At 62.2% G+C, this 56,480-nt stretch carries 55 protein-coding genes and 1 tRNA gene (2 of these 56 cut by a window edge); 15 read left to right on the top strand and 41 right to left on the bottom strand.

From position 1 onward, the window contains the following. Nucleotides 1–584: the 5' end (the start) of a TonB-dependent receptor plug domain-containing protein gene (locus tag ACYQ0L_RS09015; RefSeq protein WP_459788757.1), read on the bottom strand. 2,422 nt of this gene lie to the left of the window's left edge; 584 of the gene's 3,006 nt are visible here — the first part of the coding sequence; its start codon is at nt 582–584; its stop codon lies beyond the left edge, outside the window. Nucleotides 585–761: 177 nt separating this feature from the next. Here ACYQ0L_RS09015 and ACYQ0L_RS09010 point away from each other — a divergent pair, with 177 nt between their 5' ends. Further along, the gene (locus tag ACYQ0L_RS09010) at nt 762–1,652 is read left to right on the top strand and encodes a LysR family transcriptional regulator (RefSeq protein WP_459788756.1); all 891 of its coding nucleotides are present in this window, start codon (nt 762–764) and stop codon (nt 1,650–1,652) included. A 13-nt stretch (nt 1,653–1,665) separates the two neighbouring features. On the opposite strand, the gene ACYQ0L_RS09005 is transcribed toward ACYQ0L_RS09010, so the two are convergent. Beyond that, nucleotides 1,666–1,944 (bottom strand): hypothetical protein, encoded by a 279-nt coding sequence (locus ACYQ0L_RS09005; RefSeq protein WP_459788755.1) that lies wholly within the window; start codon nt 1,942–1,944, stop codon nt 1,666–1,668. Between ACYQ0L_RS09005 and ACYQ0L_RS09000 the strand changes: the two genes are divergently transcribed. From ACYQ0L_RS09000 to ACYQ0L_RS08985, 4 genes are all read left to right on the top strand, one after another. After that, nucleotides 1,934–2,839 carry a FecR domain-containing protein gene (locus ACYQ0L_RS09000; RefSeq protein ID WP_459788754.1) on the top strand — a complete coding sequence of 302 codons (906 nt, stop codon included), beginning with the start codon at nt 1,934–1,936 and terminating at the stop codon, nt 2,837–2,839. The two genes, ACYQ0L_RS09005 and ACYQ0L_RS09000, sit on opposite strands and share 11 nt — an antisense overlap. A gap of 913 nt (nt 2,840–3,752) precedes the next feature. Then, nucleotides 3,753–4,478, top strand: coding sequence for a hypothetical protein (locus ACYQ0L_RS08995; protein WP_459788753.1), 726 nt, complete (start codon nt 3,753–3,755; stop codon nt 4,476–4,478). 63 nt (nt 4,479–4,541) lie between these two features. Then, a complete protein-coding gene (locus ACYQ0L_RS08990; protein ID WP_459788752.1) occupies nt 4,542–5,528 on the top strand; it encodes an ImmA/IrrE family metallo-endopeptidase in 987 nt (328 codons plus the stop codon). Next, the gene (locus tag ACYQ0L_RS08985; RefSeq protein WP_459788751.1) at nt 5,525–6,178 is read left to right on the top strand and encodes a hypothetical protein; all 654 of its coding nucleotides are present in this window, start codon (nt 5,525–5,527) and stop codon (nt 6,176–6,178) included. The genes ACYQ0L_RS08990 and ACYQ0L_RS08985 overlap by 4 nt, the downstream gene beginning before the upstream one ends. Before the next feature lie 56 nt (nt 6,179–6,234). Here the strand turns inward: ACYQ0L_RS08985 and ACYQ0L_RS08980 are convergent, their stop codons facing one another. Further along, on the bottom strand, nt 6,235–6,822 hold the full coding sequence (locus ACYQ0L_RS08980; RefSeq protein ID WP_459788750.1) for a hypothetical protein: 588 nt from the start codon (nt 6,820–6,822) through the stop codon (nt 6,235–6,237). Further along, nucleotides 6,819–7,676 carry a bis-aminopropyl spermidine synthase family protein gene (locus tag ACYQ0L_RS08975; protein WP_459788749.1) on the bottom strand — a complete coding sequence of 286 codons (858 nt, stop codon included), beginning with the start codon at nt 7,674–7,676 and terminating at the stop codon, nt 6,819–6,821. Before ACYQ0L_RS08975 ends, ACYQ0L_RS08980 begins: the two co-directional genes overlap by 4 nt. Before the next feature lie 404 nt (nt 7,677–8,080). Here ACYQ0L_RS08975 and ACYQ0L_RS08970 point away from each other — a divergent pair, with 404 nt between their 5' ends. Both ACYQ0L_RS08970 and ACYQ0L_RS08965 read left to right on the top strand, forming a co-directional pair. Further along, nucleotides 8,081–9,547, top strand: coding sequence for a hypothetical protein (locus ACYQ0L_RS08970; protein WP_459788747.1), 1,467 nt, complete (start codon nt 8,081–8,083; stop codon nt 9,545–9,547). A gap of 159 nt (nt 9,548–9,706) precedes the next feature. Beyond that, entirely contained in the window at nt 9,707–10,657 is a 951-nt protein-coding gene (locus tag ACYQ0L_RS08965; RefSeq protein ID WP_459788746.1) for a hypothetical protein, read from the top strand. A 163-nt stretch (nt 10,658–10,820) separates the two neighbouring features. On the opposite strand, the gene ACYQ0L_RS08960 is transcribed toward ACYQ0L_RS08965, so the two are convergent. The 8 genes from ACYQ0L_RS08960 to ACYQ0L_RS08925 form a co-directional block, all read right to left on the bottom strand. Further along, nucleotides 10,821–12,263, bottom strand: a complete 1,443-nt coding sequence (locus ACYQ0L_RS08960) for a type I restriction-modification system subunit M (RefSeq protein ID WP_459788745.1) — start codon at nt 12,261–12,263, stop codon at nt 10,821–10,823. Further along, on the bottom strand, nt 12,260–12,655 hold the full coding sequence (locus ACYQ0L_RS08955) for a hypothetical protein (RefSeq protein ID WP_459788744.1): 396 nt from the start codon (nt 12,653–12,655) through the stop codon (nt 12,260–12,262). Before ACYQ0L_RS08955 ends, ACYQ0L_RS08960 begins: the two co-directional genes overlap by 4 nt. Before the next feature lie 24 nt (nt 12,656–12,679). Further along, on the bottom strand, nt 12,680–13,597 hold the full coding sequence (locus tag ACYQ0L_RS08950) for a DUF5655 domain-containing protein (RefSeq protein WP_459788742.1): 918 nt from the start codon (nt 13,595–13,597) through the stop codon (nt 12,680–12,682). Then, on the bottom strand, nt 13,590–14,195 hold the full coding sequence (locus ACYQ0L_RS08945; protein WP_459788741.1) for a hypothetical protein: 606 nt from the start codon (nt 14,193–14,195) through the stop codon (nt 13,590–13,592). Before ACYQ0L_RS08945 ends, ACYQ0L_RS08950 begins: the two co-directional genes overlap by 8 nt. Next, complete coding sequence (locus tag ACYQ0L_RS08940) at nt 14,192–15,538, bottom strand: restriction endonuclease subunit S (RefSeq protein WP_459788740.1); 1,347 nt, start codon at nt 15,536–15,538, stop codon at nt 14,192–14,194. Before ACYQ0L_RS08940 ends, ACYQ0L_RS08945 begins: the two co-directional genes overlap by 4 nt. After that, nucleotides 15,538–18,297 (bottom strand): type I restriction endonuclease subunit R, encoded by a 2,760-nt coding sequence (locus ACYQ0L_RS08935; protein ID WP_459788739.1) that lies wholly within the window; start codon nt 18,295–18,297, stop codon nt 15,538–15,540. The genes ACYQ0L_RS08940 and ACYQ0L_RS08935 overlap by 1 nt, the downstream gene beginning before the upstream one ends. 109 nt (nt 18,298–18,406) lie before the next feature. Next, nucleotides 18,407–18,931 (bottom strand): hypothetical protein, encoded by a 525-nt coding sequence (locus tag ACYQ0L_RS08930; protein ID WP_459788738.1) that lies wholly within the window; start codon nt 18,929–18,931, stop codon nt 18,407–18,409. 1,650 nt (nt 18,932–20,581) lie between these two features. Continuing rightward, nucleotides 20,582–21,148 carry a hypothetical protein gene (locus ACYQ0L_RS08925; protein WP_459788737.1) on the bottom strand — a complete coding sequence of 189 codons (567 nt, stop codon included), beginning with the start codon at nt 21,146–21,148 and terminating at the stop codon, nt 20,582–20,584. 118 nt (nt 21,149–21,266) lie between these two features. Between ACYQ0L_RS08925 and ACYQ0L_RS08920 the strand changes: the two genes are divergently transcribed. Beyond that, nucleotides 21,267–21,443: a helix-turn-helix domain-containing protein gene (locus ACYQ0L_RS08920; RefSeq protein WP_459788735.1), complete on the top strand. Its 177-nt coding sequence runs from the start codon at nt 21,267–21,269 to the stop codon at nt 21,441–21,443. Nucleotides 21,444–21,446: 3 nt separating this feature from the next. After that, nucleotides 21,447–22,646 carry a tyrosine-type recombinase/integrase gene (locus tag ACYQ0L_RS08915; RefSeq protein WP_459788734.1) on the top strand — a complete coding sequence of 400 codons (1,200 nt, stop codon included), beginning with the start codon at nt 21,447–21,449 and terminating at the stop codon, nt 22,644–22,646. 341 nt (nt 22,647–22,987) lie between these two features. Here ACYQ0L_RS08915 and ACYQ0L_RS08910 read toward each other — a convergent pair whose 3' ends face one another. From ACYQ0L_RS08910 to ACYQ0L_RS08890, 5 genes are all read right to left on the bottom strand, one after another. Next, entirely contained in the window at nt 22,988–24,025 is a 1,038-nt protein-coding gene (locus ACYQ0L_RS08910; protein WP_459788732.1) for a toll/interleukin-1 receptor domain-containing protein, read from the bottom strand. Nucleotides 24,026–24,394: 369 nt separating this feature from the next. Then, nucleotides 24,395–25,138, bottom strand: coding sequence for a hypothetical protein (locus ACYQ0L_RS08905; protein WP_459788731.1), 744 nt, complete (start codon nt 25,136–25,138; stop codon nt 24,395–24,397). A gap of 517 nt (nt 25,139–25,655) precedes the next feature. Further along, nucleotides 25,656–26,144 (bottom strand): RES family NAD+ phosphorylase, encoded by a 489-nt coding sequence (locus ACYQ0L_RS08900; protein WP_459788730.1) that lies wholly within the window; start codon nt 26,142–26,144, stop codon nt 25,656–25,658. After that, entirely contained in the window at nt 26,141–26,719 is a 579-nt protein-coding gene (locus ACYQ0L_RS08895; protein WP_459788729.1) for an antitoxin Xre/MbcA/ParS toxin-binding domain-containing protein, read from the bottom strand. Before ACYQ0L_RS08895 ends, ACYQ0L_RS08900 begins: the two co-directional genes overlap by 4 nt. Before the next feature lie 163 nt (nt 26,720–26,882). Continuing rightward, a tRNA-Leu gene (locus ACYQ0L_RS08890) sits at nt 26,883–26,969 on the bottom strand. 182 nt (nt 26,970–27,151) lie between these two features. Between ACYQ0L_RS08890 and ACYQ0L_RS08885 the strand changes: the two genes are divergently transcribed. After that, nucleotides 27,152–28,102, top strand: a complete 951-nt coding sequence (locus ACYQ0L_RS08885; protein WP_459788728.1) for a complex I NDUFA9 subunit family protein — start codon at nt 27,152–27,154, stop codon at nt 28,100–28,102. Nucleotides 28,103–28,129: 27 nt separating this feature from the next. On the opposite strand, the gene ACYQ0L_RS08880 is transcribed toward ACYQ0L_RS08885, so the two are convergent. The 6 genes from ACYQ0L_RS08880 to ACYQ0L_RS08855 all read right to left on the bottom strand — a co-directional run bounded on the left by ACYQ0L_RS08880 (nt 28,130) and on the right by ACYQ0L_RS08855 (nt 33,439). Then, nucleotides 28,130–28,618, bottom strand: coding sequence for an NfeD family protein (locus ACYQ0L_RS08880; RefSeq protein WP_459788727.1), 489 nt, complete (start codon nt 28,616–28,618; stop codon nt 28,130–28,132). After that, nucleotides 28,618–29,637: an SPFH domain-containing protein gene (locus ACYQ0L_RS08875; protein WP_459788726.1), complete on the bottom strand. Its 1,020-nt coding sequence runs from the start codon at nt 29,635–29,637 to the stop codon at nt 28,618–28,620. Before ACYQ0L_RS08875 ends, ACYQ0L_RS08880 begins: the two co-directional genes overlap by 1 nt. 154 nt (nt 29,638–29,791) lie before the next feature. Then, the gene (locus ACYQ0L_RS08870) at nt 29,792–30,670 is read right to left on the bottom strand and encodes a dienelactone hydrolase family protein (RefSeq protein WP_459788725.1); all 879 of its coding nucleotides are present in this window, start codon (nt 30,668–30,670) and stop codon (nt 29,792–29,794) included. 68 nt (nt 30,671–30,738) lie between these two features. Further along, entirely contained in the window at nt 30,739–31,389 is a 651-nt protein-coding gene (locus ACYQ0L_RS08865; protein WP_459788724.1) for a YceI family protein, read from the bottom strand. A gap of 164 nt (nt 31,390–31,553) precedes the next feature. Then, on the bottom strand, nt 31,554–32,570 hold the full coding sequence (locus ACYQ0L_RS08860) for an NAD(P)H-dependent flavin oxidoreductase (RefSeq protein ID WP_459788723.1): 1,017 nt from the start codon (nt 32,568–32,570) through the stop codon (nt 31,554–31,556). Between the two features lie 53 nt (nt 32,571–32,623). After that, nucleotides 32,624–33,439 carry a LytTR family DNA-binding domain-containing protein gene (locus ACYQ0L_RS08855; RefSeq protein ID WP_459788722.1) on the bottom strand — a complete coding sequence of 272 codons (816 nt, stop codon included), beginning with the start codon at nt 33,437–33,439 and terminating at the stop codon, nt 32,624–32,626. A 152-nt stretch (nt 33,440–33,591) separates the two neighbouring features. On the opposite strand from ACYQ0L_RS08855, the gene ACYQ0L_RS08850 reads away from it, so the two are divergent. Then, on the top strand, nt 33,592–34,137 hold the full coding sequence (locus ACYQ0L_RS08850) for a DUF2306 domain-containing protein (protein ID WP_459788721.1): 546 nt from the start codon (nt 33,592–33,594) through the stop codon (nt 34,135–34,137). 4 nt (nt 34,138–34,141) lie between these two features. Here ACYQ0L_RS08850 and purT read toward each other — a convergent pair whose 3' ends face one another. Further along, a complete protein-coding gene (purT, locus tag ACYQ0L_RS08845) occupies nt 34,142–35,299 on the bottom strand; it encodes a formate-dependent phosphoribosylglycinamide formyltransferase (protein ID WP_459788719.1) in 1,158 nt (385 codons plus the stop codon). Between the two features lie 10 nt (nt 35,300–35,309). Continuing rightward, nucleotides 35,310–36,599 (bottom strand): aspartate kinase, encoded by a 1,290-nt coding sequence (locus ACYQ0L_RS08840; RefSeq protein WP_459788717.1) that lies wholly within the window; start codon nt 36,597–36,599, stop codon nt 35,310–35,312. 53 nt (nt 36,600–36,652) lie between these two features. Between ACYQ0L_RS08840 and ubiG the strand changes: the two genes are divergently transcribed. Beyond that, complete coding sequence (gene ubiG, locus ACYQ0L_RS08835) at nt 36,653–37,393, top strand: bifunctional 2-polyprenyl-6-hydroxyphenol methylase/3-demethylubiquinol 3-O-methyltransferase UbiG (RefSeq protein WP_459788716.1); 741 nt, start codon at nt 36,653–36,655, stop codon at nt 37,391–37,393. Nucleotides 37,394–37,431: 38 nt separating this feature from the next. Here ubiG and ACYQ0L_RS08830 read toward each other — a convergent pair whose 3' ends face one another. The 12 genes from ACYQ0L_RS08830 to ACYQ0L_RS08775 all read right to left on the bottom strand — a co-directional run bounded on the left by ACYQ0L_RS08830 (nt 37,432) and on the right by ACYQ0L_RS08775 (nt 44,526). After that, a complete protein-coding gene (locus tag ACYQ0L_RS08830; protein ID WP_459788715.1) occupies nt 37,432–38,415 on the bottom strand; it encodes a glycerophosphodiester phosphodiesterase in 984 nt (327 codons plus the stop codon). Between the two features lie 56 nt (nt 38,416–38,471). Further along, nucleotides 38,472–38,819: an arsenate reductase gene (locus ACYQ0L_RS08825; RefSeq protein WP_459788713.1), complete on the bottom strand. Its 348-nt coding sequence runs from the start codon at nt 38,817–38,819 to the stop codon at nt 38,472–38,474. Further along, nucleotides 38,816–39,178, bottom strand: coding sequence for an antibiotic biosynthesis monooxygenase family protein (locus ACYQ0L_RS08820; protein ID WP_459788712.1), 363 nt, complete (start codon nt 39,176–39,178; stop codon nt 38,816–38,818). The genes ACYQ0L_RS08825 and ACYQ0L_RS08820 overlap by 4 nt, the downstream gene beginning before the upstream one ends. Nucleotides 39,179–39,385: 207 nt before the next feature. After that, nucleotides 39,386–39,766 carry a hypothetical protein gene (locus ACYQ0L_RS08815; RefSeq protein WP_459788711.1) on the bottom strand — a complete coding sequence of 127 codons (381 nt, stop codon included), beginning with the start codon at nt 39,764–39,766 and terminating at the stop codon, nt 39,386–39,388. A gap of 94 nt (nt 39,767–39,860) precedes the next feature. After that, entirely contained in the window at nt 39,861–40,349 is a 489-nt protein-coding gene (gene ruvC, locus ACYQ0L_RS08810; RefSeq protein ID WP_459788709.1) for a crossover junction endodeoxyribonuclease RuvC, read from the bottom strand. A 40-nt stretch (nt 40,350–40,389) separates the two neighbouring features. Continuing rightward, nucleotides 40,390–41,136, bottom strand: a complete 747-nt coding sequence (locus ACYQ0L_RS08805; protein WP_459788708.1) for a YebC/PmpR family DNA-binding transcriptional regulator — start codon at nt 41,134–41,136, stop codon at nt 40,390–40,392. Nucleotides 41,137–41,253: 117 nt separating this feature from the next. Next, the gene (locus ACYQ0L_RS08800) at nt 41,254–41,517 is read right to left on the bottom strand and encodes a hypothetical protein (protein WP_459788707.1); all 264 of its coding nucleotides are present in this window, start codon (nt 41,515–41,517) and stop codon (nt 41,254–41,256) included. 8 nt (nt 41,518–41,525) lie between these two features. Next, nucleotides 41,526–41,876, bottom strand: a complete 351-nt coding sequence (locus ACYQ0L_RS08795) for a YbjQ family protein (RefSeq protein ID WP_459788705.1) — start codon at nt 41,874–41,876, stop codon at nt 41,526–41,528. Continuing rightward, a complete protein-coding gene (locus ACYQ0L_RS08790; protein WP_459788704.1) occupies nt 41,869–42,744 on the bottom strand; it encodes an SDR family oxidoreductase in 876 nt (291 codons plus the stop codon). Before ACYQ0L_RS08790 ends, ACYQ0L_RS08795 begins: the two co-directional genes overlap by 8 nt. A gap of 112 nt (nt 42,745–42,856) precedes the next feature. Beyond that, nucleotides 42,857–43,801, bottom strand: a complete 945-nt coding sequence (locus ACYQ0L_RS08785; RefSeq protein WP_459788703.1) for a hypothetical protein — start codon at nt 43,799–43,801, stop codon at nt 42,857–42,859. A 99-nt stretch (nt 43,802–43,900) separates the two neighbouring features. Continuing rightward, nucleotides 43,901–44,137: a DUF2312 domain-containing protein gene (locus ACYQ0L_RS08780; protein WP_010233163.1), complete on the bottom strand. Its 237-nt coding sequence runs from the start codon at nt 44,135–44,137 to the stop codon at nt 43,901–43,903. Between the two features lie 77 nt (nt 44,138–44,214). Continuing rightward, nucleotides 44,215–44,526: a DUF1244 domain-containing protein gene (locus ACYQ0L_RS08775; protein WP_459788701.1), complete on the bottom strand. Its 312-nt coding sequence runs from the start codon at nt 44,524–44,526 to the stop codon at nt 44,215–44,217. A gap of 55 nt (nt 44,527–44,581) precedes the next feature. On the opposite strand from ACYQ0L_RS08775, the gene pyk reads away from it, so the two are divergent. The 3 genes from pyk to ACYQ0L_RS08760 all read left to right on the top strand — a co-directional run bounded on the left by pyk (nt 44,582) and on the right by ACYQ0L_RS08760 (nt 48,237). Further along, a complete protein-coding gene (gene pyk / locus ACYQ0L_RS08770; protein ID WP_459788700.1) occupies nt 44,582–46,042 on the top strand; it encodes a pyruvate kinase in 1,461 nt (486 codons plus the stop codon). A gap of 121 nt (nt 46,043–46,163) precedes the next feature. Next, nucleotides 46,164–47,303, top strand: a complete 1,140-nt coding sequence (locus tag ACYQ0L_RS08765) for a GGDEF domain-containing protein (protein WP_459788699.1) — start codon at nt 46,164–46,166, stop codon at nt 47,301–47,303. Between the two features lie 220 nt (nt 47,304–47,523). Then, complete coding sequence (locus tag ACYQ0L_RS08760; RefSeq protein WP_459788698.1) at nt 47,524–48,237, top strand: DNA helicase; 714 nt, start codon at nt 47,524–47,526, stop codon at nt 48,235–48,237. 20 nt (nt 48,238–48,257) lie between these two features. Here ACYQ0L_RS08760 and gltX read toward each other — a convergent pair whose 3' ends face one another. The 4 genes from gltX to rpoC all read right to left on the bottom strand — a co-directional run. After that, complete coding sequence (gltX, locus tag ACYQ0L_RS08755; RefSeq protein ID WP_459788697.1) at nt 48,258–49,631, bottom strand: glutamate--tRNA ligase; 1,374 nt, start codon at nt 49,629–49,631, stop codon at nt 48,258–48,260. Between the two features lie 39 nt (nt 49,632–49,670). Next, nucleotides 49,671–51,968: a putative bifunctional diguanylate cyclase/phosphodiesterase gene (locus tag ACYQ0L_RS08750; protein WP_459788695.1), complete on the bottom strand. Its 2,298-nt coding sequence runs from the start codon at nt 51,966–51,968 to the stop codon at nt 49,671–49,673. Nucleotides 51,969–52,136: 168 nt separating this feature from the next. After that, nucleotides 52,137–52,928, bottom strand: a complete 792-nt coding sequence (locus ACYQ0L_RS08745; protein WP_459788694.1) for a hypothetical protein — start codon at nt 52,926–52,928, stop codon at nt 52,137–52,139. A gap of 100 nt (nt 52,929–53,028) precedes the next feature. Further along, a protein-coding gene (gene rpoC, locus ACYQ0L_RS08740) for a DNA-directed RNA polymerase subunit beta' (protein WP_459788693.1) crosses the window boundary here: on the bottom strand, nt 53,029–56,480 show its 3' portion. It continues 907 nt past the right edge of the window; the window shows 3,452 of its 4,359 coding nt (coding positions 908–4,359); its start codon lies off the right edge, out of view; it ends in the stop codon at nt 53,029–53,031.

Raw genomic sequence — 56,480 nt, 5'->3', positions numbered from 1 at the left:
CGCAGGTTCGCGTCGAACCCGTCGAAATCGTCCTTCAGCAGGATGTTCACCACGCCCGCGATCGCGTCCGAACCGTAAATCGCGGAGGCACCGCCCGTCGTCACCTCGACCGATTGGACGAAGCCGGCGGGGATGGTGTTCAGGCTGACGCGTTCGCCATTGCCCGCGTTGGAGATCGCGCGGCGGCCATCGATCAGCGTCAGCGTGCGGTTGCTGCCGAGGCGGCGCAGGTTGATCGTGCTGATGCCCGAGTTCTGGACGCTGGTATTGGTCGTCTCGGGCGAGAGATCGGAATCGACGCCCGGAATTTCGGCGACGACCTCGGCCAGGTCGACCGACCCGGTTTCCTCGATCGTCTGGCGCCCCAGGATCTGGACGGGAATGGCCGCCGTGGCGTTGGAGCGGCGGATGCGCGAACCGGTCACGGTGATTTCGGTGCCTGCGTCCACGACGTCCTGATCGGGCGTGGTCACCAGCGTTTCCGGATCGTCTTGCGCAGCAGTATCCTGGGCAAAGGCCACGCCGGGCGCCAGCGCGATCGCCAGTGCACCCGTGCACGACGTAACGAGCAAAATGTTTTTCATTCGATCCCCCTCATTTCCGATCGATTTTGCGGAGACGGATGAAACTTTCGAACGCCTGAAGCGCTTCAGTTTGTAACTCCGTTGCAATCACTAAGGGCGACCCGGCTTGCGAGGGGCAAATTCGAAATTCACGATGGGCGATGACAAAAACGCAACGCCTTGATAAACACTCCTCTTATGCACCTGAGGTGGTTGGAAGACTTGGTATGTGTTGCCCAAGAGGGACACTTTGCGCGGGCAGCCGACCGTCGGCACATCACCCAGTCGGCGCTTAGCCGGCGGATCAAGTCTCTCGAACTGTGGGCGGGGGCGGAACTGCTGGACCGCTCGCAGCATCCCATTCGTCTGACCACGGCAGGTGCCGAATTCCTCGGCTCCGCGCGCGAGATCATCGCCCAGGCCCACGAGGCCCGGTCGGCGGCCGAGGCGCTTTCGCGCGAATCGCACGACGAGGTCACGATTGCATCGCTGCACACGCTGGCGCTGTATTTCGTGCCGTCCTTTGTCTGGAAGCTGAACCGGAAGATCGGCACCTTCGAGGTGTCGGTCGTTGCCGAGACCCGGACGGTCGAGGAGTACCTGTCCTCGCTCAGCGAACAGCGGACCGACTTTTTCGTCAGCTACGGGCTGCCTTCGGGCTCCGAAGAGATCGATTCGAGCATTTTCGAGCACAAGGTCATCGGCCGCGACCGGCTGCTGCCCTATGCCCATTCGAGCATCGAGGATCCGCAGCTGGACAACCCCGATGGCCCTCCCATCCCCTATGTCGGCTATTCGGGCACCGCGATGATGTCGTACTTCGTCAAGGAGCTGCTGGCCGGCGCGCCGTTCCGCCCGCGCCTGCGAACGCGGTACCGCGCCTCGCTCGCCGAAAGCGTCCATACCGCCGTCTCGTTCGGCCTCGGCATTGCCTGGCTGCCCGAATCCACCGTCACCGCGCATGGCGGCGATCCGGACCTGCGCGAGATACCCGGCCCGTGGCAGACCGAATTCGAGATCAAGCTCTTCAAGTCGCGCACCAACACGCGTCCGGTGGTCGAGCGCATCTGGGACGCCGCCGACGCCTGACCGGCGCGATCGATCAGCCACCCCTGCCGAAATTGAAGAACAGCGAGTTCGAAAGCGCCACCGTCTGTCCCGCGGCGCTCTTCTGATAGGGGACCGAGGGATGGTCCTGAACCGGGCCGAGCACCCCGACGCGGTAATAGGAGCGCGGGCCCGGCTCGGGCGTGTCGGCGAAGGTCAGCGACCGGGTGCCGACGAGTTCCGGCGTCTTGAACGCATGGCGGTTCTTGACGATCTCGACCGAATAGGCGGCGTCGGCGGTGTCGCCCCCGGGAAGGCGGACGGTGAAGGCCACGGTCTCGGCTGTTGCGGGCCGGTTGTCCCCCATCGCCATGTCGGTAGCCCCATCCCCCATTCGTATCCGCCGTCAATTCGACGCGCGGAGCGTAAGGATTGGCGCTGATCGAGACCCGCCCGCGATCGATCGCATCCAGGCGGGCGAACTGACGCCGGCACGCAAGCGCGAACTCGACGACTGGCTGCGGATGGACGTGCGGCACGTTGCCGCGCTGGACCTCGCGCTCGAAGCGTGGGACCGCGCGCCCGAATATGCGGGAGCCAGCCAGCGGGCCCGGCCCCGGCTGGCGAATCTCCTCGGGCGCGTTTTTGCGCCGCGCACGCTCGGCGGGTTGGGCGCGGCCGCCGCGCTTGCGGCTGCGATTGCCGCCGTGGTCGTGGTTATGCCGCCCGATCGCCCGGCCTACGCGGAACATGCCGCCGCCGGCGAGACCGAACAGATCGCCATGAAAGGCCGCTCGCAGATTGCCCTCGCGCCGAACTCGCGCATCCTGGTCCTGTCGCAGGAGGATGCCCGTTCGGCGCGTCTTGTTAAGGGTACGGCGGCGTTCGACGTGCGCAAGAACGGCACCCGCTTTTCGGTCGAGGCGGGCGAGGTGACCGTGGTGGTAACGGGCACCCGGTTCGAGGTCGCCCATGACCGTACGCAAACCCGCGTGAAACTGAACGAAGGATCGATCCGCCTGACGGGCAGGAACTTCACGCTCGATAGCCCGGACATGGCGAGCATCGCGATCTCCGGAGCCTTCGGCCTGGACGATGCGGTCGCGACGCTGCGAAGCGAGCTGGATCGCAAGGGCCTGGCGCTAAAGGACGCCGGAGACCGCTACGTGATCGCCTGGAACGAGGCACAGTCCGCAACGGAGCCAGCGCCGGCGCCCTCCGATCGCTGACGCCGCGGCGATGAATGAAACCGCAGGCGAGGAGGGCCACAACGTCCGCGGGAACAGCAGCCTAAGCCGCGATGGTCCGGCGCCTCAGGCAATCGGGCGAATTATATCGTCGCGAGAAAATGGTGCAGAAGAGGAATCACAGGCTGCTCGCATACCCTTGTAATGGCCTGCTTTTGCCGTCATCGCTCATTGGGCGAACCCCAAATTGGACCCCTCGGGCGTAGTTCAAGCGGTGTGGCGGCGGCCATCCGAGCCTGCAGCATTCAGAATATGCCTGTTTTCTCGAGCTGCGCGATCCTGTCGGCACGCCCGGCCTTCCAGACCTCGTCATCCCAAAGCTGGAGACGATCGTCTCGCACGACCAGGCGTAGGAAATCTCTGCCGGAGGGATCGAGCTGGGTCCTTAGAACTGCGGGAAGCGTCAACCTCCCACCCTTTTCACCACTCACCCGCATAAATCTGTCCATCGCTGCCAGCGCGAAAGCTGCCCGCCTGTCCGAAGGCAAAGCATCGTATTTCTCCCTTATCGCAGCACGGACGGCGTTCCCTTGCCGTTTCCACTCCACGATTTCCACCGATCCGTCGCCATTCAGAATCGAAAGAAAGGTGCTGGCCGAGGAGGCCCACGAGAGTCGCTCTCGCACCGGTGACGGTAGGGAGATGCGACCGCGGTCTCGGATACCGACCGTCTGAGTCCAGACGGTTGGATCGAGATCGGGAATCAGTTGCCATGCTGAAGACTGATCGCCCCCCATACGGGATGGATTGGGTGAACAATACAGGACTGTCAACAGTCGAGACACACCATCATACAGGCCTTATACACAGCATCTCTGCCATGAATTCGCTTCACACAGAGTCCGACGTGCGTTACCTTGTGGGACGCTTTGGGCTACGACTGGGAAGGCTTTATATGGCATCGCATGCATCGAAACTCGGCCAGAGTGAGGGATTCTTGTGCTGGTCACGCATGCAGGCCGAGGCCGGCCAGGGGCTAGAAGCCATAATCGCGCGGAAGGAGCTTGAGCGAAAAGCTGGCGAAGGGGTCTTCCTTTGGGGAGTGGGCAACGCGCCATCGGTTGCAATCAGCGCCCTCGCCCGCCTGCGCGAGCCCGTGCCGGTCGTCTTTTCGATCATGAAGACTCGACCCAAGAAGGTCGATGTAGCGCCGTCACGTGTCGTCGCTTGGCGAGGCTATATCGACGCTGAGGGAGTAGAGCGCGATCTGCCTGCAAATTCTATCGTCACTAGTCGAGGCGACAGCGCCAAGGGGGCGAAGCGCGCCCACTACGCGCTAATGTGCCGATCGGGCGAGGAACTTTCCCTTGCCAGCGGCGAAGCATTCGACGTCAATGCATATCGAAACGCTTCGGGGAAGGGAGCGCCGGTAGGGGCATCGCAAGTTACGGCCCTCCTGCGCCAAGTGACCGAACCATCCGAAAAGACCGATTACGAAGCTAATCTGAAGGCTGACCTCGATGGAAGCTACTGGGTCCGACTGATCGATCCGGTCGACGTGCCAAGTCGCCTGTTGAAGCGCTTGGCCGAGGCCGAACACCTCGATATCAAGGAATGGCTTCGTCTCGCGCAAGAGATCCGAGGAAGCGGATTTAGAGAGAGCAAAGGAAGCCTTCTGTAAGGCTGATGCTTGCGAAGCAGGGGTCGAAGGAGCAGCGACGGCGTAGATGACTGGATAGAGGGCATGGCGGGCAGGGAACATCGCCTCAGACGGGAACTACGCAATGCCGGCTTCAGCCGCGAGGCGGTCGACGCGGCTTGGCCGTCCTGGTGGGACGAGAGCCTCCTCGATGAGCCTTCGGGAGAAGCGGAGCTTCGCTTTGCGCTGTCGCGCAGGCTCGGGCTGTCCGCCAAGTCACTGCTGGGCGAGCGGGTCGAATTCGTCTGGAACGATGAGGCCTTTTTCAAGCACCTTTCCACCAAGGACGAGACACAGAAAGCGGCGATCACATCCTTCGGTATGACCTTGGGGCGTTTGCTCGTTCAAAGCGCGCCCGAAGGACCCGGCCTGGAAGGATTGACTGCTGAAATTCTGCGCGAGGCCATCCTTAGAACGCAACCTTTGGTCGCGATCGGGGAAATACTCAGCACATGCTGGGGGCTTGGGGTCCCGGTGGTCCAGCTGAAGGTCTTTCCGCTTGATGCGAAATCGATGCATGCAATGATCATACATCACGCTGGCCGGCATGCTGTGCTGCTTGCCCGTTCATCTAGATATCCGTCCCAGGCAGCCTTCACTCTCGCCCACGAAGTCGGACACGCTGCGCTTGGACACCTGGGCGATGCACCTGCTATCGTGGACATGGAAGATCCTGCATCGCAGAGCGGCATGGACGAACAGGAGGAACAGGCCGATCGTTTCGCATTGGAACTGCTGACCGGCAGTCCTGAACCCGATATTCGTATCGATGCGAAGCGGTTTTCCGGGTCGGAGTTGGCAAAAGCAGTTCAAGAAGTGGGGCCGCGGCACCGGATCGATCCCGGCACACTCGCACTATGCGTCGGCTACCAAAGACAGGCTTGGCCGGCCGCGATGCAGGCCCTGAGCATCCTCGAGCCAGATCCCGTCGATGTCGGCTCGAACATCAACCAGATCGCTGCCCTCCAGCTGGTTTGGGATGAGATGGGTAGCGATAGCAGGGATTGGGTCCAAAGGGTCCTGGGCCTGTGACCACACCGCTTGTGCTCGTCGACAACGACATCGTCTTCAAGCTGTGCGCCTACGGTCGGCAGGGCTACCTTGTCGAGGAAAGCGATTGGGCACCTGCCCATATCCTTCCGGTGTCCAAGTTTGTGTTGCGCGATCTGGCGAAGAAGAGTCGACGTATCCACGATCGGGCAGCCGTTGTAGCTGCCGTCGAGGTCGCGGTCGAAGGCTGCGCGATCGTCCAGCCGAGCGAGGAGGCATTAGCATTTGCTGCGGAGCTTGAAGAGGCGGCCAGCGACGCGGCGCTCGAGCTAGATCCTGGTGAAAGCCAACTCCTCGCAATCCTCCTCCTCGAAGATGCGCGATGGCTGCTCACCGGTGACAAACGAGCGGTCGCAGCAATCGAATACCTCTGTAGGGACGAAGCCAAGGGACGGATCGCGGCCCTCGAACACGTGCTCGCTGCACTTCTTGCCCTCGCCGACGCCAACGAGCTGCGCTGCGCTGTCTGCAACGAACCTAGCGTTGATGCTGCAGCCACCGCCTGCTTCGCATGCCATTCACCTGCGGTCGATGCAGCCGATGTCATGGCGGGGCTCGAAAGCTATCTTCGTGCGCTGCGCAAGATCGCTCCTTCGATCTTATGCGAGACTATCTCGCCCGAAGGTTTCTAGCGAAAACCGGTAGAGGCAATGTCTCGCTTTCCGCGCGGCAGGGCTCGAGGGATTGGTCAGTCGCGAAAGCCCCGAAGAAACACGGCATAAGGCGGCACGAGGTCCGCAACTAGATTGATGGGCCGAATGGTGCGTTCTTCTTCCTCGTTCACGTTTTCGGGCTGATCGAGAACTTCAAGGCAGGCCTTGTCGACGCGGCCTTGGACATAGCGACTGCCGAGCCTGCCCCTGGTGGGGCCGACTGCCACTCGGGTCGCGTTCAATGGCAATTGATCGTCGGTCATGCGCAAACTTCCGATCTTCAGCGCAAAACGCGAGCCGCGCACTTGGATATCCGCCGGGATCTGATGCCAATTGAGATTGTCGGGGGAATATTCCTTGGCGCAAAGCGGCTCGGCGAAATGATTGGAATTCATTTCCTCCATCACGAGATGGATTGGCTGGCCTCTCGCAGCGAAACCTTCGGCAAAGGGCTGCACCATGGTCGACGGGTGGCAAGTGTTCCCGCCATACCCCCACAACCCGTATCCGACTTGGGCGATTTCCTCGCTTTTGCGCGCAATTATGTCCTCTAGGCTCTCCTGCGCGTGGGTGCCGACCTTCATGAACAAAAGGCCTGCTCCGGGATGAATGATCTCGTTCACTTTGCCTCGCTTTCCTGCTCGAAGAGTTCAAGCCGATATTCTTCCTCCGGCGCCTTCCCGTAATCGGGGCGTTTGAGTTCCCTCACGTAGCGCACCCGAGGTTCCTTAGAGCCGCCATAAAAGTTGCGCAGACTTTCAGGGTCGGTGAGCGCTTCGCTCGCCACCTTGACGGCATCATTGCCCGGGATCGACGAAAGGAACAGATTGCATGACTTGAGGTCAGGGGCGTCGTCCAAGTGATAGCCATGAAGCTTGCGTGCCATGCGCGACACATAGAAGCCACGTTCCGAGGCGTATTTTTGGACATTGGCGAGAACCTGCTTGGGCCAGTTCAACTCGTCGTCGTCGGCGATAACGACACAGCCCTCACCCTCATAGTGAACTGCCTCAATGCCTCGCTGAACGAAGGCATTGACGCTCGCACCTGCATTTGAAGCGCCCCACGGGGGATTGGTATAAAAGCAATCGAATTTCTGCGTGTCTGGAAACGGCTCAAGAACGTTATAGAGCTCAGCGTCCAGATAATCGAGACGTTCCTTGTCGGCGAAGCGTTTCACCGAGTTGACCGTCCGCTCGTCGAAGTCGAAGAGCATAATCTTCGTCGGGCCGAAGTCGAGCACCTCGCGCTGCTTCAGGTAGGCGAGGGCGACAGAAACCGCATCTCCGTCGCCAATAAAGGCAAGACGCTTGCCATCGGCCCATGCAGCGATCGCCTCGCTTTGCATGACCATGTCACCGGTCTTCATGTGAATCTGGTCAAACTCGCGAAGCGGACGGGTTCGGTTGGCGACGACGTCGGAAACTGCATTCACCGCCACTCGCATGTCCACTCGTATTCTCTCGTTCGAAGCCATGAACGCTCCTCCACTCACTTTATAATTCCAAGAACCCCACTGGCTTTACGAACTCGTCAAATGCGAAAGCTCCTATATTTGACTAGCTAGACCTTGGCGCGTGACCGTCAACAGTCGTAATACAGGTCCGGCGGCTTGTTCTCCGGCAGTGTCTAGGGGGCGGACTTAGAGGTCTTATTTTCGGGATGATTTAGCCTCGTTTGTAGTGACAACGCAATGAAGATAGAGCGCGGTTTTCCAAGCGCCAAATAGCTCTCCAAGCAAATCGTGCAAAATCCGCTTCCGGCTGCTAAAACCAACTAGGAATGTTAATCGATCGTTGACGAAAACCGAGCGCAACCTGCACGCTGAATTGACCACGGTGCCCGGTCCCACGGCACTCGCAGTAGAAAAGGGGCGGATCGATGGGAGAGGCCAAGGCCAAGCGAGAGGCTCGAAAGAAGAGGGCGGAACTGAGCAAGGAGATCGCGCGGTCCCGCTTCAATCTTCTCGCGATAGGCACACGCAAATCCCTCGCGCCGTATCTCTACGAAGAGATATCTTATTGGGCGGACACAGACGAAAGAGTCATAGGCTTCGTCGCACGCGACGAACAGGACGGCGACTTCTACTGGGCGCTCCTAGTCCGCGACCGAAACGGGCGCTTCCGCTCGGCCGACTATGATGCCGAACTCCGTTCGGTTCAATATGCGACCATCGGCCTTCGCGAGCGAATAGCGAAGGCCGTCACAGAAGAGGACCTCGCTGTGCTCGGGATGCAGGGCGACGAGAGTAATCATGCAACGGACCTTCTAGCGGTGCCCCCCGGAACCGATCCCGCGACACTACATCCGAACTTTCGATTTCTGATCGAGACGCCCGGACGCGCGCCAGCGAGGGCAGTCCTCCGGGAACTCGGGCCCTGGCTCGCTCCCAGTGACCCCCATTTTGTCAAGGAGTTCCAAAGCAAGCAGTTCGACCAGCGCCTTTGGGAACTCTACCTTTGGGCGATGCTGAGAGAGATGGGTTATGACGTTACCCAGCCGGAAGCGCCAGACTTCCACTGTGTCTCGCCCAGAGGCGATTTTACGCTCGAAGCGACGACCTGTGCTCCGTCACAGGGCGGCGTGCTCGCTGACCACCCTAACCCAAGAACGCCGGAAGAGATCAAGGAATTCCTCAAGGACTATATGCCAATCAAGTTCGGCGCTGCCCTGACCGGAAAGCTTAACAAGAAGACTGCGGCTGGCGAAAGCTACTGGGAGCGGGGGCCGGGCGCCGGGAAACCCTCTGCCATTGCCGTCGCTGACTTCCACAAGCCGGGTGACGAAACCTCGCTAGGATCTATGACCTACACGCAGGAGGCGCTTTGGCGCTATCTTTATGGGCAACGGGTCGAGTGGCAATTCATCAACGGGGCGCTGTCGATCAGGAGTGTGAAGGTCGAGGACCACGTCTACAAGACCAAGACCGTCGAGACTGGCTTCTTCGATCAGCCAGGGGCGGAAAACGTGTCTGCCGTAGTGTTCTCCAATGCTGGCACCCTAGCCAAGTTCGACCGCATGGGCGTGGACGCGGGCTATGCCCCTGAGCGGCACATTTATCGCCGGATCGGCTTTCGCCTTGATCCCGATCCGAACGCAGTCGTCGGCAAAATGTTCGACGAATTGATCGAGGCTGGTTCAGGGGAGCGGTGGTCAGATGAGATCCAGGTCTTCCATAACCCTAACGCCGCCAAACCCCTTCCGCTGGAGACGTTCGCGGGAACGACGCAGCACCGTTTCGAAAACGGGTCACACGTCTCCTATTCTTCGGGAACACCTGTCCTCAGTTCGCAGACGATCATCATTCGTCTGATGGACAGCGATGAGCTCGATCGTGCTATCGTCTGAACAACGGAACGATCAGGAGTATTGGGGAAGAAAACGTAGTGAGGGCGGAAACGGTGAGGGCTTCTCTCGGACTCACCAATCCCTGTTACGAAATTCGTCCATCTGTAGCGCACTGCCGGGGCGGTGTGGCACACGCGATCGGCAATCGCTGGGAGGATTATGATGCAGGTAGAGCTCTACGATGCGATGCGCCTCGCCGACGAGTTGGAAGAATTACTGGAAGACTACGGAATCAGCGTTGGCGCACACCGCTCGACCGGGGCCGATATGCTGTCTTTATGGCGGGTGCTCGAGCGAATGCGGCTAGGTTTACCAGTGACGCCCAACGCCGACCGCAACGAATATGCGGCGGGCGTCGCTGTTCACGACCTCGCCGCAAAGGTGATGGCCGTCCGCGACAACCCGGCCTTCAGGCAGCTCGTCCCGCATTTAGCGATGCTTGCCAAAGGAGCCGTGCATCTCACGCAGCAGCCCCCGGCCGACGCTGACGTTTATAATAAGCTGATTGAAATCTACTGGGCCTGCCTACTCATGGCGGACCATGTCGACGTGTCGCTCGATCACCCCATCAACTCGTCCGGCGACAACCCTGACGTCATCGCCAATGACAGCGGCAAACCGGCTAGGGCCTACGCTTTCAAAACCATCAGGTCGCAGCACACGCAGAACATCCTCGACCACCTCGTGAAGGGTGTCGAACAGATCGAGCGATCAGCGGCCGAAGAGGGAATGGTTTGCTTCCATCTGACACCCCGCATCCTCGATGCCGGGCTGTGGCCGCAGGACAGCTACTACCTCGACTGGCGGGTGCCCGTTGCACAGGCCACGGAGCTGTTAAGCAAATGGATATCCCAAGTGGTGATCGATAACGGTCAAAGTGTGGTCGATAATATTTTCCAAGGGCGCAAGGCGGTCGGCACAGTCCTCTGCATCGCTCTGTTCCCTACCGTCGCGCGCAACCCTAAGAGCGGCAACCCGGTAGTGATGCCGATCAAGGTTGCAATACTCGTCGAAGTCTCACCGACCCATCCAATCTCGAACGCACTGCATCGCGAGGTTGAGGCCGCAAATGTCCGCATGCAGACGGTCTTGAACCTGACTGCCGGATAATGGTCCGATGCTCGCCGGTGGATGGCTCCGGGCTTCCGTGCAGCGCCTGATAGGCAGCACCGGGGTGCTAATGAACCCACAGTCCTAGGACTTCCGTCTATAGGTCAGTATGCAATCTCAGCCGTGGCTTCGCGCACACCGTGGACCACAATGCTTGCCGCGCTCAGTCTCTTGCGACGGCAAGCTCCTCGGTTACGCCACGAAAATGCTCCAGCGCCGCTTCGAGATTTTCGACGATCTCCTGCGCAAGGACGTCCGGCTCAGGCAGGCTGTCAATGTCTTCCAGGCTGTCATCCTTCAGCCAGAAGATGTCGAGGTTCAGCTTGTCGCGATCGATCAGCTCGTCGAAGCTGAAGCGACGGAAGCGCTCGGTCTCCTGTCGATTTCGGTAGCATCGGACGAAGTCATCGAGGTCGGCGCTGGTCAATCGCTTCGTCTTGAGGGTCTTGTGGACGTTGGTGCGGTAGTCATACACCCATAGCTCCTTCGTCTGCGCCTCCTTGGATGCTGGGCGCTTGTCGAAGAACAGCACGTTCGCCTTCACGCCGGGGCTATACCAGATCCCGGTGGGCAGGCGCAGAAGCGTGTGGAAGTTGAAGCCCTCCAGCAGGCGCTTGCGAATGCCCTCACCGGCCCGGTTGGCCTCGAACAGCACGTTGTCAGGCAGCACCACACCGGCGCGACCCTCAGCTTCCATGATCGTCAGGATGTGCTGGAGGAAGTTCAACTGCTTGTTCGAGGTGGTGAACTTGAAATCCTCGCGCTCGTAATTCTCGCGCTCGGTGGTCACGGCCCCGTCCTCGCCGACGACCTTGTAACTCGATTTCTTGCCGAAGGGTGGGTTCGCGATCACCACGTCAAAGCGTGCACCGGGATCGCCTGCCAGCGTGTCAGCCTGTTCGACCGGGCTTCCGCCGTTCCCGACACCATGCAGATAGAGGTTCATCGCGCACAGACGCACAACCTCGTCCACGATGTCGTAGCCCTTGAACGACTTGTGTCGCAGATCGCGCAGCTTCTCACGATCCTGGCTCTGGCCTTTCATGTGGTCGTAGGCTGCCAGCAGGAACCCGCCGGTGCCGCAGGCGGGGTCGCAGACCGTCTCGCCGATCTTCGGATCGACACACTTCACGATTGCTTCGATCACCGGCCGAGGAGTGAAGTATTGCCCTGCGCCGGACTTCACCTCGGAGGCGTTGCGTTCGAGCAGCCCTTCGTAGATCTCGCCCTTCACGTCGACGCTGTGGCCGATCCAGGGGCCTTCCTTGTCGATGAGACTGACGACCCGTTTCAGCTTGGCTGGGTCGGACAGCTTGTTCTGCGCCTTGCGGAAGATCGTGCCGATCAGCCCATCGACCTTGGCGAGAGCTTCAAGCGTGTGGCGATAGTGCAGCTCAAGCGCGTCGCCGTCCTTCCCGGCGAGCGCGGGCCAACGCCATTCCGGCGGGATCGACGACGCCTCGTTCAGCAGTTCGTCTCGCTCGTGATCCATCTTGAGGAACAGGAGAAAAGTAATCTGCTCGACGTAGTCGCCGTAGGAGATGCCCTGGTCGCGCAGGACATGCGCATAGTTCCAGACCTTGGAAACGAGTTGCTCGTTGCTCATGCTCCGTCATCCTGTTGCTCAGATTGCGCCTCCTCGCGCCTCACTTCGAGCCTCTCGCAGGCAAGAATGGCATCAAACGATGGTCCCGCAGCGTCATACTCGGCGCATTCCTTTTCGAGCTTACTTACCCGCTGTGCTTCACGCATTTGCATGTCATTCTTGCGCTCCCGCACCTCCGTTGCAGTAAGGCATATCCAGTCTTCCGAGTTGGACGGGTCGACTCGAAGTGGCAGTCCATTTCGATCCTTCCCTTCATATGCCACAACCTCTCCGCGCCAATTCGTCACCGGTGACATCTCCACCGAGGGCATGTCGATCGATTTGCAGAACTTGTCTTCGTTTGAACTGCCGCAAGCGCTCGTGAGTGCCGAGATAGCAATCATCGGCGCCATAATTCGCTTTCGGATATAGGGCTCCTAACCTTCTTCGTATGATCGGATGATGAGGGACTTTGCTCGCTCGAAATCGTCGTGCGAGCCGATGGTCAGTTCGAGGTCGCCAGTGCCGAAATGGCCGATCTTGCGCACATCGCGAGCGAAACCATCTTCCTCGATCATGACCGTGTCGGGATCGATCTTCAAGAACATCTTCAGCTGGTTCAGTGTGGGCCGAACCTCCACACAAGCGAAGTTCTTTATCCGGCGGTAAGCGAGGTAGAAGCGCGTGACCTTCTTCGTCACATCGTCCCCGCGGCCAAGCAGGAAGGTCTCAACGTCCGAGAACAGCTCGGCGAGCTGCGGCGACATGTCATCCATATATTCGGAGACGGTCTTGTAGCTCGAATTGCTGCCACCTGCCTGCTTGGTCGGCGAAGCTCCTTTGGTCGATACCGAGGCTGACACGGCGGTCAGCAGTTCGAGCAGCAGCAGGTCGTCGCCGAACTTGCGGTAGCGGACCAGCTCGATGTTGCGGCCCATCTGCTTCACCGCATGCTCGTCATACTTGGTGAAGTCGGCTGCGATGCAGATCAGGCGCGGAGCGCTCCACTCGATCTGCTCGGCAGCCTCCTTCCCGTATCGATCGCGCACGAGGATTTCGAAGTCGCCGCGGTGGTCCATCAGCCAGTCGAGATAGAATAACCCCTGGTTGATGACGTTCTCGGATCGGTCGCGCTTGTATTCGATGATGGCCGGGTAACCGTTCTCGTCGATGCCCAGCGTGTCCATGCGCCCGCCATGGGTGGTGGCGTATTCGCTGGCGAGAAATCTCACACCGAGCAGCGTATCGAGATTCTTCTCGAACTGCGTCTGGAGACCCTTTTCCAACGGCGCTGACGAGCTTTCGAGCTCGCACAGCGCGCCTGCTGTAGTCTGAAAGAGTTTGAGGTCACTCATCGTCGTCGCCCTTATCGGCAAATGGATCTCTGGGGATTTCCCTGAACTTTTCTCGCTCGGCCTCGGCCGCCCGTTCGGTTCCCAACAGCCAAGTCCAGCATCTGTTGAAGAGAGCAACGCCAGCCGTGCTCCCTGTCAGCGACAGCTTATCGACCACGGTCTCACCCATGAAAATATGAAGCGATTTGGACTTGGCGTAGGTTTCGAGGAATTCGTCGGCAGGGAATGCCGAAAGGAATCCCTTGTAAATATAATCCACCTTCACCCCGTAGGCGCTGCGTTCATAGAAATGATCGCCAAATACGTAGTGCAGGTCATAGCTTTGATCCTCTTCCGCCGACCATTCGTAATTGGTGACCGAAAGAAAGACCAATTCCCGGTCTTCAGTGGCGGCGCGGCGCACCAGCGCAGTCTTGGTCGATCCGGGGCCTTCATATTCGAAAGTCGCCATGCAGAGACCGGGCTTATCTCTTGTAGATGCGTTGCCAGCGACCTCGAAACCTCCTGCGCTACCGAAGTCGCGTGTTTGTGCTGCGGCAGAAGTCGCTGACAATGCGAACGCCAAAGCGGACAACATAAATGGGGTTCGGAGCTTCATGCTTTGGCCTTCTTGCGCTTCGCCTTGGGGGCGGCTTCCCGCTGCGCCTGGATGCGTTCGAGCAGTTTTTCGGCGGGTTCGTCGGATGGGTCTTGCGGGACAAGCTTACCGGAGAAGGCGTCCTTGAGGATGGACTGGCGGAGAGCGGCGGAGCGTTTGAGTTCGGTCTCACACCATGCTTCGCCTTTCTCGATCCTGGTGACGGCTTCCTCGACAGCTTCCACGATCTCTGCCTGTTTATCGATGTCCGGTAGATCGAACGCGATAGCCTTCGTTTCGGCACTATTGAGGTTGTGGACGCCGCTTGTGGATTTTGCCTGCCGCTCGATGCGCGCTCGGACTGCGGGTGAGTTCAGAACGATATGGAGAAATGCTGGGAGGATCCGCTTGCGATCCAACCGCAGCCGAATGAGGTATCCGGCGTAAGCCATGCCCTCGGCATCTGCTGTGACGATCGCTCCGCGACCTACCAAATTTGCACTACCGTTCGAGCGGACGATCAGCATATCCCCCTCGCGCAGAGAGAGTTTTTCGAGCTCTTTCTCGGTCAGCTCGGTGAATTTGAGGTCTGCCAAATCGATGTCGCCACCGACTACGTTCGGAATGCGAAGGACAGGTGTGCCTGCAACGTCCGGCCGACATTTCTTTGCCGTCCCATAGCGAATGTCAGCGAGCAAATCTCCCAACACTACCGGCACCCATTCGGTCGGTCCCTTTGCGGTGAGGGTGCCGGTGACGGCGGCCTTCAGGACTGACTGGCGGTAGCGCGCGAGCAGCTTCTGCACCTCGCGCAGCGCCTCCTCGCCCTTGTCGAGCTCGGCGAACAGCGTCTCGATCTTCTCGACGATGCGCTGCTGTTCAGGGAGTGGAGGAAGCCAAAGCTGCGTTGTTTCCAGAAACCGTTTGGGCACACGCTTCTGACCGACAGCACCAGTCATGTGGTGCTGCGCTTCGTGGCGCACTGCTGACGAGGATACGAAGTAGTAGAGGAACCGATTGTCGATTGCGCCCGTGGGCCGCAAGACATGGAATTCGGTCGTGCCGAAGCCCACGTTGCGCGGGAGTGGCGGAACTACCGCCATCTTGCCGTTCTCCATACAGGGCGTGATTTTGGCAAAGAGGACGTCGCCGGTCTCGAAGGAGGTGAAACCGTTCTTCACCTTGCTGAATGGTCGCCGCTCGCTCACATCGATCCGGCCTGTTTCCGCCTCGACCGCGGGCATCGGCACGAAAGGCAGCTCGTCTTCCGCCATAAATTGGGACTTATCTACGCCGGGATTGAAGGCGGCAACATCTTCGAGGGTAACGTTGTGCCAACCCGGCGGAATTTCGCTGTCCTCCATCACGCCACCAGCGCCGTCTGAAGCTCATCCAGCATCTCGGTAAAGCGGGGCTCGAACAGCGTGCGTGCCTTCAAGATGCCGCCCTCGTCCGACAAGGCGGGCGCTTCCATGAAATCGCGCGGTGTGATTTCCGCGTTCGCGGTGATGAATGCGGCGATCTTGCGCAACCACAGCTCCTGTTCGGACGAGTAATCGCGCCCCGCCTTCTTCTCTCGCCCGAGCCAGAGGTTGAAGCGTTGTGCGGTCACGCTGGCGAAGGGTTCCAGCGCGTCGGCCTGCCCTAGGGCGAAGCGGACAAGACTGACCACCTCGGTCAGCTGCTCGTCCACCGGCGCCCCGCGCACGCTCACCGCATCCAGCCGCTTGTATGCCTGCCAGACATTGGCGGTGGTGAGGTAGGGCGGCTTCTCGCTCATCGCGGTCACCAGCTCGCGGATCGCCGCATAGGTCATACGCTGCTTGCCGAGCGGCTGGTTGTAGAGGATTTGCAGCGCGGTCAGCTCATCGCGATTATCTTCGATGAACTGCTTGAAGCTGGTGATGGTCTCTTCCGACCGCTTGAGGTCGAAATCAGCGCTGATCACCTCATCGGTGGTGATTTCGTCGATCACGATGTCGGTCTTGGCCTTGATGTCCTTCAGGAGCCCGCGCACTGCGGGTTTATCGAAAGCCTGGCAGGCGGTGTCGGCCAACTGCTCGACCACCGCATCCTCCTGCTCCTTCGATGCCATGGGCCCATGCGCGGCAGTGATTGCCTCCGCCTGCTTGTCGGGGTCGATAGCATCGAGCAGCGCATTGGCGAGGTCGCGAGGCGTGCTGCCGCTAGTAGCCTCGGCAACCCGCTGCCGGTCTTCATCACCCAGCTTGCGATCTAGCGCTGCGAGGCGTGCAGCGAGCGACGACATCGCATCCTCGTCACGCCGCCCCATGGCGATCTGTTCCATCAGCGCCTCGAAGCTGACGGTGCGTTTGCGCTCCAGCGGCTGGCTGGCGTTCTTCTTGGTTTCGGACACGCCGACCGCATCGATGAGGACAAAGCGGGTCTTGGTCTTTGCGTCAGGCGTAACAGCCTTGAGGTCGGCATCGGGGATGGTGCGCACTCCCCGGCCCTTCATCTGCTCGTAATAGCCTTCCGACTTCACGTCGCGCATGAAGATCAGCACTTCGACCGGCTTGATGTCGGTGCCGGTGGCGATCATGTCCACGGTAACGGCGATGCGAGGGAAGGGATCGACGCGGAACGCCTTGATCATCGCCTTCGGGCTTTCGCCGGTGTTGCGGTAGGTGATCTTCTTGGCGAAGTCGTTGCCCTCACCGAATACCTCGCGAGCCGCCAAGACGATCTCCTCGGCATGCGCGTCGTCCTTGGCGAAGATCAGGGTCTTGGGCAGCCACTCGCCGGTGCGGTCGGTGAACAGCTCTGTAAAGACGCGATCCTTGTAGGTTTGGAGCACCGTGCGGATCTGGTTCGGATTGACCACCGAGCGGTCGAGATCCTTGCCCTCATATTCGAGATCGGCATCCAGCTCCTCATAGCGCACCTTGCGCGTGCGCTTGTCACGCACCGGGACGGGGAAGCCTGGTTGACCTTCCAGCGTGGCCCCTTCCTCGGTAATCCGCGTGCGGATGCGATACACCTCGTATCCGACATTCACCCCGTCGGCGACTGAGCGCTCATAGGGGTATTCGGCCACGAGGTTCTGGTTGAAGAAGCCCAGCGTGTGTTTCGACGGCGTGGCCGTGAGTCCGATGATGCTGGCGTCGAAATACTCGAGCACCTGGCGCCAAAGCCCGTAGATCGAGCGATGGCATTCGTCGGTAACGATGAAGTCGAAGGTCTCGATCGGGATTTCGGGATTATATTCGACTGGCGGCTGCTCCGCGTCCGCCTTTTCCCATTTCTCGAAGGCCGACTCTTCCTCGTCCTCTGTGTCCAGTTCCCTGCCGCGCAGCATCGAATAGAGCCGCTGGATCGTCGTGATGACGACCTTGGCATCGGGATCGAGGCGGTGCGAGTGTAGGTGCTGCACGATGTAGGTGTCGGTGAAGCGGTTCGCGGCGCCTGGTGGGTGGAAGTTCTGGAACTCTTTCAGCGTCTGATCGCCGAGGTTGTTGCGATCGACCAAAAAGAGGATGCGCCTCGCTCCGGCTTCCTTGATGAGCCGATAGGAGAAGGAGCACGCCGTGAAGGTCTTGCCAGCGCCTGTAGCGAGCTGGATCAGCGCACGCGGCTTATCTTCGGCGAGGGATGTCTCCAGCCCCTCGATCGCTTCGATCTGGCAGTCACGCAGCCCCGTCTTGATGAGCGGGGGCATGTTGCGCAGGCGGCCCCGAAGAGTGTCCGGCTGGAGCAACCATTCGCGCAAGGTGGCCGGCTGGTGAAACGCGAACAATCGCCGCGACCGCGGCTTGGGATCGCGTAGGTTCCTGAAGAAGGTTTCGTCACCGGTGCTCTCGTAGTCGTAGACGAGAATGTCATCCCACCGCGCCATGTGCTCCGGCAGAGCTGCCATGTATCTGTCGGACTGCTCGGCAACGCCGCTCAAGGTCACACCGGACTTCTTGGCCTCGATCACACCGGCCGCTTTACCATCGACGAAAAGCAGGTAGTCGCATGGGCCAGCTGGCAGCTGGAACTCGCGCACCGCCACGCCGACAGACGCATTGCGGTCGAATTGGTCCCGATCCTGCAACGCCCAGCCCGCTGCTTCGAGCAGGTGATCTATGTGATCGCGCGCGCTGTCTTCCGGTCCCCTCACCCGGCCTGTTTGCCGACATCGGACGAGGCGGGCAACAAAAACAGAGCCATGCCGATGCCCGACCTTGCATCGAAATGGTATTCCAGATCGATGCAAGGTCGACCGGCGGCTACCTGTGGGACCAGCCGGCTATGGGATCGAATTCCACGATACCGATCGGGCCAAATTCGAGCAGTCGCGGAAGATTGGCCCGCTGATCATCGGGCAGACCGACCATACCGTCTGCGATCCTCAGCATCTTCGCGCCGTCCGTAGGCACGCCCAACGCCACGGTGAACACCGACGCGGCTATGTCGACATTCGGTGCGACCGCATAGAGGTCGTCACTGTCATCATCGACCAGCCGGAAGAGCTTGAGCTGCTCTACGGGTGCGGTGTGTGCGATCCACCCGATCGGGCTGTAGCTGGCGAAACCCACCGGAGCCGTCCGTAGAAGCTGATCGAGACCGCGCCGGTGGTCTTGGCATAGCGTGTCGTCCACCCGCGTAAGCGACAGATCATTGTGTTCGCGGCCAAATGTCCGCTCGTGTTCGATGAGGGTCATCCAGGCCCGGTCATGCGAAGGCGCGACTATATGTGCGCGCACTTTACGATCCTCGCGCTCGATGATGCATTGGTAGAGGTGAAATTTCATCTTCAAGACTTTCTTGCTGTTGTAGATGCAGCAAGGTCTACGTGCCCCCCGAATGGGATACGGGTGGGTAATGCAATGGACCTGATGGGTTTTGTCGGCCCGACACCGATTGATGGCGTCAACGAGGGGCTTGAGCATTTATGTCCGTAGAATATCGGCTTTCTGCGCTTTGGAGTTGTTGCCGGTGTAGGGGCGAAAAGCGGCTGGGCTCGAATTTCTCCAAATTCAATCAAGTTGCGGCAACTTCCATCAACCGCACGAGATTTGGTGCCTAAGCAGCAGGCGAGGGCGTAAATCGTGACCCGGCCCACATGAGACCGCCCCTTAGCTGCACTCACCGCCGTAGTGGGAGCGCGACGCCGTCTACGAGTCGGGCTTGGAAACTTATGAGATTTGAAGGCGGGGAGGAACTTGGCACCAGCATCAAGCCAGCCAGCAATAATCTCAGGAAGCGTAGGTATACGCATCGGCACAGTGGTCTCGTCGATCAGGTAAACTCCGCCTCACCGAGCATACGGGGCGGGATTGCCGACTAACCTCTGGCTGGAGGGCCTATCGATCAGGCATGACCGCAAGGGGTCGAGATACCACGCCCGAACCAATCGCCGGTCACGGGCCTGTGTCATTTACAGTGCTGGGATGGGCTCCAGGTGGGCCAGCTTAACCTCCGGTCGAGGGGTGGTATCGCCACCAATCGCTGTGAGGCACCTTATACCGCTCATCGCCCTGAATCGCAAGCGAAATCCGTGATCTTAAGTCACATCGCTCCATGTCTTCCGACTGATCACATTGTCGATCGTTTGCCAGGAGACCCCATATTTTCGGGCGATTTTGGCTTTGCTCTCATCGCTCCTGCGAATTGCTCGAACATCTCGTTCAGTGAGTTTCGAACGTTTGCTCATGGATCTGGCTTTGTCGGTCCCAAGCGAACTCGCAATCATGTGCTCCGGGTGACAACATAACGGATTTCCGCATGTGCGCCTCACGGATAGGCCCTCATCGGGAAAAGAACCGTGAATGCACTTGAATGCTAAGCGATGGACGAGCTGTGACCCATAAAGAACTGACATCTTTCCTGTTGTCACACCGTAGCCATCAGGGGTGACCGCATGCGTCCATTCGAGACATCCTGTCGGCGCCAACCTCAACCGGCCGTTGAGGTAGCTGGCCAAGCGAGGGAAGCGTTTTGAAGGTAGCACGGGCACGGGGTCAAAGCCTACACGCCGAGTGATTTTCCGACAAGCGGGTTGCTCCCCGGGGTCTCAGAATTCCGCCATCGGGACTATCAAATGCGGACTACATAAAAACCATATGCTCACATGTGAGTAATCTCTGACTGTAATAAGATTCAATAAATTCACATAACGAGACATATCTCCCCTTCGGGGAGATACAGCTGACGCTTCGTTTTTTGTCAAAATTGTCAAAGAAACTCTCGGCGTGTGGTATGGAGTTTCGAGAAAGAGCCTGGACCTTTCCGGCATGTCCCTTAAGCTTTCGGTCTCTACCAGCGAAGAGACCTCGGCGTGCCCGCCTCGGCCTGCCTGAGCTCAAGGAACACCCCGAGCGCGATCGCCTAGCCCACCTACCGTCACCGGCGAGCGTTCATGGTTGCGTGTCCAGAGACACGCACCACCTCATCAATCGGGCTTACATGTCCCTGACTATGAGCTTGATCTTCTCTAGGTCGCTCGGATCGACGCCATCGCAGGCCATATGAGGAAAGAGCTCGCGCAACACCTCCACCACATGAAGTTCGTGCACACTAAGCCATCGTCGACGAGGGGAGCGTTCTGCCGCCACCTCACGCATCACTGATCGTTGCTCTCGGCTAAGTTCGCCAACTGAGGCACCTAGGGCCGCCTGCAATTCCATGACGAGAGTATCGGCGCCGGATGAGAGCCCGTTTCCCGATAGTAACTCCCACTGAACTTCGGGGTGCCTTTGCCGCACCACAGCTTGCAGGAAAGCACGTTTGTCGAGCTTGAGAATGTCGGCCAGCTCCATCGTGCGGTCGATCGGGATCGGAACTCTCCCAAGAGCCATGTGGCTCAAGACGACGGCCGTCTTGTAGCCCATGATTTTGCCAATCTGGCGAACGCTCAGTCCTTGCTCTTCCTTGGCGCGAGCCAAGCCCTCCGAGAGCATCCGTGCAGCCGGCGTGTCGGAAAGTGGATAGTTGTTTCCCATGGGCGCTGCATGCAGCGGTGCATGCATGCGTGTCAATTCTCTCTTGCACTCGGGGCAAAGCGCGTGTTAAATAACATACGCACTGCAACCTGCGCACGGTCAGAGCCTGTCAGAGGCATCGACGGCGCCAAAAGAGAGAACCGAATTGGAACGAAAGACCTACCGGGTGAAAGAAGTGGCGGAAGCCCTCGGCCTTAGCGCCACAACGATCAACAAGCTGATGAGCCTAGGCGAGCTTAAGCGCATCAAACTCGGCGCGAGCACTCTCATAACCGCTGAGTCCGTCGATGCTCTTCTCGAACGCAATGCCGAGGGCATCTGAACGATGCCTCTGACGGTCAAGGAAATCGAAAACGCCCAACCGCAGTCCAAAGAATGGAAGCTTCCCGACGAGCGGGGTCTATACCTTCTCGTTTCACCCCGAGGATCGAAACGCTGGCAGCTTCGCTACTCTTTCCGCGGTGAGAAGAAGAAGATCAGCTTCGGCCCGTTTCCCGAAGTGAGCTTGAAGGCTGCTCGTTCAAAACGGGATGAAGCCCGCGCCCTAGTCGCCGATGGGATCGATCCACTGGCGCGACGGCGAGAAGAGAAGCTCCAAGCCGCGAAGACCTCCGCTGACACCTTCGGCGAGGTCGCATGGGAGTTCATCGCGAAGCGTGCAAATGATGGCGACAATGCAATCGCCGAGACCACGCGCAGCAAGAACGAATGGCTACTATCTCTGCTTGAACCCAAGCTCGGCCATATTCCGGTGCGAGAGCTTACGGCACCTCTGCTTTTGGCGGTGCTGGAGGACATCCAATCTTCGGGCCGGCGCGAGACCGCTCGCAGGCTTCGCTCCTTCGTTGGCCGCGTCTTCAAATACGCAAATGCGAGAGGGCGCGCAGAGCACAATCCGGCACCTGCCCTCCATGGTGCGCTCGCCACTCCGACAGTTCGTAATCATCCGGCTGTTATCGAACCCGACAAGTTGGGGCACCTACTGCGGGCTATTGACGCCTATGGCGGACATGCATCGACCAACGCCGCCCTGAAGTTGTCTCCGCACCTGTTTCAACGGCCTGGCGAGATTCGGCAAATGAAGTGGGCAGACGTTGATTTCGAGACCGCCGTCTGGGCGATCCCGGCAGGGGAGACAAAAATGCGGCGTGAGCACCGGGTGCCGCTTTCGCGCCAGGCATTGGACATCATCAGGTCGATGGAGGACGTTGCCGCTTACAGCGAATACGTTTTCCCAAGCTTCAACCCCAAGAAGCCTCTCTCAGAGAACGCCGTTAACGGCGCTCTGAAGCGGCTCGGCTACGGCGGCGTGATGACAGCCCATGGCTTTCGAACCACCGCCTCGTCGCTTCTGAACGAGAGCGGGGAGTTCCACCCCGATGCGATCGAACGTGCGCTCGCGCACCAAGATGGCAACGCCGTTCGTGCCGTCTACAACCGCACGCAATACTGGGATGAGCGCGTCCGCATGATGCAATGGTGGTCTGATAGAATCGATTCTTTGAAGGGAACCAGGGCGGAGTGACGCTTCGCCGCACCCAAAAAAGACCCCCAAACTGACCCCCTTCAATATGCGAATACGGGCACACAAGGGCGAGCAGCCACGGACACCGACCGGCGCTTATCGTATGTTTTTCAGGTATTTGCGCCCTTCCGCGAATTTCCACGAACAGGGTGATGGTGCCCCATAGAGGACAAAGATGGGCACTCAAATGATTGGAGAATTTCGGCTGATTTGCCTCGCTAAGGTCGGCCATGCGCCCTGTTTCTATTCATTTGAGATGCTCGTTCTGTAAACCAAAACCGGCCGTTCCTACAGGATCGAATGCAAGGCCACTCTAACGATGAAAGCGGCATTTCCAGTCATTAGATAGTGAGATGCCACTCCCAGAAAGCCAGATCGTCGGGCTCCATTGGTTCGCCTTCGGCCTGTTTCTGCCTAGCAAGCTCTGCACCTTCTTCATGTTGAAGAAAGGCCACCACAGCGTTTATCGCATTGTGAAGGGGTTTCAGCTTCGGCCCGTCCCATTTGACCGGGTGGCCATCTTCTGGCGAAAGAAGTTTATACTGAATTGCTCGCTCGAATTCCTCACGATCCACAGCGAACCAATTAATTGAAGGTGAGAGATCGAAAAAATCTAGGATAATATGCTTAAATACGCTGTTCGAAGTTTGGCTAGGGCGTGTAGCCTTCACCGCATCAAGAAGCTCTTCGAACTCTGCCTCAACGCCAGAGGTTCCGCCCGTTGTCGCCAACGCATCTTTTAAAGCCACTGCATCCTTAACGTTCTTGAGGATCTCTATCTTCTCGTTCGCGTCTTCAAGCAGGCTTTGCAATGCCTCAATCTCGTTGGCCTGGCTAGCAGCGCTAGCTTTTAATGCGTTGTGCTCGGCTGCCGGAACCTTGCTGGGCCTCGCGAGATCCTTAAGGACTTTCTTCAAGCTTACCTTCCAAGCGGCTCGCTTCTTCTCCCACGTATGATCGTCACGCTCCTCTACGTTCACGTGCTTACGAACCATCAGGCGCAAATCGATTAATCCGGTCTCGTCCTCAATTAACCAACCCTGCTTCAGGCCCAAGGTATTGCTTACGTTATCGAAGCTTACACCTGGCATTACGACGGGTAGCGCCTTTAGCGATTTCGCCCAAGCCGCTCCGAGCTCCATGAGACAGAACGGACGCTCCAAGTAGGAAGGGGTCATCAAAAGAAAGACTAGATTCGGCGTTTGGATCTGCGACTTCATGTATTCGTTGAAGTCCTCGCCGAACGGAATGCCGTGCCCCTTTATGCTGGAACAAAAGATTGCCTTTTCCGGAACCCCAATGCCCTCTTTCAAAAGGTCGACAAACAATTGGGCAAGTTCGCGATCGGCCGTCGAGTGGCTAACAAAGATTTCTGCCATTCGTCGGCATCCTTTTATTATTAAACAGTTAGCCCTCTGAAAGGCCGGATGGCCATCAGGGGTCATCAACAGATTGCCGACGGACGAGAGCAATCGCAAGCGATATGCAGTATGCGATTTTCCACTTCCCCGGTCCCTAGGTCAATCATCAGGAATTAGGTCCAAATGCGCGCTCCGTGCCGACTTGGTAATCTCTTTGACCAGCATGTTTTCGGTAGGGTTTGCGTATCTGAAATAAACGGTAGACCGAGCGTCGAACGGCCATTTGGTTGGAGGTATGGTTTAGGTGAGCTGTCAAAAAATCGACACCGCCCTACTAAGCATCTCTATAGCAAATGGGGCGGAGCGGTTTGCCGAAGTTTGATGTGTTCACGGCCGTTGGGCCTTCCGCGATCGCATCACTCTGAAGAAGCGCCGTGAGGGCGGGCTTGTCGCAAGCTGCCGGTGCAGGCGGCCCTCTTCGGTGAGTTCGGCAGGGCCGACGAGAAAAGCCCCCTTGGCCCGACCTCTAAGCCAGCACTCCCTCGGAAGCGTTGGTCCGTTGCGACGCCGGTCGATCTTTAGGAAGAAGAGGAAGCTGCCAACAGTAAAGCGAACGACGTTCACACCGTCCTTCCGGTCGGGCATCGGGGTGCGATAAAAATATACGTCGCCGTCTAGTTCCACAACTCTAAGCATGGCAACATCGACTGAGGCCGGGATCGACATCCCGCGCAGCGCCACGTCGGCGAGCACATCAACATACGGGCCAACCCTGATCCGCCCTGGTTGTGTGGTCACTGCATACTTCCACACGATGCCGGCCGCAAACCGCACCATACGATCGCCGTCGATCGGGTCCACGTTAATGATGCCACCTAGCGGGGATTTCGTCGCCCGCAGCTTACGCAGCAGTTCGAACGCATAGCCCTCGTAGGCGCCCAAAATGGAGTCGCAGGGTCCGCATAAAATACCGCGATCATAAATCCCAGTATTGCTGACTCTGGGTCGTTGGTCACCTTTGTGCAGGATCAGATGTTGCTCGCCGCGCTCGTTCTTTACCTCGGCCACGAAAGCTTTAGGAATTAAGTGCGCCTCAATAGTTTTAGGTTCGCTGCAAATCAGGCATGACATCTTTCGATGATATGCCCCACTCCACACAAGTCAACGCGAAGCCACAATGAGGCGAACCGCAAAGCCAATAAATAGGCGGGAATTAAGCTGGAAATCGACAAGCATCGGCTAAACCCCCGTCAAATATGCAGATCGCTTTCATCAAATCGATTCAAGCGTATCATGGGGCACACTCAGATCAGACGAGAACTGCAGAAAGGTCACTCTGGCCGGGCTTTGACCCGACAGCTGACTATCCCCCCTCCGGCCCAAATTACGATGCTTCACTTGGCTTCCAACAGTCCATCGAAACTACCTGGGACTGGCTCGGGTTAACACGGTCTCGCTGCCCAAAGTGACCCAAACAGGACCCAAAGCGAGTGATCAGCCGAAGGGTCATTCGCCCTAAAGTTCTGAAAGCGCCTGATGAAAGACTAGTGTCCAAAAGAAACAAAGATGGGCACCAGTCTTTGGAGAATTTCCGTTTCTTTGCCCTCATTGCTTTCGTTTTTGATTTGAGAATTTAACCCACTTGTTATTAGGTTTCTCGGTTTCTGAGGCGCGTGTCATAGATCCATTTTCGAATCTTTCGAGCTGACACCTTTCCCATATCTGCGTGGGCAGGATTGAGTAAGACATTATGCTCTTCAGGGACGATAACCGAAGGGACACAAAGTAGTAGCCCTGAGCGGCTCTTCACCCACGAGTCTCCGTGATCCATGGAGGTCTTACTTGCTGGCTCAGCATCCCAACCGACCGGCGCATCTTCCAACTCGAGCGTCTCTCGTTTTGACCAAAGATAATCGGGAATCTCGATTTCGACGAGATAACGGTTCAGAGGTAGGCTACCGGCATTGAGGTGCACTACTGTTTCGAATGCAGAAAGCGACCGTGTTGAAGATGCGTAGACCAAGGGGGTTCCTGGATGATTCCAGCGGCCACCATCTTTCTCGGCACCTTTCCCACTTAGATCATCAGCTGTGTAAGTCTTCGTATCTGTACCGATGCGCCATACCGTGACACTCACGCATACGCTCCGCTTTGCATTCGAGCGATCATGCTTGAAACTATAGTCTGGCCCTCCATAGTATCCAAGAACTCGATTGGCTTTCTGCCTCCGAGCGAAGGTAGAGGGTCTAACAACCAGCGCGACATCCATTCCGAACTGTCGAAGCCTTCGGGATCACCTGACTCTGCCACAATAGCATCTAATTGGCCTACAAGCTTTGCGAATCCGATTAAACGCTCACTTTCAGCAAAGGAAAGGACGTCATCATCCTTCACCTTTCTGTTAACCGTGGCCGTCTTCAGACCTAAGGCATTGAAAAAATCTCGCTGTTCAACACCTAGGTCTCTAAGAATCCATTTGGCGCGCTGAGCAGGCACTCCCTCGCGGATCATGCTAATCCGCTCAGTGGGAGAGGCGGAATAGACTCCAAAGTAATAGCCTTTACCGCTCACTTTCTTTTTCTTCGTGACCCCACGCACAATTTTTTTTGCCGGCTTGGCGCTATCTTTTGAGAGATGCGCTGCCCTAGAACCAATCTTACCGCGACCGGCTGCTCGCCTACCAGGTTTCGCCTTTTCAGATGCGTTGCTCATGGATGCTCCTTTGGGCTTTTTGATAGCCCAAAAGAGCATTCGACGCAAGCGCTGTGATGCTTCCCGAATGGACAGTCCCCAACCGCTAAGCCGGTATCTTATTTGCCCAGCTTTGTCCGGTATGGCATCCCAAATATGGGCGTTTCCTTCCGTAAATGAAAAATGGTGCCCAGAAGAGGACTCGAACCTCCACGACCTTGCGATCGCCGCCACCTGAAGACGGTGCGTCTACCAATTCCGCCATCTGGGCACACGGGGAGGCCGGTCATCGAAGGCGCGGCCGCCGGGTAGGAGCGGGCGCTTAGCGAAGCCTAACCCTGCCTGTCAATCCAATTACATCACCTCAAGCCGGTCTTGCGAGGCAAGCCGCCATCCGGCAAAGCGCTTTGCACCAACACAACCAGCGCCACTGCCCCACGAAAGGCCCGATCAATGCCCATCACCAATCCGCTTGCCGACAAGGTGGTGACGATATTCGGCGGCAGCGGCTTCGTCGGCCGCCATGTCGCCGAAGACCTGCTGCAGCAGAATGCCCGGGTGCGAATCGCCGCGCGCACGCCCGAGGAGGCGTTCTCCCTCAAACCGCTCGCCAAGCTGGGCCAGCTGCAGTTCGCCCGCTGCGATATCCTCGACGAGCGCAGCGTGCGCGCCTGCGTCGAAGGCAGCCATGCGGTGGTGAACCTGGTCGGCACGTTCGGCGGCGATCTGATGAAGCTGATGGGCGAAGCGGCAGGTATGCTCGCCAAGGCAGCGAAGGACGCGGGCGCGCACAGCTTCATGCAGATCAGCGCGATCGGTGCCGATCCCGAAGGCCCGTCCGAATATGCGCGCGCCAAGGCACTGGGCGAGACGCTGGTGCGCGAGAACTTTCCCGCAGCGACGATCCTGCGCCCCTCGATCATCTTCGGCCCTGATGGCGGCATCCTTACGATGTTTGCGGATCTGATCGCCAAGCTGCCCGTCCTCCCCGTATTCGCCCCCGATTCGCCGATGGAGGTGGTCCATGTCGATGATATCGCGGCGGCCATTACCACCGCGCTGGTCGCACCCGGAGAGCATGCCGGAAAGACTTACGAGCTGGGTGGGCCCGATCGCTGGACGATGATGGAGCTGAACGAGCGGATCGCGCAGGCGCAGCGGCGCAAGCGCGTCTTCCTGCCCATGCCGGACGGCGCCAGCGCCGCCTTCGCCGCGCTGCCCGGCACGCCGATGAATTCGGACCAGTGGACCATGCTCAAGGCCGGCAGCGTCGCTTCCGGCGAGCATCCCGGCTTTGCCGCGCTCGGCATCCAGCCGCGCCCGCTCGAGCTGGTGGTCGACCGCTACATGGTCCACTATCGCAAGCACGGCCGCTTTGCCGAGAAGATGGACAACGCCGGCTAGGGCGGTTCTGGCAGAGCCAAGCGGGGCCTAGGCCGGGGTTGTCCCCGCGTCGGCCTCGCCATTCCTGTCCGCGATCAGCGCAATCGGCTCGACCAGCAGGATCGTGCCGTCATGCCCGGTAATGCGCACTCGTTCGCCCGCCGCAATGTCGGTGCCGCGCGCGATCCACTCGCTGTCGCCGACCCGCACGCGCCCGCTCCCGCTCTCGATCGGCTGGACGACCAGCGCCGTCTCGCCCACCAGTCGCCCGCCGCGATGGTTGAGCAGCGGATCGGAGCTGAGGATCGGCTTGTTGTCGAGATAACGGCGCGCGCTGTAGACCGTGATCAGCGCCAGACTGACGAAGCTGACGATCTCCAGCGGAAGGCCGAAGCCGAACAGGAAGCTGAGGCCGCCGGTGATGAGCGCGGCGACCGCCAGCCAGATCAGGTAGACGCCGGGGACCAGCAGTTCGAGCACCGCGAGGACCAGGCCCAGCGCGATCCAGAACCAGTACTGGTCGATCCCGTCTAGCATCAGGAATCGCCCCTGCCCGCGCGTGGGACCGAGGCGCGTTCGCGGGTCACAGGATCACGATCGCGCGAGAGCGGCACGCCGCTATCGCCGCCCATCGGCGCGTTCTCGCCCGGCTGCAAGGCACCGCGCACCAGTTCGCCGATCCCGCCGAGCGAGCCGATCAGCTGCGTCGTCTCGACCGGGAACAGGATCGTCTTGGCATTGGGGCTGTCGGCGAACTTGCCCACCGCCTTGGTGTATTCCTGAGCGACGAAATAGTTGATCGCCTGCTGGCCGTTGCTGGCGATCGCGTCGGCCACCATCTGCGTCGCCTTGGCTTCGGCTTCGGCGGCACGCTCGCGCGCCTCGGCATCGCGGAAGGCGGCTTCGCGCTTGCCCTCGGCCTCGAGAATGGCGGACTGCTTGGAGCCTTCGGACCGCAGGATCGCGCTGGTCTTGTCGCCCTCCGCCTCGAGGATCTCGGCGCGCTTGAGGCGTTCGGCCTTCATCTGGCGAGCCATCGCTTCGGAAATGTCGCGCGGCGGGCGGATGTCCTTGATCTCGACGCGGGTGATCTTGACCCCCCAGGGCGAGGTCGCGTGGTCGACCACGCTCAGCAGGCGGGCGTTGATCTCGTCGCGCTTGGACAGCGTCTCGTCCAGATCCATACTGCCCATGACGGTGCGCAGGTTGGTCGTCGTCAGCGCCATGATCGCGTAGTTGAGACCGGAGACCTCGTAGGCCGCCTTGGGCGCGTCGAGCACCTGGAAGAACACCACCGCATCGACCCCGACCATCGCGTTGTCGGCAGTGATGATTTCCTGCCCTGGGATGTCGAGCACTTGTTCCATCATGTTGATACGGTGGCCGACGCGGTCGATCAGCGGGAAGATGACCGTCAGGCCCGGTTCGGCCGCCTTGGTGAACTTGCCGAAACGCTCGATCGTGTAGACGTAGCCCTGCTTCACCATCGTGATGGCGGTCATCAGGAAAATGAGCAGGAGGAAGACCACCAGCCCGAGTGCGATGTACATTCCCATGCGACCAATCCCCTTTTTTATCAGGGTTTCAGACTAGCGGGAGGAACCCCGGCGGCCAAGCAAAAGCGGATCGGGCCCGTGCGCTATTCGGTCGCCCGTCGGGCCGGGTATGTCGCCGGTCGAAAGCTGGGCCCGGCGGGCCGGACGAACGCCGTCAGAGTGCGGCGTCGTAGAGGGTCAGCAGGTCCGCATAGGCGCGCTCTGCGGCTTCGGGCGCGTAGGCCGGGCTGTCGGGCACGGTCCAGCCGTGATCGCCGGCATAGACCTCGATCTTCGCGGGACGTCCCGCCTCGCGCGCCGCTTCGCGCAGGATGCGCTTGTGGTCGGGCGCATCGGCATCGTCGTCCTGCGCGATCGCGACGAGATAGCTTGCCTGCGTATCGTCGAAGGTGCGGTGCGGGCTCATCGGGTTGTCCTCACGCACCAGGCCGCCGCCGTGGAAGCTTGCGACGCCCATGATTCGTGAGGGTACCGCGGCGGCGGACCAGAAGGTGAAGGGCCCGCCCATGCAGTAGCCCTGCGTGCCGATCCCGCGCGAGGTGTCGACCTCGGCCTGGGTGTCGAGCCAGGCGACCGCCGCCGCCGCGTCGGCCATGACGGCTTGCGCATCCAGCTTCTCCCGCCAAGGGCGAACCTTCTGGAAGCCGTCATTGCCCGCGAAGGCCGCGAAATCCTCAAACTGCTCGCCCGCGACGTCGCGGTAGTAGGGATTGACGACGAGGACGGCGTAGCCTCGGCCGGCGAGACGCCGCGCCATGTCGCGCTTCGCCTCGCGCAGGCCTGCGATGTCGGGCCAGAAGAGGACGGCGGGGGACGATCCGGAAACGGGCGCGACGAAGAAGCCGTCCATCGTGCCCGCATCCGTGCGGAAGCTGACCTGCCGCTCGCTCAGCGCAGGGACGGTGATCGAGTCGCCATCGGCAGCCCCGATCGGCGCGCAGGCGCCGAGCGCGGCCACACCGGTCAGCGCGCCGAACTGGCGCCGGTTGAGGCCCTCGCGTGCCCAGCGGGCCAGTTTCGCTTCATCGCACATTGCTCGTCTCCCCTCGCGCTATCGTCCCTTCGTGCGGCTCTAGCCGCGAGCCCCGAGGGGCGGCGTGCCTACTGCTTTTCGAAGGCGGCGCTGATCTTCAGTTCGACCTCGTCGGACACCATCGGCACGGCGTAGTCGACCCCGAAGTCGGAACGCATGATGGTGGTCGTGCCTTCGAAGCCGACCGTCTCGGCCTTGCTCATCGGGTTGGTGCCCGCGCCGGTGAACTTCGCCGCGATGGTGACGGGCTTGGTGACGCCGTTCATCGTCAGGTTGCCGGTAATATCGGCCTCGGTGCCGTTCGCGCCGACATCGACGCCGGTTGAAACGAAGCGGGCAGCCTCGGGATCGGCGCCAAAGAAATCGGCGTCGGCGCCATCCTTGGGCGCACGCAGCAGGTGATCGCGGAGTCCTTCGCTGACGAGGGCGACGCTGGTGATCGGGATCGTCACGTCGACCTTGGCCGCACCGGGATTGGCGGGATCGATCGTCAGCGTGCCTTCGACATCGCCGAACGCACCGTAATAATCGTTGAAGCCAAAGTGGTTGACCGACCACGCTACCAGCGTGTGCGCCGGATCGGTTTGATAGGTGCCGGCGGCGACGCGGCTCACGTCCATCTGGCCGGGCGTTTCGGGCGCGCCTTCCTGCACGGCAAGCGCGGGGACGGTGGCGGCACCGATAAGGGCGAGGACGGCGGCGGACTGGATAATGCGCATGGTCGGGACTCCGTGGCTGGATTCGATGCGGGCTCGGGACGACGCACGCAGGGGCGCGCCCTGCATGCACTTGCAACTCCAAAGCGCCAGCGCGCGATCCGTTCCGCCGCCGATGGGCAGCCTTTGGGCCATGGTGGCCGCGCCGCGATTCGGGCGGCGCCCGATCACCGCCGCGTCAGCGCATCCTCGCTCTCGGCCATCAGCGTGTCGATGATCTGCGCCACCGGCTCTTCCTCGCGCACCATGCCTACCGATTGCCCCGCCATCAGGCTGCCGTTCTCGACATCGCCGTCGATCACTGCGCGGCGCAGCGCACCCGCCCAGTAGTGTTCCACCTGCAGCTGCGCTTCGGCCATCGCGATCTCCTCGCGGTCGAGCGATCCGGCGATCTCGCGCTGCTTGGCGGTGAATTCCTCGGTGCCCTTGTTCTTGAGTGCACGCACCGGGATCACGGGCAGACGCGCATCGACCTGCACGCTGGCGACCGCTTCGCGGGCGGAAGCGCGGAAGAAGGCCTTCTTGAAGTTCTCGTGCGCGATGCTTTCGGTGGCGCAGGCGAAGCGCGTGCCCAGCTGCACGCCGCACGCGCCCATCTCCAGATAGCCCGCGATCGCACTGCCGCGCCCGATGCCGCCGGCAACGAAGACCAGATGGTCCCCGCTCAGTTCGGGGAGGATTTCCTGCGCCAGAACGCTGGTCGAGACCGGGCCGATGTGGCCGCCCGCTTCCATACCTTCGATCACCAGCGCATCCGCGCCCGAGCGCAGCAGCTTCTTGCCCAGCGCCAGCGTGGGCGCGAAGCAGATGACCTTGGCCGGGTTCTTGCCGCCCTTGATCGCCTCGACGCTTCCCTTGGGCGGGATGCCGCCCGCTAGCACCACGTGGGTGACGCCGTGCTTTTCACACACCGCGATCAGGTCGAACAGATCGGGGTGCATAGTGATCAGATTGACGCCGAAGGGCTTGTCGGTGCGCTTCTTCGTCTCGGCGATCTCGGTATCGAGCAGCTCGGGCGTCATCGCGCCGCAGGCGATCACGCCGAAACCGCCCGCATTGGAGATGGCCGACACGAGGTTGCGTTCGGACACCCAGCTCATCGCGCCGCACAGGATCGCGTGCTTGCTGCCGAGGAATTGGGTGCCGCGCGCCATCAGCGCGTCTGTCTTGGGAGTATCGCTCATGTGGAGCGGTTACGAGCGTAGGGCGCGGGCGGCAAGCGCCAGAAGCGCGAATCCTAGAACCAGCCCAGGCTTTTGAGTTCGGCCACCCGCGTGCGCGACACCGGTGCCTCGATCCCACCCGGCAGCACCAGCCGCAGGTTGCGGCCGTCGCGCTTCACATCCTCGACCGCATCGCGCGCGACCCACCAGCTACGATGGACCTGCGCCCCGTCGACCCCCGCCAGCTCGTCCACCGCATCGCGCATCCGCAGCAGGATCAGTTCGGAGCCGAGCGCGGTGTGCGCCCGCACGTAATGGTCTTCCATTTCCAGCGCGATCAGCTCACTCCCCAGGTGCGGCGGCAGGCGGTCGAAAAAGGCGGGCTGCGGCGCGGCCGAGAGCGCGGGCGCGGATGCAGTCGCCGGAGACGCAGGCGGGGCACTCTCCTGCGCGGGCGGCGGCACCTGCTTGGAGCGCTCGATCAGATGGAACAGCACCGTAATGCTCGCGCCTATGATCAGAACGTTGAAATAGGCCTCCAGCGCCTGCTCGCCGGAAGGCATGGGCACGGGGCGCGGCCAGAAGCCGATCGCCCATACGATCGCGGTCATCGGGATGGTCGCGATCAGGCAGCCGGCGATCCACAGGCCGATCTGCGGCAGGTGCAAGGACCGGTGCAGCCGCTCCACCACCCAGCCGATCGGATTGTAGACCGCATAGCCTACCCAGGCGAACAGCAGCCAGCTGGCAAAGCGAACCGCGAGCGGCGCATGGGCACTGCCGAACGGACCGATCAGCGCAAGGACCACGCCGACCACCGTCATCACTGACAGGTCGATCAGCAGCTTGCGCGCGAATGGGTGCTGCCCGGCGGATGGATCGTCACTCATGCCGCGAGCCTAGCGCCCGTTCGCGCTTCGTAAAGTGGCGAACCACCGGATTTGCGCGCGTTTCGCGAAGGGAGCGCCACGCTCGCGCAAGCTTTATTGCCCGCCAGCGGGAGTGGGGCATCGAAGGGGCAGACAGACCCAGGAGACCTCGCATGTCCACCATCGCCCTGCCCTTCACCATGCGCCGCACGACCAAGGCCGCCGCGAAACCGAAGTTCGAGAACGGACCGCTCGTCAAATCGCTGATCGGGGCGGCGGGAACGCTGATGACGCTGGCGGCGGCCATCGCCCTGTTCAAAGGGCTGACCGGGCTCGCACCGGACGATGGCCGCTACCACAACCCGGCGATCGCGATTCACCTCGCGACCGTGGTCCCCGCGCTGCCGCTGGGCGCATATCTTCTGCTGTCGCCCAAGGGCACGCCGCTGCACAAGATGCTCGGCAAGGTGTGGGTCGCGCTGATGGTCGTCACCGCTATCGCCATCACCTTCGTCCGCGGCGGGAGCGATTTCAGCTGGATCCACATCTTCGTGCCCTACACTCTGCTGGGTGCCTGGCAGGTGGTCTCCACTGCTCGCAAGGGCCAGATCGCCAAGCACCGCAGGCAGATCACGCAAATGTATCTCGGCGCCTTGATCATCCCCGGCCTGTTCAGCTTTCTGCCGAGCCGCCTGATGGGGATGTGGCTGCTGGGCTAACCCGTCAGCCGTAGGTCAGGCAAACCTTGCCCGCTGCCTCTTTCGCGAGGCGGCGGGCTTCGTCGGTGTCGCCTGCCGTGGCCAGCGCGACGCCCATGCGGCGGTAGGCACGCGTCACCGGCTTGGCGAAGATGCGGATATCCGCACCGTTCTCCATCGCCTCGGCCAGCCCGGAGTAGGAAACCTTGTCGCTTTCCCGGTCGGCGAGGATCACCGCGCTGGCCGCCGGGCGTGCGCGGATCGTCTCCGGCACGGGCAGGCCCATCACGGCGCGGGCATGGAGGTCGAACTCGGTCAGGTTCTGGCTGACCAGCGTGACCATCCCGGTGTCGTGCGGTCGCGGAGACAGCTCCGAGAAGATTACCTCGTCGCCGCGCACGAAGAACTCGACCCCGAACAGACCGTATCCGCCGAGGTTGTCGACAACCTTGCGCGCCATCTCCTGCGCGTCGGCCAATGCGGCCTCGCTCATGCCATGCGGCTGCCAGCTTTCCTGGTAGTCGCCACGCTCCTGCCGATGACCGATGGGCGGGCAGAACGTGACGCCATCCTTATGCCGCACCGTCAGCAAGGTGATCTCGTAATCGAAGTCGATAAACTGCTCGACGATCACCCGCGCCCGGTCGCCGCGCATATTGGCCACTGCGTAATCCCACGCTGCCTCCAGCCCCTCGGCGTCCTGCACCGTGCTCTGGCCCTTGCCCGAGGAGGACATGACCGGCTTGATGACGCAGGGAAAGCCCGTGTCGCCCGCCGCCGCGCGCACTTCGTCGAGGCTGGTGGCATAGCCATAGCGCGAGGTCCGCACGCCCAGCTCCTGCGCCGCCAGATCGCGGATCGCATCGCGGTTCATGGTCAGCTGAGCGGCGCGCGCGGTCGGCACGACATGCACGCCCGCCGCCTCGACCTCGGCCAGCACCTCGGTGCGGATCGCCTCGATCTCGGGCACGACATGGTCGGGCTTATGCCTCTCGATCACCGCGCGCAGCGCTTCGCCATCGAGCATCGAGAACACCTCGCGCGCATCGGCCAGCTGCATCGCGGGCGCATTGTCGTAGCTGTCGCAGGCGATCACGTATGCGCCGAGACGCTTGGCCGAGATAACGAACTCGCGCCCCAGCTCGCCCGAGCCGAGCAGCAGGATTTTGGTCGTGTGGCTCACGCCGCCAGCCTCAGGCCGCGTCTTCCGCGTCGAGGCCATAGGCCGTGTGCAGCACGCGCACGGCCAGCTCGGTCTCGTCCTCGTCGATCATGACCGAGACCTTGATCTCGCTGGTGGTGATCGCCTGGATGTTGATCCCGCGGTCGGCCAGCGCGCGGAACATGTCGCTCGCCACGCCCGCGTGGCTCTTCATGCCGACGCCGACGACGCTGATCTTGGCGATGTGGCTGTCGGTGATGATCCGGTTGTAGCCGATCGATTCGCGCTTGTCCTCCAGCAGGGCCTGCGCGCGGGCGAGGTCGGTCTGGGGGATCGTGAAGGTCACGTCGGTCTCGCCCTTGTCGCGGCCCACGTTCTGGATGATCATGTCGACATTGATGCTGGCCTCGGCCAGCGGGCCGAAGATCTCCGCCACCGCGCCCGGCTTGTCGGGCACGCGGGTGAGGATGATCTTCGCCTCGTTCTTGTCGTGCGCGATTCCGGTGACGAGCTTGCGTTCCATTTTTCCCTCTTCGACCATCCGCTCCATTTCCTCTTCGGAGACGATCAGCGTTCCCGGCAGATCGTCCGCCGGGGTCGCATCGTCGTCCACGAAGCTGGAGAGCACCTGTACCCTGACGCCTTCCTTCATCGCGAGGCTGACAGAGCGGGTCTGCAACACCTTCGCGCCGACGGAGGCGAGTTCGAGCATTTCTTCGTAGGTTACCGCCTTGAGCTTGCGGGCCTTGGCGACGATGCGCGGGTCGGTGGTGTAGACCCCGTCCACATCGGTGTAGATATCGCATCGGTCGGCGTTCACCGCCGCCGCGACCGCAACTGCGCTGGTGTCGGACCCGCCGCGCCCCATGGTGGTCACCCGGCCCGCCTCGCTCAGTCCCTGGAAACCGGGAATCACCGCGATCGTGCCTTGGCCCATGCTTTCGAGCAACGCATCGCTGTCGATCGCGTCGACCCGCGCCTTCGAATGCGCCTCGATCGTGCGGACGGGCAATTGCCAGCCGAGCCAGCTGCGCGCCTTCTGCCCCAGCGACTGGAGCGTCAGCGCGAGCAGGCCCGAAGTGACCTGTTCGCCGCTGGCGACGACGACGTCGTATTCCGCCGGATCGTAGAGCGCATGGGCTTCCCGCGCGAAATTGACCAGCCGATCGGTCTCGCCCGCCATCGCCGAGACGACCACGGCAACCTCGTTGCGCCCGCCGTCCTTACCGGCGGCCTGGCGGCGCACGATCTGCGCGACCCGGCGAATACGCTCGGTCCCCGCCATCGAGGTGCCACCGAATTTCATTACGATCCGGGCCAAGGCCGATAGTCTCCATGCTGGTAGGCAAACTTGCGCGGTGTTAGGGAGCGTGCATGAGCGATGCAACAGCCCTGAAGTCCAAGACCATCCGCCCGGAAGAAGCGAGCCACTTCGGCGCACTCGCTGCGGACTGGTGGGACCCGAAGGGTTCGTCCGCCATGCTCCACCGCCTGAACCCGGTCCGGCTGAGCTTCATCCGCGATTGCATCGACCGCCACTGGGGCGGCGATATCGAGAGCGCGGCACCGCTGAACGGCAAATCCGCGCTGGACGTGGGCTGCGGCGCGGGCCTGCTGTGCGAGCCCTTGTCGCGACTCGGCGCGGAGGTGACCGGCGTCGACGCCGCGCCCGAGAATGCCGCCGCCGCTGCCGCCCATGCCGAGGCGGCCGGGCTCGACATCCGCTACATGGCGGGCGAGCTGGCGCAGCTCGACCTCGGCAGCTTCGACCTCGTCACCTGCATGGAGGTGATCGAGCACGTGGCCGACAAACCCGCCTTCCTCGCCGCGCTGGCCGGGTGCCTGGCCGATGACGGCCTCCTCATCCTGTCGACTCCCAACCGCACGCTGGGCAGCCGCACGCTGCTGGTCGGCGCGGCCGAAGCCGTGGGCGCAGTGCCGCGCGGCACCCACCACTGGGACGACTTTGTCACCCCCGAAGAGCTGACCGATCTCCTCGCCGATGCGGGCCTTGCCGTCACCCAGACCCGTGGCATCGCCTGGCGTCCGGGCAAGGGCCTGCACCTGTCGGACGACACCAGCCTCAACTACATCCTCGCCGCGCGGCGAGGTTAGCCGCGTATTTCACGCGAAATACCGCTTCGCGAGGCAGGCTACCGCACCAGTCCCGGATCGTCGGTGAAGTAGCCGTCCACCCCGGCGGCCTTCAGCAGCTCCACCAGCCCCAGCATGTTGCCCACGCCGTTCTGGCTCGCGTCCGAACGCAGCGAGGGCGGCAGGAACACGTTTTCCTTGCGCACGGTCCACGGGTGGACCTGCAGGCCCGCCGCGTGGGCATCGCGTACCAGATCGGTCGGCGTGCCGTCGTCGTTCAGCACATGGCCCATGTACGGCCCGATCCCGTCAGCATATTCGGCCACTTCGGCGAGGCCGGTCGGCGTCATGATTCCCGCCCAGGTCATCGCAGGCTCGTCATACGGGCCGCCTTCGGGCTTGATCAGCAGGATCAGCGGCGTGTCGATCATCTTGTCGAGCCGCTGGAGCGGGGTCACGTCGAACACCTGCACGAAGACATCGGCGTCCGCGCCATCCAGCCCTTCCTGCTTGAGCTGGCGCACCAGCAGGTCGACGGTGTCGATCCCGGTTTCCTGCAGCAGCCAGGTCGGGTGCTTGAGTTCGGGATAGAGGCCGATCTTGCGGCCCGTCTCCGCCTCCTTGGCGTGCTTGAGCGCGATGATGTCGGCGAAGGTGGGCACCTGGTAGAGCCCGTCGAACCGCGAATTCGCCGGGCGCAGCGCGGGCATCCGCTCCTTCGCGCGCAGCGTTTGCAGTTCGGCCAGCGTGAAATCCTCCACGAACCAGCCGTTGATCATCTGGCCTTCGATGTTCTTGGTCCGGCGACGGTCGGCAAACTCGGGATGGTCGGCGACATCGGTCGTCTCGCCGATCTCGTTCTCGTGCCGGGCGACCAGCACCAGATCCTTGGTCACCACCAGATCGGGCTCAATATAGTCGGCACCCTGGTCGATCGCGCGCTCGTAGCTGGCCAGCGTATGTTCGGGCCGCTCCCCGCTCGCGCCGCGATGCGCGATCACCAGCGTGTCGCCATCGGCGTTGACCGGTGCAAGCTCAGACATGGCCTGCGCGCTCGCACAGACGGGGGAGAGGGCAACGGCCAATACCGCGAGCCATTTCAGCACAATTCATCCTTCCATTCCGGTTCCTTGAAGCCGACCAGCAGGCCGCCCTCATGTTCGCATACCGGGCGCTTGATCAGGCTTGGATGTTGCACCATCAAGGCAATCGCCTTGTCGCGGGTAAGATCGGCCTTGTCGGCCTCGTCCAGCTTGCGAAACGTGGTCCCGCGTTTGTTGAGCAGGATTTCCCAGCCCGCCGAATCGGCCCAGCCACCAATCTCCCCGGCATCTGGCGCGTCCTTCTTGAAGTCGCGAAAAGCGTAGGCGAGGCCCTGTGCGTCGAGCCATTTGCGCGCCTTCTTCACCGTGTCGCAATTGGGGATGCCGTTTATCGTGATGGTCATGAATTCTCGCTCGACTGGAAGGTGGTCACCTGCGGGTCGAGGCAGGTGAACATCGTGTACCGGGCGTAGTGGCTCTTCCTGCCCTCGCCCTGAACGGTCGCATGGTCGGGGTGACAGCGCCACGCCTTGGCCGCATCGCGCGTCGCCCATTCGGAGATGGTGACGGTCTCGCCGTCTTCCGCCGCGTAGGTCTTCACGGCGAGGAAGCCGGGCTGATCGCGGGCGAGCAGCTCCATCGCCTCGGCATGGTCGGCATAGGCGGCCGCATCGTAGTCGGCGCGTTTACGGCTGCGGAAGACCACCAGATACATTGGCTTTAGCAGCTCGATCGTGTCGAAAGGCTGGCTGGCCTGACACACCTGACACAGTGTCTTGCACCAGAAAAACCGCCTTCGACGCGGGCATGCGAATGAACGGCATCCGGGCGGTGATCGGGGCGCAGCGGCATGCTGGGCGTCATAGCGTGCGCACACCGGGTAGGACAGTGCCCGCCGCGCCCGTTTTAAACGAAACGTGGCGCGGGCGGGACTTGGCGCCGCCGAGGGTGCGACCTCGCCCCGCGTCGGTCAGCCGGTGCGGAAATCGACGATCCGGCCCGATGCGTCGAAGCGGCAGGTGAACTGATCGCGATCGCGGTCGCGGTTATCGGTTTCGCCCTGCACGGTGTAGACGCCCCGGTTGCGTTCCTCGGCATAGGTGATGCGGACACGGCCGTACCGGCTTGCCTCGCGCCCGCAGGCATTGACCGCCGCGCGCTCGAAGTCGTTGTTGTCCCGGTAGGAATAGCCATAGCCGCCGCCGTTATGGTCGCCGTAGCCACCATTGTGGTCGCCGTAGCGATCGCCATAGCCGTAACCATCGTCACCAAGGCCGAAGCCGCTGCCATAGGCGCAGCCGCCGACCATCAGGGTGCCTGCCAGAAGGGCGGAAATCGTCGTTTTGCGCATGAAATCTCTCCGATGACAAAGCGAGACCACCATTCTCGCGGGGGGGGTCATGGGAGATAATACGGTCGGACGATGGCGCGCGTTCCCGCCCAGGCTACACGGTCAGCCGCGAATGCGCGTCGGCAATGGCCACCGCCAGCGCGTCCGCCGCGTCGGCTCCCGCGACCTGCGCACCGGGTAGCAACACCTTGAGCATCGCCTGCACCTGGCGCTTTTCCGCCGCTCCAGTGCCGACAACGGCCTTCTTCACGCTGCGCGCGGCATGCTCGCGCACCTCCAGCCCTCGCCCGTCATGCGCCGCGCCGCACGCGGCCAGCACCGCGCCGCGCGCCTGCGCCAGCTTGAGCGTGGACTGAGGGTTCTTGTTGACGAAAATCTCCTCGCACGCCGCGCGATCCGGTGCGTGCTCGGCAATCACCTTGGCCAGATCGTGCTGCAATTGTGCCAGCCGCTGCGCGATCGGTGCCTTCGCATTCGTGGCGATCTGCCCGTTGGCGATGTGGCTCAGCCGCGATCCCTCCGCTCGGATCACGCCCCAGCCGGTGCAGGAAAGCGAGGGATCGAGGCCGAGGATGATGGTCATGGAATGGGCCCGCCCCCAAAAGGCAGGCGAGCAGGAAGGCCTAGCCCTCCAGCTTTTCCATCACGTCATCCGATATGTCGTAGTTGCCCCAGACGGTCTGCACGTCGTCGTCGTCGTCGAGCGCGTCGATCAGCTTGAGCAGCGTGCCGGCGTTCTTCTCGTCCATGTCGACCGTGAGGTTGGGCTTCCACGCCAGTTTCACGGTTTCCGCTTCGCCGAGAGACTTCTCGAGGCTTTCGGCGACCGCGTGCAGGTCGTCGGGCGCGGTCCAGATCTCGTGGCCGTCATCGGTGCTGGCAATGTCTTCCGCGCCCGCTTCCAGCGCGGCTTCGAGGACCTTTTCCTCGCCGCCCGCATCGGCCGGATAGACGATCAGGCCGAGCCGTTCGAACCCGTGCGCGACCGATCCTTCCGTCCCTAGATTGCCGCCATTCTTGGAGAACGCGGTGCGGATATTGGTCGCGGTGCGGTTGCGGTTGTCGGTCAGCGCCTCGACGATGATCGCGCTGCCGCCAGGGCCGTAGCCTTCGTAGCGCACTTCCTCGTAATTATCGCCGTCATTGGCCGACGCCTTGTCGATCGCGCGCTGGATATTGTCCTTGGGCATCGACTGCGCCTTGGCGGCGTTGATCGCCAGCCGCAGGCGCGGGTTCATGTCCGGATCGGGCATGCCCATCTTCGCCGCAACGGTAATCTCGCGCGAAAGCTTGGAAAACAGGTTGGACCGTTTCTTGTCCTGCGCACCCTTGCGGTGCATGATGTTCTTGAATTTGGAATGGCCTGCCATGGGAACCTACAAAAAGTGATACTTTTTAAGGACCCCGAGTGGGGTCCCGCTATGCGGAAGGCCTCTACACCGGCTCAGGCGCACAGGGCAACATGGGCAAGGCATGATCGGCGACGATCAGCCGTTCCGGATTTCGCCCCACTTGGTGATTTCCGCGCTGCATTGGCGGCATGTCCACCCCCCGACCAGAGCCTGCCGAACCGATCGTGGCATGCGCATCGCCGGAAGGCTCTGCCCGCAACGCGGACACTCTTTCGGCCAGCGCCGGGGAATTCCGACGATCCGCCACAAGGGTTCGTATTTGCGAGCCAGCCAGATCGCCGCAAACAGCAGGCCGGCCGCAAGAGCGATTGCGATTCCGTAGACGGCGAGATCCGACATCGCGGCTCTCAGATCCGCACCGCTGTGCCGCTTGCCGATACCATAAGCATCGAGCCGGTATCGCCGATCACCTCGTAATCGAGATCGACGCCGACCACCGCATTGGCGCCCAGCTTCTGCGCCTCGGCCTGCATCTCCTCGATCGCGTCGTGGCGCGCTTCCTTCAGCACCTTTTCGTAGGAACCCGCGCGCCCGCCCACGACGTCGCGAATGCTCGCGAACAGGTCGCGAAACATGTTGGCGCCGATGATCGCCTCGCCGGTCACGATGCCGAGGTAATCCTGCACCGGCCGGCCTTCGACAGTCGGCGTGGTAGTGACGATGATGCCGGTCTCGGCGGTCTTCCAGGGACTAGCCATTGACGATGATTCCTCCGTTGGGGTGCAGTACCTGGCCCGACATATAGGACGAATCATCGCAGGCAAGGAACAGGAACGCGGGCGCGACCTCGTTGGGTTGACCTGGGCGGCCCATCGGGGTGTCCTCGCCGAAATCGTCCATATTCTCGGGCGGCTGCCCGCCCATGGGATTGAGCGGGGTCCAGATCGGGCCGGGCGCGACCGCGTTCACGCGGATGCCGTCTTCGATCAGGTTCTCGCTCAAGGAGCGGGTGAAGGCGGTGATCGCGCCCTTGGTGGCGCTGTAGTCCAGCAGGATCGGCGCCCCCTTATACATCGTGACGCTGGTGCAGTTCACGATCGCCGCGCCTTTCTTCAGGTGCGGGCGCGCAGCCTGGACGAGGTAAAACTGGCTGAAGATATTGGTCTGGAAAGTCCGCTGCAGCTGCTGCGCGGTAATGTCGGTCACGTCCTCGTCTGGATGCTGCTCGCCCGCGTTGTTGACCAGCACGTCGAGCCCGCCAAACCGTTCGACCACGGCCTTCACCAGCCCTTCGCAATGGTCCGGATCGCCCAGATCGCCAGCAGAGAGCAGCACGTCGGCCCCCTCCTTCTCGCACGCCTCGCGCGTGATGTGCGCGTCGTCATGCTCTTCGAGATAGGCGATCGCCACGTTGGCGCCCTCGCGCGCGAACAGCACCGCGACCGCACGGCCGATGCCGCTGTCCGCGCCGGTCACCAGCGCAGTCTTGCCCTTCAGCCGCCCCGATCCGGGGTAGCGCGGCTGCCACTGCGGCTTCTTGTCGAGGTCGGTCTCATGCCCCGGCATCCGCGGTTCTTCGGATGTTTCGCGGACGAAGGCGGTGTCGGTTTCGGTCGGGTCGGTCATCGGGCGTTGTCCTTGAAAAAGAGGGCCTTACCTCTTGTTCAAGCACGCCAGTCGCGATGGGTTCCGAATCGATCCTGCGGCAAGTCGCGCGAGCAGACCGGCCCCAGACCGCCTATTCGAAACCGGTGAGCGTCATGCTCAGGTTAAAATCTTCCCAGAGTCGCTGCGTGCCGAGCAGGTAGATGTCTTCGCAATAGGGGCCGTAGCAAAAGCCGTGCAGAGTGCCGCTGGTGCCACCCTGGTCATTGCGCAGTTCCGCCGTCATTCGTCCGGTGGCCCGGTCGATTGTTCCCTCGATCAGAAGGGGGCCGAACAGAGGTTCGGACCCCTTGTTCATGGTCAGGGTGAACTTCTCGTCCCGGAAAATCTTGAAGCGGTTCTTGGCGTAATCCATCTCCATCGAGAACCGCGCCGAGCCCTGATCCCCCTGGAAGGTTCGCGTCGCATGCCTTTCGACAACGAGCTGGAACGGGCGCACGTCAATGCCGCGCGGTGGCATGTCGTCGCTGCGGGTGCGTGAGCCGACGATCAGGTATCGGCCTTCCCAAGTCCCGTCTGCGCGGGTCACATCGCTCCGAACGCTAGCAATATAGGGGGATCCGACACCGGGTTTGTATCCTGCGAAACTGAGGATCCGCCGTTCCGACGGATTGTGCCACTCGATGGATGCATCGCTTTCCGACAGGTTGCTCTCCACCGGGTCGAGGCGGATCGTTTCCCCATCGTAGATGAACGTGGCCGATCGATCAGCGGGATCATATTCGAACGACGCCGGGACGACGGGCGAGAGGCGGTATTCGTTCATGAGCGAGCCGTCGGGGTAAAGGTCCGGCAGGCGCGTAACGAGCACCTCGTACGCGTCGCCGTCGAACTGCCTGGGTTCGGTTAGCGAGAACGCCGTCGGATAGACATAGGTGGACGTCCTGGGCGGTACGGCTTCGGTCGCCTGTTCCGGCGGAATGCCCTGCGTGCCGGGCGGGATCGCGCTATCGCCCCCGCATGACGCCAGCGCGAGCATTGCCGCAACGGGCGTCGCAGCCCGAATCAGCTTTTTCATTGCCGAAGATTTCCCATCCCAAACGCCGAATTGGCGCGAGATGGAAAATACTTGCGGGCGAAAGACCGGTCAATCTGGAAACGACCGGCCTGTCTCCTGTCAGCCCATGCCGAGCGCGGCCTTGTAGGTGTCGAGGATCATTTCCTGCTCGCTGCGGTCGTCGGGCTTCATCTTCCGCAGGCGCACGATCTGGCGCATGATCTTGGGATCGTAGCCGACCGCCTTGGCCTCGGCATAGACGTCGCGGATATCGTCGGCGATGCCCTTCTTCTCTTCCTCGAGGCGTTCGATGCGCTCGATCAGCAGGCGCAGGCGGTCGTCGGTGGTCTCGGCCATTGGGCACTCCGGTAATGTTGAGAATCGGTTGGCGGCTGCCTAGCCAGCGTTGCGCGCCCGGTGAACCCGGTGCGCAGCTAATCCACGCGATTCTTCTTCATGCTCGCCTCCATCCGGTCGAGCTGCGCCTGCGTCGCGGCGCTCTGGCGGGTCGCCTTCCACTCGTCCTGTGGCATTCCGTGGATCAGTTCGCGCGCTGCCGCCTTGTCGCCGTCATAGCCCGCATCGCGGATCCAGTCCGCCAGGCAGTTGCGGCAGAAGCCTGCGAGCCCCATCAGCTCGATGTTCTGCGCATCGTGGCGATGGCGCAGGTGGCGGACCAGCCGGCGGAAGGCCGCAGCGGCTACGGCATCGTCGAGTTCGTCCAGCGGATCGGGTGATTGGTTCACGCGACATCTCCATTCGCTCTTGTCTTGAAACAATCCCCTGCCATAGCCCTACACCATGCCCAAGCTCGATCCCAGAAACCGTAAGGTCAAAATCCTCGCCACCATCGGCCCCGCCAGCCGGGAGCCCGAGATGCTCCGCCGCCTGTTCAAGGCGGGCGTCGACGCCTTCCGCGTCAACATGAGCCATGGCGACCAGGAAACGCATGCGCGCACGATCGCCGCGATCCGCGCGCTGGAGACCGAGTTCGAACGGCCGATCACGATCCTCGCCGACCTGCAGGGCCCCAAGCTGCGCGTGGGCACCTTCAAGGACGGCAAGGCGGTGATTCGCCACTCGGGCCATTTCACGCTGGACCGCGACCCGACGCCGGGCGACGAAACGCGCGTCCAACTGCCGCATCCCGAGCTGTTCGGTATCCTCCAGAAGGGCCAGCGCCTGCTGATCAACGACGGCAAGATCCGCCTCAAGGTGATCAAGGCGGAAAAGGACGCGATCCTGTGCTCGGCCGAAGTCGGCGGCGTGATTTCGGACCGCAAGGGCGTGAACGTGCCCGATGCCGAAGTGCCGATCCCCGCGCTGACCGACAAGGACCGCAAGGATCTGGCCTTTGCGTGCGAACAGGGCGCGGACTGGATCGCGCTCTCCTTCGTGCAGCGGCCCGAAGACGTGGCCGAGGCGCGCAAGCTGATGACCGCGACCGACGGGATCACGCCCGCGCTGTGCGCCAAGATCGAAAAGCCGAGCGCGGTGCGCCGCCTTGCCGAGATCGTCGAACTGTCCGACGGCGTGATGGTCGCGCGCGGCGACTTGGGCGTGGAGCTCGATCCTGAAGACGTCCCGCCCTTGCAGAAGCGCATCGTCGACATGACGCGGCAGGCGGGCAAGCCGGTTATCGTCGCCACGCAGATGCTCGAATCGATGATCGAGAGCCCCGCGCCGACGCGCGCCGAAGTCTCCGACGTCGCCAATGCGGTGTACGACGGGGCGGATGCGGTAATGCTGTCGGCGGAGACCGCGGCGGGCGAGTGGCCCGAGGAAACGGTCGCGATCATGGACCGGATCGTGACCAAGGTGGAGCAGGACGAGAGCTATCGCGCCCGCATGACCTTCCTCGAAACCAAGGCCGATCCGACCACCGCCGACGCGCTGAGCCATGCGTGTTCGACCATCGCCGCCACCGTGCCGGTCGCCGCGATTACTGTGTTCACCTTCTCCGGATCGACCGCGCGGCGCGTGGCGCGCGAACGGCCTTCGGTGCCGATGCTGGTGCTAACGCCGAGCATGCGAACCGCGCGCCGGGTCGGCCTGCTGTGGGGCGCGCATGCCGTGGCGACCAAGGATATCGGCAGCTTCGAAGAGATGATCGCCAAGGGCAAGCGGATGGCGCTGCGCCACGGCTTCGGCAAGGCCGGCAGCAAGCTGATCGTGCTCGCAGGGGTACCCTTCGGCACCCCGGGCAGCACCAACCTGCTGCATGTCGTGACGCTGAGCGGGGACGAACTGAAGGGCCGCTAGGCCGAGCCCTTGCGGGCGGGCAGAATACAGCCCGCGGCCAGCGCCATAAGAAAACCTTTATCCTATCGCGCTATACCCTTTCCTGCGCACGAAAGGGGCGAGAGTGGCAATAGCGGTAGATTTGCATCTGACCATCTTCGGGCTGATCCTCGGATTGGCGCTGGTGTCGATGCTCGTCCATCTTTCATTGCGGCGGGGGTCGGCGCTCGGCTGGCTGGCGGCTGCGCTACTGTGCGTCTCGGTCGAGTTGCTGGTCCTGCGCTACGGCGCCCTCTCCAGCATGGGCATCGCGGCCGTCGCGATCCTGGTCCCCGGAAGCTATGTCTGCGCAGCGCAGGCCATACGCCACGTTACGGGGCTTCCCCTGATGAGCCGGCGGGTGGCCGCCGGCACGGCCATGCTCACCGGGCTGTCGCTTGCCCTTCTGACCATGCCTTTGCCGCCCACGCTGCAATACGTGCCCTTCCAGCTGGCGGGCATATTCGCCTTTCTCGACACGATGCTGGCGCTCGCCAGAATGCCCAAAAGGAATCCGCTGGAACAGGGCCTGCTGGCGCTCGGCCTTTTCATCCTTGCTGGCGTCATCCTGCGCGTGCCGATGTTTCCGGCCCTGCTGGGTGAACCCACCCCGTGGGCCATCTTCGATTCCGAACTGTTCGCGCGCTCCTTCCTGCAGGGCATGGGCGTGTTGAACACCGGCCTTGCCCTCCTGGTCGTGGCGCTGATCGTGACCAAGGTGATCGTCGGCTACCGCCACAGCTCCGAACGCGACGGGCTGACCGAACTTCTCAACCGCAGGGCGTTCGACGCTCTGGTCGACCAGCCCGCATCCTCCCACGGGGCGGTCGTGATGTGCGATATCGACCGGTTCAAGGACATCAACGATCGCTTCGGCCATCATGTCGGTGACGAAGTGATCCGCTCCTTCGCCAATATGCTCGGCCGTCACGGCCGGCATGCGGGCCGCGTGGGGGGCGAGGAATTCGCGCTGCTGCTGTTCGATACCAGCCTCGAGGAAGCAGCGGCCCTCGCCGAGCAGATTCGCAACGAATTCGCCTGCCTGCGCCATCCGGCGATCGGCCCTGCCACGCAGCTCAGCGCGAGTTTCGGGGTGGCGGCGTTCGAGCGCGGGATGTCGGTCCGCGCAGCGATCCGCAGCGCCGACCGCGCGCTCTACACCGCCAAGCACACCGGCCGGAACCGCGTGACGACCGCGTTCGAGGAAGACGCCCTGCCCGAGCCGATCCTCTCCGCCGCCTGAGCGGCCCTTCCTGCCGCAGTGGAGGATAAGCCACGCCCGCGACATTGCGCGGCGCGGTCTGGCGGCTAGATTTGGACCCAAGGCGCGGCCCGCGCCTCCTCCCTCCAGACGGGGCAGCATCATTCCATGCAGGGCGCTTTTCCATCTGTCGAACCCCTGGGTTCGGGCACGCACGCATGAGGAGGGGTTGCGCCGATCCGCCCGGACAGGAGGATACGACATGCAACTCTCCCGACCGATCTATCAGTTGAAGCGCAGCGCGAAGCTGCTGGCGCGTGAAGCCGCGATTCCCCTGCACGAAGCGCAGGCCCGGATCGCGCGGAGCGAAGGCTTTGCGACCTGGAGCCTTCTTTCGGCCAAAGCGTCTTCAACGCACGTCGATGCGCCGCGCCCGCACCCAATCCTGCCGGACCTCGCCGAAGGGGAGATGATGCTGCTCGCCGCGCGGCCCGGACAGGGCAAGACGCTCACCGGATTACAGCTGCTGGTCGATGCAGTGAACGCAGGCCGGCGCGCGGTGTTCTTCACCCTCGACATGACCGAAAGCCAGACCCACGCCCTGCTCGAGCGGATCGGCGCGGGCGATGCCGTGCCCGAGATCGTCATGGCGGACGATATCGAGGCAGCGTCCATCCAGCGCCATCTCGCGGATGCCCCGGCAGGCACGGTGGCGGTGATCGACTACCTGCAAATCCTCGACCAGCGGCGCGATACGCCGCCTCTGGCCGAGCAGCTCGCTGCCCTGCAAAGCTTCGCGCGGACCAGCGGCGTGTCCTTCGCCTTCATTGCGCAGATCGACCGCGCCTATGATCCGGACACCGGCGCGCTGCCTGGCTCTGGCGACCTGCGGCTGCCCAATCCGGTGCCGCTCGATCTGTTTGCGAGTGCCTGCTTCGCGCATGCGGGGCGCAGCGCGCTCGAAGCGTTGGGCTGACCCGAAACGCGGGCGGTGGGCTATCCCGCCGCCCGCTCCAGTCGCGCGCGTGCCTCATCCTCGCCGATCAGCGGCAGCAGCTCGGCCATGTCGGGGCCGTGGTCCATGCCCGTCAGCGCCTGGCGCAGCGGGAGGAACAGCGGCTTGCCCTTGCGCCCGGTGCGCCCTTTCAGCGCCGCGGTGAGATCGGCCCACGGATTGTCCGACCATGCGAGCGCATCGGCGGCTTCGCGCAGATAGTCGCGATCCTCATCCGAGAACTCGGGCTGATCGATCGGCCCGGTGACCAGCCGCCACAACTCGCCCGCTTCATCGACGGTGGTCAGATTGGGCCGGATCGCGTGCCAGCCCGCCGCGTCGATACCCTCCGGCAGGCGGCCCTTCACCTCTTCGAAGTCCAGCTGGTGGACGATGGCGGTGTTGATCCGCTCCAGCTCCGCTTCGTCGAACTTGGCGGGCGCGCGCCCGAACGTGGCGAGGTCGAACCCCTCGACCAGCACCTGCCGGTCCGCGATCGGTTCGACCGGCTGCGACGTGCCGAGCCGCGCGAGCAGCGAGAGGATCGCCTCGGGCTCGATTCCCCGGTCGCGGAGCGCCTCGCACGACAGCGAGCCGAGCCGCTTGGACAGCTTGCCTTCCTTGCCCACCAGCAGCGCGGTGTGGCCGAACCGGGGAAAGCTGTCGATCACGTCGCAATGCTCGGGCCCGAAGCCGGCGTGATGCAGCGCGGTGAACATCTGAACCTGCACTGCGGTGTTGGAGACATGATCCTCACCCCGCAACACATTGGTCACGCCCATGTCCATATCGTCCACCACACTCGGCAGCATGTAGAGCCAGCTGCCGTCGGCGCGGCGGATCACCGGGTCGGAAAGCTGCGCGGGGTCGAATTTCTGTGGCCCGCGCACCTCGTCTTCCCAGTCGATATGCTCTTCGTGGTCGAGCCGGAAGCGCCAGTGGGGGACGATGCCCTCCGCTTCCTTTGCCGCGCGCTCCTCGTCCGACAGGGCGAGCGCCGCGCGGTCGTAGATCGGCGGTCGCCCGCGCCCCAGCGCAATCTTGCGCTTCAGCTCAAGCTCCTGCGCGGTCTCGTAGGCGGGATAGACGCGGCCTGCGTCCTTCAGCTTCGCGAAGGCATCCTCGTACAGGTCGAGCCGCTCCGACTGGCGAAACTCCGCGTCGGGCTCCAGCCCCAGCCACGCGAGATCCTCCCGAATCGCCTCTACATACTCCTCGCGCGAGCGTTCGGCATCGGTGTCGTCGATCCGCAGGAGGAAGCGCGCGCTATCGCCTGGCGCCCTCGACTGCGCGAGCAGCCAGTTGTGCAGCGCGGTGCGCAGGTTGCCGACATGGAGGCGGCCCGTGGGCGACGGCGCGAAGCGGGTAACGATCATGCCGCCAGCGCTACTCGCGCTGTCGCCGCACGACAAGTTCTAGGCGGCGCCGCAGTGCAGCTGGTGCACGTTGGAATCCAGCGTCTCGTCGGTCGGCCATTCGGCCGTCGCGGCGGCAGCCGACGATTCGAGCGGGCGCGAGATGTAGTAGCCCTGCGCTTCGGTGCAGCCATGCCGTGCCAGCCAGTCGTATTGTTCGCGCGTCTCGACCCCTTCGGCAGTGGTTTCCATGCCCAGGGCCCGCGCCAGCATGACGACGTTGCTCACGATGGCCTGGCAATCGCTGCGATCGAGCATCTCGGACACGAAGCACCGGTCGATCTTGATCTTGTCGAACGGGAAGGCGCGCAGATAGTTGAGCGAGGAGTAGCCCGTGCCGAAATCGTCCAGCGCGATGCGCACGCCCAGTTCGCGCAGGCGATGGAGCATTTCCACATTGGCCTCGCTGTCGTGCATCAGCGTATTCTCGGTGATCTCGATTTCGACCCGCTGCGGATCGATCCGGGAATGGTCGATCGCGCTGGTGAGCACCTGAACGAGGTTGGGATTGCGCATCTGGACCGGCGAGAGATTGATCGCGATCCGGTGCGGTTCGTCCCAGCTGGCGGCCTCTTCGATCGCCTCGCGGATGATCCAGTCGCCCAGCGGAATGATCAACCCGGTTTCTTCGGCGATGCCGATGAATTCGCCCGGCAGGATGCGCCCGCGCTCGGGATGCTCCCACCGTACCAGCGCTTCCTTGCCGGCGCACTTGCCGGTCCGCAGGTTGATCTGGGGCTGGTAGACGAGGGTGAACTGGCCCTCGGTGATTGCGGTGCGCAGGTCGAGCTCGAGATCGCGCCTGGTGTGCTCCATCAGGTTGAGCGAGGCGTCGTAGTCGGCGAAGGTCGATCGCCCGGCGCGCTTCGCCGCGTAGAGCGCAAGGTCGGCCTGGCGCATGAACTCCTCTCCGTCGAGACCGCGCGCACTGCTGTAGGCCACGCCAACCGAGGCGGACACGCGCACGGTCTGGCCCATGAGCTTGAAGGGCTGCCCCATCGCTTCGACGATTCGCGAGGCACAGCCGTGCACCGCCGCCAGATCGCGCACCCGAGTCAGCAGGACCGCGAACTCGTCACCCCCCAGCCGCGCCGCGAGATCGTGTTCGCGCACGATCGCATCGATCCGGTCCGCCGCCGCCCTGATCAGCTCGTCACCGACATAGTGGCCGAGGGTGTCATTGACCGACTTGAAATGGTCAACATCGATATAGAGCAGAGCGACGCGGTCGTTCTTGACCTGACCGGACAGCGTTTCGGCGAGCGTTTCGTTGAACAGGTGGCGGTTGGCGAGGCCGCTGAGCGTATCGTAGCGGGCCATGCGGGCCACCCGCTGTTCGGTCTCGCGGCTGTCGGTCACATCGCGCAGGACCCCGCGCATCAATCCCTCGTCGGTAGGATTGCCTGAAATGCTCCAGGCGCGGATTTCCTCGTCGACTGCGATCTCGACCACCAGATCGCGGAAAGCCGCCCGCTGGAGCAGCAAGGCGGCAAGCTTTTCGCGGGCGGGCCCGGCTTCGAACAGGCCGACGAGTTCGCGCCCTTCGAGGAAATCGCGATCGAGCCCGGCGGCATGGCCGAACCGGGCGCACACATTGGTGAGGCACGCACCTTCGTCGACTTCCCACAACCAGTCGGAAGAGGACGCCTCGTATTCGTGCAGCAGCAGCTTGACCGTCTCGGCAGTCGCCTGCTGCTCGATCTGTTCGCGCAAGTGCTTTTCATACTCGCGCGATTGCCGCCAGGCCGACCGGATCAAGGACACGCCGAAGGCCACCGCTATCGCCAGCGACGGCCACGAAACCCGGTCGGTCATCAGGAAGGACAATATGGCCGCGGCGACCATCGAGCCGGCCAGATAGGACGTCAGCGGCTGCGGGAGCGAGCGGTAGGCGATGACCGAGGAAGCGAGCAGCCCGGCCGTCAGAACGACGAAGAAGATCGGATGGGTGACGAACAGGATCGGGAACAGCACCAGCGCGCCCGTCATCCATACCAGCGTCTCGATATTCGCGGCGGTTTGAAGGTCGCGTTCGAAACCGGTCAGGTGATCGACGTCGATCGTATCGGGATAGTACCCGCGCGCGAGGCGCCAGCGATGGACGTTGCAGGCGGCGACTGCGCAGGCCCAGAGAGCTGCCAGGGGTGCGATCGGCTCGCTCCAGACCGCCATGACGCAAGCCGCCGCCGCGAAAGAATGAAGCACGCACAGGGATGGAATGTGGGCAACGAATTCACGCAAGCGCCAGGCGAGCAGCAAATTTCGCTCGCCAAGGATCGCCATCTGTTTCTGGATCACGCCGTCCCCCTTTGCAGGAAGGCATCGCTATCGAAAATGTCTTAACCGAATATCAAGCACGAATTCACTGATTTGAAGTATTGTTAGCATCCGCTGATATTTTCTCGCGCGGTCGGATCACTTTCCCTGTGGGGTGACGAGAGCGGCAGGCCGGATCGGTCGCCCCGCCTATTGGGCGAACAGCGTGACGCTGTGCCCGTCTCCGGACAGGCGGATGCCATTCTCCTCGGTCCGTTCGATCCGGTCGGCCGCGCGGATCGCGGAGATGATTTCGGGCAGGCGTGGCGGGAGCCCGATCTTGCATACCGGCCCGTCATACGCTGGCTCCGTGACGGCAAAGCGGTTGTCGCGGATGGTGTACGAGATCGACTGGCCCGCGCAGCCCGGCTCCCACCAGATCTTTTGGTCATCGGCGCTGAGCGCGATGCCATAGGGCTCGTCGAAAGGTTCTCCATCGATCCCGGCGACCCGCCATTCGCCCGCAAGGGTCGTCGGCACGTCGCTGGCGAGCGGCGACAGCACGATGCGCTCGTCGCCGCGCGTCAGGAGCACCGCGGCCCCGCCCTTGCCGCGCGAGACGTCCCACGTACCTTCGAGCGCCTCAAGCACACGCGGCAGATCCTGCGGATAACCGATCCGGCAGACGATCTGCGGCTCGTCGTATTGTGGGCGGGCGAATGCGATCCCGTCGGCGCTCGTGCGATAGGATATCGTCTGTCCGGCGCAGGCGGGCTGCCATTCGAGAGCGTCTGTATCGCCGGTGAGGGCGATCGGCTGTTCCAGCGGCCGCCCACCGAGCGTTTCGATCACCCATTCGCCGGTCAGATCGACCCGCTGCGTGGTTGCCCCGGCTGCGGCGCCGGCTTGCGCGGGGCCGCCAGAGCCGCCCAGCGCCGCCTGCTCTTGCGGAGTGGCACATGCGGCAAGAGTGCTGGCGAGCAGGAAGGGTATCAGGCGCATCGGGTAGTTCTCCTTGGCGACCCCAACGTCCCGGGAAAGAAAAAGGCCCCGGGGGATCGCTCCTCCGGGGCCTTTTCATGCCGTTGGCGTGAACGCGCGCTTACTCTTCGGTCGCGCCCGCTTCACCCTCTGCCGGCTCCTCGCCGGTCTGCAGGTATTCGCCCGCGTCGGCATCGGTGCCGTGGGTTTCGCCTTCCATCCGTGCGAGCGGATCGTCGCCGGTCGCCGCTTCGGGGCCCTGCGCGAGTTCGGCCTTGCGCTCCTCCTCGGCGGTTTCGGCGGCGATGATCGCTTCCTGAGCCTTCTTCCACGAAGCCTTGAGCGCGGCATCGCGGCTGGAGGCGGTGACCCGCATGCGGTTCATGGTCGCGCCCGTCCCGGCGGGGATCAGGCGGCCCACGATCACATTTTCCTTGAGGCCGATCAGCGTGTCCTTCTTGCCCTCGACCGAAGCCTGGGTGAGCACGCGGGTCGTCTCCTGGAACGACGCGGCCGAGATGAACGAACGCGTCTGGAGCGAGGCCTTGGTGATGCCCAGCAGAACCGGCTTGCCTTCGGCATGCTTCTTGTTTCGGCCAAGCTTCGAGTTGACCTCGTTCATTTCCTCCAGATCGACCTGTTCGCCCGGCAGCAGCACGGTGTCGCCGCCATCGGTGATCTCGACCTTCTGCAGCATCTGACGAACGATCGTCTCGATGTGCTTGTCGTTGATCTTCACGCCCTGCAGTCGATAGACTTCCTGGATCTCGTTCACGAGATACTCGGCCAGCGCTTCCACGCCCAGCACGTCGAGGATGTCGTGCGGGTTGGGCGAGCCCGAGATGAGCGTGTCGCCCTTCTTCACGAAGTCGCCTTCCTGCACGTCGATCACCTTGGTCTTAGGGACCAGGTATTCGACGGGTTCGCCCTCCTCCGGAACGATCGCGATCTTGCGCTTCGCCTTGTATTCGCGGACGAATTCGATCTTGCCCGAAATCTTGGCGATGATCGCGTTGTCCTTCGGAATACGCGCTTCGAACAGCTCGGCAACACGCGGCAGACCGCCGGTGATGTCCCGCGTCTTGGCGGCTTCGCGGCTGGCACGGGCCAGAATGTCACCGGCGGCGACTTCCTGACCGTCCTCGACCGAAAGCGTGGTGCCCGGCGCCAGCATGTAGCGCGCGGCCTCGTTCTCAGCGTCGGTGCTGCCTTCGTTGAAGAGGGTGAGGCGCGGACGCAGCTCTTCCTTCTTCTTGCGACCGGTCGCACGGTTCTCGGTCACGACGCGCTGGGCGATGCCCGTCGCATCGTCGACGCGCTCTTCCAAGGTCGAGCCTTCGACCAGATCCTGGAACTTCACGACGCCCGACTGTTCGGTGATGATCGGCAGCGAGAACGGATCCCATTCGGCCAGACGATCGCCGTCGGTCACCTTCGCGCCATCCTCGTGCATCAGCACGGTACCGTAAGGCACCTTGTGGATTTCGCGCTCGCGGCCTTCCTTGTCAATCACCGCCAGTTCGCCGTTGCGGGCAAGCGACAGGATCCGGCCCCGCTTGTCGGTGATCGTCGGCATGTCGCGATAGACGACCTTACCATCGGACACCGAGTCGAGGTGGCTGGTTTCGTTCAGCTGCGCCGCACCGCCGATGTGGAAGGTACGCATGGTCAGCTGCGTGCCGGGTTCACCGATCGACTGCGCCGCGATCACGCCGACGGCTTCGCCGATGTTCACCGGCGTACCGCGGGCGAGGTCACGCCCGTAGCAGGTGGCGCATACGCCCTGGTCGGCTTCGCAGACCAGCGGCGAACGGATCTTGGCGACCTGCACTTCGGCTTCCTCGATCGCTTTCACCATCGGTTCGTCGAGCAGGGTGCCAGCCTTCGCAATGACTTCGCCGGTGGCCGCGTTGACCGCGTCCTCGGCCAGGGTACGGCCCAGGATACGCTCTGCCAGCGATGCGATCACCGAACCGCCCTGAACGATGGCGCGCATGTCCAGGCTGTTGTCGGTCTTACAGTCCTCCATCACGATCGTGCAGTCCTGCGACACATCGACGAGGCGACGCGTGAGGTAGCCCGAGTTGGCGGTCTTCAACGCGGTGTCCGCAAGGCCCTTACGGGCACCGTGAGTCGAGTTGAAGTATTCGAGGACGGTCAGGCCTTCCTTGAAGTTCGAGATGATCGGCGTCTCGATGATCTCGCCCGACGGCTTGGCCATCAGGCCACGCATACCCGCAAGCTGCTTCATCTGCGCAGGGCTACCACGCGCACCGGAGTGGCTCATCATGTAGATCGAGTTGATCTGCGCTTCCTTGCCGTTCTCGTCGATCGGGCGCGACTTGATCTTGTCCATCATGGCGTCCGCCACCTGGTCGCCGCAACGGCTCCAGGCGTCGATCACCTTGTTATACTTTTCCTGCTGGGTGATCAGGCCGTCCTGATACTGCTGTTCGTAATCCGCGACGAGGGACTTGGTCTTCTCGACCATTTCCACCTTCGCCTCCGGGATTTCCATGTCGTCCTTGCCGAACGAGATGCCGGCCTTGAACGCGTAGCGGAAGCCGAGCGACATGATCGCGTCGGCGAACAGCACAGTGTCCTTCTGGCCGGTATGACGGTAAACCTCGTCGATCACGTCGCCGATGTCCTTCTTGGTCAGAAGGCGGTTGATGATGTCGTAGGGCACCTTGTGGTTCTTCGGCAGGCACTCGCCGATCAGCATCCGCCCCGGGGTCGTGATGAAGCGTTTCATCTCGACCTTGCCGTTCTCGTCGGTCTGCGGAACGCGGGTGATGATCTTGGAGTGCAGCGTCACCGCATTGGTTTCGAGCGCGTAGTGGATCTCGCTCATGTCGGTGAAGCGCGGCAGCCTCTCGATCTTCTCGCCGTCTTCCCCGTCGAGGAACTCGGGCGTGTGCTCTTGGCGTTCCATCGAGAGGTAGTAGATCCCCAGCACCATGTCCTGCGAGGGCACGATGATCGGCTTGCCGTTGGCGGGCGAGAGGATGTTGTTGGTCGACATCATCAGCACGCGCGCTTCGAGCTGGGCTTCCAGCGAAAGCGGCACGTGGACGGCCATCTGGTCACCGTCGAAGTCGGCGTTGAAGGCCGAGCAGACGAGCGGGTGCAGCTGGATCGCCTTGCCTTCGATCAGGACGGGCTCGAACGCCTGGATGCCCAGACGGTGAAGCGTCGGTGCGCGGTTCAGGAGAACCGGGTGCTCGCGGATCACCTCGTCGAGGATGTCCCAAACTTCCTTGCGCTCGCGCTCGACCCATTTCTTGGCCTGCTTGAGCGTCATCGAAAGGCCCTTGGCGTCCAGACGCGCGTAGATGAACGGCTTGAACAGCTCGAGCGCCATCTTCTTGGGCAGGCCGCACTGGTGCAGCTTGAGTTCCGGGCCGGTCACGATGACCGAACGGCCCGAATAGTCGACGCGCTTACCCAGAAGGTTCTGGCGGAAGCGGCCCTGCTTGCCCTTGAGCATGTCGGACAGCGACTTGAGCGGACGCTTGTTGGCACCGGTGATCACACGGCCGCGGCGGCCATTGTCGAACAGCGCATCGACCG

It is taken from the genome of Alteriqipengyuania triglochinis, from assembly GCF_054655655.1.
Note: the sequence above shows the minus strand (reverse complement) of the source record. Positions and strands in the feature narration are given on the sequence as shown.

Coding starts and splice junctions, on each gene's coding strand:
- ACYQ0L_RS09010 (WP_459788756.1), top strand. CDS start 762: ATGCACCTGAGGTGGTTGGAAGACTTGGTATGTGTTGCCCAAGAGGGA.
- ACYQ0L_RS08925 (WP_459788737.1), bottom strand. CDS start 21,148: ATGCATGCACCGCTGCATGCAGCGCCCATGGGAAACAACTATCCACTT.
- ACYQ0L_RS08815 (WP_459788711.1), bottom strand. CDS start 39,766: ATGCGCAAAACGACGATTTCCGCCCTTCTGGCAGGCACCCTGATGGTC.
- ACYQ0L_RS08860 (WP_459788723.1), bottom strand. CDS start 32,570: ATGAGCGATACTCCCAAGACAGACGCGCTGATGGCGCGCGGCACCCAA.
- ACYQ0L_RS08880 (WP_459788727.1), bottom strand. CDS start 28,618: ATGCTAGACGGGATCGACCAGTACTGGTTCTGGATCGCGCTGGGCCTG.
- ACYQ0L_RS08885 (WP_459788728.1), top strand. CDS start 27,152: ATGCCCATCACCAATCCGCTTGCCGACAAGGTGGTGACGATATTCGGC.
- ACYQ0L_RS08780 (WP_010233163.1), bottom strand. CDS start 44,137: ATGGCCGAGACCACCGACGACCGCCTGCGCCTGCTGATCGAGCGCATC.
- ACYQ0L_RS08990 (WP_459788752.1), top strand. CDS start 4,542: ATGGCGGGCAGGGAACATCGCCTCAGACGGGAACTACGCAATGCCGGC.
- ACYQ0L_RS08865 (WP_459788724.1), bottom strand. CDS start 31,389: ATGCGCATTATCCAGTCCGCCGCCGTCCTCGCCCTTATCGGTGCCGCC.
- ruvC (WP_459788709.1), bottom strand. CDS start 40,349: ATGACCATCATCCTCGGCCTCGATCCCTCGCTTTCCTGCACCGGCTGG.
- ACYQ0L_RS08960 (WP_459788745.1), bottom strand. CDS start 12,263: ATGAGCAACGAGCAACTCGTTTCCAAGGTCTGGAACTATGCGCATGTC.
- ACYQ0L_RS08930 (WP_459788738.1), bottom strand. CDS start 18,931: ATGAAATTTCACCTCTACCAATGCATCATCGAGCGCGAGGATCGTAAA.
- ACYQ0L_RS08965 (WP_459788746.1), top strand. CDS start 9,707: ATGATGCAGGTAGAGCTCTACGATGCGATGCGCCTCGCCGACGAGTTG.
- ACYQ0L_RS08795 (WP_459788705.1), bottom strand. CDS start 41,876: ATGGCTAGTCCCTGGAAGACCGCCGAGACCGGCATCATCGTCACTACC.
- ACYQ0L_RS08870 (WP_459788725.1), bottom strand. CDS start 30,670: ATGTGCGATGAAGCGAAACTGGCCCGCTGGGCACGCGAGGGCCTCAAC.
- ACYQ0L_RS08910 (WP_459788732.1), bottom strand. CDS start 24,025: ATGGCAGAAATCTTTGTTAGCCACTCGACGGCCGATCGCGAACTTGCC.
- ACYQ0L_RS08970 (WP_459788747.1), top strand. CDS start 8,081: ATGGGAGAGGCCAAGGCCAAGCGAGAGGCTCGAAAGAAGAGGGCGGAA.
- ACYQ0L_RS08830 (WP_459788715.1), bottom strand. CDS start 38,415: ATGTCTGAGCTTGCACCGGTCAACGCCGATGGCGACACGCTGGTGATC.
- ACYQ0L_RS08790 (WP_459788704.1), bottom strand. CDS start 42,744: ATGACCGACCCGACCGAAACCGACACCGCCTTCGTCCGCGAAACATCC.
- ACYQ0L_RS08875 (WP_459788726.1), bottom strand. CDS start 29,637: ATGGGAATGTACATCGCACTCGGGCTGGTGGTCTTCCTCCTGCTCATT.
- ACYQ0L_RS08785 (WP_459788703.1), bottom strand. CDS start 43,801: ATGAAAAAGCTGATTCGGGCTGCGACGCCCGTTGCGGCAATGCTCGCG.
- ACYQ0L_RS08855 (WP_459788722.1), bottom strand. CDS start 33,439: ATGAGTGACGATCCATCCGCCGGGCAGCACCCATTCGCGCGCAAGCTG.
- ACYQ0L_RS08895 (WP_459788729.1), bottom strand. CDS start 26,719: ATGAGCAACGCATCTGAAAAGGCGAAACCTGGTAGGCGAGCAGCCGGT.
- ACYQ0L_RS08850 (WP_459788721.1), top strand. CDS start 33,592: ATGTCCACCATCGCCCTGCCCTTCACCATGCGCCGCACGACCAAGGCC.
- ACYQ0L_RS08955 (WP_459788744.1), bottom strand. CDS start 12,655: ATGGCGCCGATGATTGCTATCTCGGCACTCACGAGCGCTTGCGGCAGT.
- ACYQ0L_RS08940 (WP_459788740.1), bottom strand. CDS start 15,538: ATGGAGGACAGCGAAATTCCGCCGGGTTGGCACAACGTTACCCTCGAA.
- ACYQ0L_RS08760 (WP_459788698.1), top strand. CDS start 47,524: ATGCAACTCTCCCGACCGATCTATCAGTTGAAGCGCAGCGCGAAGCTG.
- ACYQ0L_RS08805 (WP_459788708.1), bottom strand. CDS start 41,136: ATGGCAGGCCATTCCAAATTCAAGAACATCATGCACCGCAAGGGTGCG.
- pyk (WP_459788700.1), top strand. CDS start 44,582: ATGCCCAAGCTCGATCCCAGAAACCGTAAGGTCAAAATCCTCGCCACC.
- ACYQ0L_RS08825 (WP_459788713.1), bottom strand. CDS start 38,819: ATGACCATCACGATAAACGGCATCCCCAATTGCGACACGGTGAAGAAG.
- ubiG (WP_459788716.1), top strand. CDS start 36,653: ATGAGCGATGCAACAGCCCTGAAGTCCAAGACCATCCGCCCGGAAGAA.
- ACYQ0L_RS08745 (WP_459788694.1), bottom strand. CDS start 52,928: ATGCGCCTGATACCCTTCCTGCTCGCCAGCACTCTTGCCGCATGTGCC.
- ACYQ0L_RS08975 (WP_459788749.1), bottom strand. CDS start 7,676: ATGGCTTCGAACGAGAGAATACGAGTGGACATGCGAGTGGCGGTGAAT.
- ACYQ0L_RS08905 (WP_459788731.1), bottom strand. CDS start 25,138: ATGTCATGCCTGATTTGCAGCGAACCTAAAACTATTGAGGCGCACTTA.
- ACYQ0L_RS08915 (WP_459788734.1), top strand. CDS start 21,447: ATGCCTCTGACGGTCAAGGAAATCGAAAACGCCCAACCGCAGTCCAAA.
- ACYQ0L_RS08800 (WP_459788707.1), bottom strand. CDS start 41,517: ATGTCGGATCTCGCCGTCTACGGAATCGCAATCGCTCTTGCGGCCGGC.
- ACYQ0L_RS08945 (WP_459788741.1), bottom strand. CDS start 14,195: ATGAAGCTCCGAACCCCATTTATGTTGTCCGCTTTGGCGTTCGCATTG.
- ACYQ0L_RS08950 (WP_459788742.1), bottom strand. CDS start 13,597: ATGAGTGACCTCAAACTCTTTCAGACTACAGCAGGCGCGCTGTGCGAG.
- gltX (WP_459788697.1), bottom strand. CDS start 49,631: ATGATCGTTACCCGCTTCGCGCCGTCGCCCACGGGCCGCCTCCATGTC.
- ACYQ0L_RS08995 (WP_459788753.1), top strand. CDS start 3,753: ATGGCATCGCATGCATCGAAACTCGGCCAGAGTGAGGGATTCTTGTGC.